A 43,015-nucleotide genomic window follows, 5' to 3' on the forward strand; every position below is an offset into this window, starting at 1 on the left:
TTATTTTTAAAGAGTAAGGGATTTGAAATTGTCACAGCAAGTGTAGATAATGCGACTGTTACAGAAGAAGGAGGTTTCCAGTGTAAACCGCATATTTCCATAGATGGCATAATTGCAAAAGAGTATGAGATTTTAATTGTCCCCGGCGGAGATATCTTTCATCATCTAGAAAATCCTAAGTTATTATCGCTTGCCCGAGAGATAAATGAACAAAATAAATGGTTAGCTGGTATTTGTGCAGGAACCGCTTTATTACAAGCAGCTGATGTGTTGCTAAATAAAAGATTTTCAACTTCTTTAACACCAGAAGTGGAGAGTCTAGCACATTTCCATGAGTGGAAGTATAAACAAAGTATAGATGTAACAGTGGATGGGAAAATCATTACAGCAGTTGGCTCTGCTTATGTCGAGTTTGCAGCTGAAATCATTAAACAACTCAATTTGTTTGATGAGGGAGAAGAGAAAGAAACACTCCTGTATTTTAAAAACATAAAAGAATTAAGTAAAAAGACCTTAGCGTAGCTGAGGTCTTTTTTTATGAAAATATTTCTAATTTTTCATTGACGTTTACATTGTAAGTTGTTAATATACTGAATAATTTTGCAAAATTATAAAATTGATTCGGTAGAAATCGAATCAAAGAGAGGGGAATTTATGTTGCGAGTTACATCATGGTTTGAACGACATGTCAAAGTTGTATATTCACCATTTCGCGAAATGTTATTAAGCTTACATGTTTTATCTAATCCTACTCATCATGTAAAACGATTAGAGTGGGCAGAAAATGTATTAAATCAGATGGATCAGGAGGAAAAAGAAATATTATATGAGATTAATGAGAAAAGCGATGACTGGTTACATTTTATAGATTGGTGCTCTGAGTTTCAGGCTGAAGTCTATGTTGAAGAAGGGATTGAAAAATTACGAGTAACGGATACAAAAGGCTTTCAATCATTTTTTCCTAAGTTAGAGAAAGAAGTAGTTTGTAATTTTTTATATCAATATCATCAGCGCTATTTTGCACGAGAGTTATTTCAAATAGAACCATGGCTAGAACGATCTGTATATGATGTGAAAGAAACAATCAAACAAAACCCGTTGTCCCTTTCTAAAAACTTGCATCCGAGATTTTTAATTGATGAAAAGGAAATAATCTTTTTAAAAGCCCGTACTTGGCAATATCGTTATGAGGATTTATCAGCAATTACATTATATCCATCAACTTTTGTCGCACCTCATTTACTAATAGATAATCTTATTTCTACTCATATAAAAGTCTATTATGAGGTGGAAATCGCATCGTCGTATACAGATGAAGTACCAAAGGATCTTTTGCGAATTCTACAAGCGATATCAGATGAAACGAGATTAAAAATGCTAAGAGATTTATCCTTTCAATCTTTTTGTACACAGCAATTAACAGAGCGGTATAGTCTTACAAAATCAACGGTTTCCAATCATTTAAAAATGTTAGAGTCTACAGGTCTTATACAAAAGGAACGAAAAGGTTATTACGTATTTTATAAAACAAATCGAGAACGATTAGAACAAATTCGTGTTGATTTAGATCAATTTATGGATTTCCCAATTGTTCAAAAATTAGAGGAGGGGAGAACATGTGGCTAACGTTTATGGCTACATTTCGTCGTGATTTCTATACGATGCGTAGAGCGTACCCATGGTCATTTTTTTTAGGGCATATTTTAACTGGTGTATATATCGTATTGTTTGCTTATCTAACATATTATTTTATGTTTCAAGGAAAGTTAGATGCTAATTTTGCAAAGTTAGGGAAGACGGATGATTATCTTTCTTACGTTATATTAGGAGCTGTTTTTTATTCATTTTCTGTTTCTCTATTAATGATTGTGAGCCGGACATTGATAACCGAACTGCGTGAAGGGACGCTTGATGTTTTATTATTAACGCCATCATCTCGGCAAGGTTATTTTCTAGGAGCAGCTGCGCAAGGAATATTGCGTGTGGGACTTGAATTTATCGCGATTTTTATTTTTGGTTTGTTTTTCGGATTACAGTTTCGAGAAATAAATATGATACCAGTGGTACTTTTATTATTTATTTTCTTTTTTGCTATATTCGCTCAAGCACTAGTGTTGGGGGCTTTTATGCTCTATTTTCGTGATACATATTTAACACAAAATACATTGTTTATTTTTATGAGCCTTGTCAGTGGTGTGTTTTTTCCAGTAGGTTATCTTCCTGCATTTTTACAACCTATGAGTGTATTGATGCCGCTCTCACATGGTTTATCAGCATTTCGATTGTGTATGATTGAAGGTGGGAATTTAGCTTCCATACAAATTGAACTTATGTGGTTATTGGGATTAGGAGTTGTGTATTTTATTGCGGGTGTATATGCGATGAAACGAATGGAAAAGTATGTGATTGAAAAACATTTTGCATAGGAGGGCTTATCATGATACAAGCAATACAACTTGTAAAGCGGTATGAGTTAAAAGAGAAAGTAGGTTTTTTTCGTAAAAAAAGAAGAGTAGTTGAAGCGGTAAATGGTTTGGATTTAACAATTCAAAAAGGAGAAATTGTAGGATTGCTAGGTGTCAATGGGGCTGGGAAGACAACAACGATTAAAATGCTAGCTACGCTTCTTGAACCAACTTCAGGTGCCATTACAATTGATGGTATAGATAGTACAAAGCAAGATTTACTTGTAAAGAAAAAGATCAATATGATTGCAGGTGGAGAACGCATGTTATATTGGCGTTTAACAGGTAAAGAAAACTTACAATATTTCGGGAGTTTGTATGGATTAAAAGGAGCCGAACTAGAGGAACGTATTCAGTTTCTCCTTGGTCAAGTAGAGCTCAAAGAAGCTGCTGATACGCCTGTAGAACGATATTCAAAGGGAATGAAGCAACGTTTGCAAATCGCAAGAGGTCTTATTAATGATCCAGATTATTTATTTCTTGATGAACCAACATTAGGACTTGATGCACCTGTAGCGAAAAAGCTGAGAGAAATGGTATATCGATTGGCTCGTTAACAAAATAAGGGTATTTTGTTAACGAGCCATTATCTTGAAGAAGTAGAGGAACTTTGTGATCACCTTTATATTATTGAAAAAGGACGACTTCTTTATGAAGGAACTCCCGATAAAATTATCCAGTCTATTGTCCGTGAATATCGTTTAGAAATTGTGATTCCTGAAATGAAGAATGAAACGATAGAACGATTAGAGTATTCTTTAGGGCTGAAGGAAATTCAATATGAAAAAGAACATACGGGTGAACATATACGATATGAACTAAAGGCATCTTTTGATATGACAACAACGGTTTTATCATTATTAACAAAATATCAAATTCGTATATTACAGTTAGAAACACATAAAGCAAGATTGGAAGATGCAATATTACAAATTGCAAATGAGGTGAGTGCGTGAATATATTTTTTGCAGAATGGAAAAAAAGTCACCGCAATCATTTTCATAGTAAGATGATTTATTTTTCTTTATTCATTTGGCCGGTTTTATTATTTGCAACTGCTTATTTTTCGGTGAAGCCATTTGATACTTCAAATAGTAGTACACTTGCCAAATGGATGGATCCAAAGCAGATTAGTTTTTTTCTCCTTACAGGTTATATTGGATATGTTTTCTTTTGGAGCCTCGTTCAATCGGCATGGCAAATGTCATGGGAACGCCAAAATGGAACACTTGAACTTATATTTTTAACACCAGCATCGCGTGTATGGATGATGTATTGCCGGGCAGGAGCAAATTTAATAGAAGGAGTATGGATGTTTACGATGTTTTCGATTCTCATCGCATTGTTTCTGAATGACACACCGATACCACCAGTTGAAAATATTGTATTTGCTTTTATGATTTTATGTATTTCGGCTGTTGTGTGGGGGGGGTTGCTTAAATACGATTTTTTTATTTTCACGAGATGCTAGTATTCTATTTACAATATTAGAAGAACCGATGCAATTTTTTGCGGGTGTACGCATTCCCATTGTTGTATTACCACTATGGGGCAAAGTACTAGCAGCTTTGTTTCCATTAACGTATGTACTTCAAATTTTCCGTTCATTATTAATGGAAGGAAAAAGTATTATAAATGTATTTCCAGAGTTAGGTTTATTAGCTAGCTTATTAATCATTTTAATTGGAATATCATATGTGCTTGTTCGAAAAGCAGAAAAGCATGCGAAACGAACAGGAAATATGGTTTTATTTTAAGGAATGGGGAGAGAGAAATGGGAATATTTCAAGGTGCAGCGGCATTATGTAAAAATAATGATGGGAAATTGTTAATGGTATTGCAAGGGCGCCCAGATGTAAAAGAAGCAGAACTAAAATGGTCTATTCCATCTGGTGGGAAATTGGAAGAGGAAACATTTGAGGAGTGTTGTATACGAGAAGTGAAAGAGGAAACGGGATATGATGTACGTGTCATTAAAAGTATGTACGAAAAGAAGGGGAATAGTAATGGATATGATGTTCACATTGTGTATTATGAGGTAGAAGTGATTGGAGGAAATAAAGAAATATGCGATCCAGATGGATTAATTTATGAAGTGGCTTGGAAAAGCAGTGAAGAAATAGCAGGTATTACCCTTTCTTTTCTAGAAGATAGAAAGTTATTGCAGGGATTCATAGATTGTACAGCAGGTGATGAAATCTAAGCGCTGATACACATGAAAGGAAAGAAAAAAGATGATATACGAATTGCAGAAAGACCAGTTTATGAATTGCAAACATCTTCTACAAAAGGAAAGGCATATAGAAGTGCAAGCTATCATTGAAGGGAATAATTCGGGCTGTATATTTGTTGACAATGCGAGCGAACCACGGTCTGGTTTAGTTTGGCTTGGAAATTTAGATGGTTTTGTATTTATTGGTGAGGCAAATAACAAAATGTTTAACCTTGAAATAAAAAAGGTTTTAAGGGAACAAATTGCACAAGAAGCAGCCTGTTTGGACTTGAAGTGGTTTGAAGGATTTGGTCATCAAGTAGGGTGGGATCGTACAATTAGAGAAATATTATGTGAACAATCATACGAGGAATCCAATCAAAAAGTATACAAATTATATGAAAGTGCGTACAAAACATATAATGAACCAATCATTGATGAGGTATATACAGTATTAAAAGTAACGAAGGAAAATCTTGTGACATACTCTTTGCTCAAGCAATCATTTTTCGTTTCACAAATTACATCATTTTGGAATTCGGTGGAATCATTTTTTGAAAAAGGAATTGGGTATGTGATTTTGCATGAGGATCAAGTGGTGAGTCTTTGTTTTTCAGGATTTGTAAGTGGGAATATGCATGCGGTAAATATCGAGACAATTTTGGAACATAGAGGGAAGAATCTTGCCAAGAAAGTCGCACATATATTTGTTCAAGAATGTTTCAAACAAGGGTATGTGCCCTATTGGGACTGTATGGAAGTGAATAAACCTTCAATTGCTATAGCAGAGAGCCTAGGGTTTACAAACATTTTTGATTATATTGTATACGAGTATCAATTTTAATTTGACTAAAGAAAATAAGAAATACCTCAAGGGAAAAGAATGTATTTGATCTTTTTCTGCTTGGTATATTTTTTTCAATATATTTGTAATTGCAGTGGGGGTACTTTTAACTTTGAAATATTTGATGTAGAAAAGCGACTTGTAAAAGTCGCTTTTCTTTATAAATGTGTAATGCCAAAATGATGGGAGAAACACTATTAATAAAAAAGCCTTCACATTAATTATTTGAGCAATCATATTGCCCAGTGAGGTACCGATGATATCTAGTTATTAAATCATCTACAAATAGGATCGTGATAGTGTAGTCCACTCTTCTAAAGAAAGTTTTTCTGTAATATGTTTTAGTTCATCTGGAACATTAACAAAACTAATAAACTCAATACTATTATCATCTGGATCTTTAAAATAGACAGAAGCATTGCCTTGGTTAGGGCGAACAAAAGGTCCAATGGTAGTTCGATTACTAAATGGAACGGGCGTAATATTTCGGTCTTTCAGCCACTTAATAGATGTATGAAGAAACTCGAAGTCTACTTGAAACGCAATATGGCGAAGGGAAGGATGATACGGCGTTTTATATTCTTCTCCTTCCCAAAGTCCGAGCCAACTTTGTTCTTCTACAATCCAAAAGAAGGCAGTATCCTCATATCTTTTATATAGTTTTAATCCCAATGATTCATAGAATGGTATGGATCTTTCTAGGCTGCGAACGGGTAGATGTGATTCGTATAATCCTTTGATCATAAATAATCCTCCTCTTTAGATAATATATTGTTCTTATTTGTAATTGTAATCTATGTCCTTCTAGGTTAAATCAATAAAAAGTATACATTAATCTGTTTAATATCTCAAAAATTCATTTAAAGTTACTTTTAAATGAATATATTTTCTATAAAGTTAAAAATATTACGATTTCATTACAAAAAAGTATTGATTATATTTGTATATAATAATACAATTCTCTTTGTGGAAATAAAAACAAAAATTAAACATTATTTAGGGGATATGGAAAATGAAGAAAGTTATTTTGCCGGTTTTAATGTCTGCAATGTTTGTAGTTCCTGCAGTATCACATGCAGAAAAACAAGAGAATGTGAAACAAAATGCTCCAAAAGCAGCACAGAAAATGCAACAAAGTGGTTGGGTAAAAGAGGGAAATACATGGTATTTCTATGATCAAAATGGTATGAAGAAAACTGGTTGGTTACAAGATGGAGGAAAATGGTACTACTTTGATGCAAACGGAAAAATGAAAACGGGTCGTATTGAAGAGCAATATAATGGTTACTTATTAGGAGCAGACGGTGCGCTATATACCAATGAAGGATGGGTTCAGTATGAGGGAGATTGGTATTACGTTCATCAAGGTGGAAAGCTACACTGGGATTTTCTTGAATATAATGGTAAGACATACTTTTTAAATCCAGATAATAATAAAATGCTATTAGGTTGGATAGGTTCACATCCAGGTGGTAATTATTTCCTTTATGATGGATCAATGGCAACAGGTTGGAATTTAATTGACAACCATTGGCATTATTTCAGCGAAAACGGAGCTGCTTATAATGGCTGGCTAAGCTATAAAGAAAGCTGGTATTACTTTGTTGGTGCTAAGATAAAAACAGGTTGGGTACAAGATAATAATACATGGTACTACATGAATGCAGATGGCATGATGAAAACAGGCTGGTTACAAGAGAATGGGAATTGGTATTATTTACAGTCTAACGGTGCAATGGCGATAGGTAAACATTTCATTGATGGAAAATGGTATTCATTCAAAGATAATGGTGTTATGAGTTAAAGAGAACTCTTTAACTATCTTAAAAGATTTTGACAGGAAAAGATGGCAACTGAAATGTTATCCAAGCATAAAAAGTGAAAACATAAAAATTAAAAGGTGACACACATTGTACATCATTAATGTGTGTCACCTTTTGTAATTTAATATTCTATAAAACGGTATATACTTCTTTAATCATCTGCAAAAAAGTATGAAAAACAGTGAGTTGCTACTGTTTGCATGCCTCGACATCAATGCCGGCAGCAATTAATTTTTTTTCGCCTTCTTGTTCAATAATTTTTTGTAATTTTGATAAGAATGAGTCAAAGTCAGTATGTTTGGCAACTTGGAACGTCATTTTATGTTCGATGGGAATCCAAGTATCGATATCGGCTTCGTTATGCTGAATTTTAACTTCTAGTTTATCAAGAGCATTTGCCACTTTCGCTTCGTATGTTTCTTTTGCTTCAAACTCTATCCATAAATTGTACAGTTCGTCCCCAAGAGGACCTTCTAATGTATGTTTAATATTCAAAATGGCTTTTTGTTCATTTTCTTGTTTTTGTAATTGTAATTGTTCGCTGTTCATTGTGTCAAAAGCAGGAATATCCCCGGCTTCTGCTTCCACGAGATCATGGATAATAACCATCTTTAATAGTTTTTCCATGTTTACTTCTTTATCTAAATAAGGCTGAACTAAAACAGCCATAAGGGACATACGCCACGTATGTTCCGCAACACTCTCTTGTCGACCATTAGAAAGCCAGCTATGTCGCATTTCGTATTTAAGTTTTTCTGCTAGTGCAATGACTTTTAAAATGTTATGTTCCATATGGATCCCCCTCATATTGCTATAAACTAATATTAATATAAAAATAGAATGTGTCAATTTTACGTTCGTTTGACTAATAATTCAGAAATATTATAAAATATTTCCATAATATTTTTTTATTTTTACAAAAGACAAAGAAGAAGTTGAAATTGCAAAAATGCTGAGTGGGAGTGAATATAAAATGTACCAACAGACAGCAATTCATGTACTAGATCTTTTGAAAAATATTGTAAATGGAATGAAAAATATTCAGAAAGTGGAAGAGGAATGTAGAAAAATAGAAAGAGAGTTCCATGTGACGTATGCAGAATTAATGAACTTATATAATAAAATGATAGCTTTTCAAAGAGAGATTGAAAAAATGGGTGGTTTATTTGCATACGAACAATCTCAAATGATGTGGTTGAAATCTGAATTAGAACTTTTATATGCTATGTATCAATTTTGTCAGCATTACAATTTAAATATTTCAGATACTTCAAAGGCAATTAGTAAAGAGAAGCTACAATTATTTCCGAAAACAGAAAGTCAACTGCAGAATACGTATTATAAATTAAAAAATCAAGAGCTGCCATTTGAAAATATAAAAAAGGGTAAGCCGGGGCGTAAGAAAAAGCACGAGCCAGAACAGTATGTTTGTGAGAAGGAGAATAGAGTAAAAAGTATAGTGGTCCAAAGTGAAAAGACAGAGAATAATCTGGTTACTATATTATCAGGGATTGTCGATAATTTTGAAACAATTGGTGTAGAGGGCAAGAAACAAGAACTATATCAATTTATGGAAGGGATTTACAAACTTTCGAGTATGGCAGCTGGGCATACAAAAGAAAATAATACACATGAGATACAGAAAGAGCTTCAAAATCTTCGTGCTGAAAATGAGAGATTGAGATATGAAAAAGAAGAGGTTATTTCTAGTATGGACGAAATGACAAATCAAATGAATCGTTTTATTGAGAGCTCTGATATTGATCAAATTCGAACATTACCAGCTTTTGTGAATATGTGTAAACAATATTTGGAGAAAAACAAACTTCATCATGACAAAATGGATACAAAAGAACAAATAATATCTATGAAACAATGAGAGCTACTTTCTATTGTTTTTTATGAAGCTGATAGAAAGTAGCTCTATTATTTTTATGTTAAAATCAAGAAAACTTACAAATTAAGAGGAGAAGTTAATATGAACCAAAAGTTACATCCACGCGTCGGTGTTGGAGCGTTTCTTTTAAACGAGCAAGGCAAGTTATTACTTGTACGGAGAAAGAAGGCACCAGAGCAAGCGCACTGGAGTCTCCCAGGTGGAAAAGTGGAATGGATGGAAACAGCAGAAGATACAGTTGTCAGGGAGATTCAAGAAGAGGTAGGGTTAGAAATTGAACTCACATCGTTATTATGTGTGACGAATCACATTTTACCTGAAGAAGAAGCACATTGGGTATGTCCGACGTATATTGCAAAAGTAACTAATGGGATAGCAGAAAATCTGGAACAACATGCTATTAGTGAAGTGGGGTGGTTTTCATTAGATAGTCTTCCAGAACCATTAACTTTAACTTTACAAAATGCTTTGAAGGAATATGAGAAACTTAAATAAGTATATGGAAATATAATGTATCGGGCTCTGAGTAGAGAGGAAGAAAACCTTCGCTGAGGATTAGCAGCGGGATAAATGTAATCAAGCTATCTTGTTTTAAAGATAGCTTATTTCTTGTTAATTGAATCAAAATTCAGAATTTTATTGACTATACATTTTTTTCTTTTTATATTAGTAGGTATAGTAATAACTACTAAAGGAGTAGGGATATGACAGAGGCATTATTTTTACAGGATACATATAAAAAAACTGTCAAACAGAAGTAACAAGAGTGGATGGAAACCGAGTATTTGTAAAAGAAACGATATTTTATCCAACTGGCGGAGGACAAGAATGCGATACAGGCGTACTTACATAAGGTGAGAATACTTTTGAAGTTGTAAAAGTAAAGAAAGCAAAATCGTCGTTTTGAAGTACGCGCTGTCATGTAAATGCAAATAGAGGTAAATTGAAGTGAGGGATTACAGTGGATGAAGTCATGAAAGAATTGCAAAAGTTAGGGTTTTCACAATATGAATGTAAAGCATACATCGGTTTATTAAAACATTATCCTGCGACAGGATATGAAATTAGTAAACAAACGGGTGTACCGCGTTCCATGATTTATGAGGTACTTGGGAAATTGATGGATAAAGGCGCAGTGCATTTAGTACCATCAGAACCAGTTAAGTACGTTCCAGTATCGGCAAGTGAGTTAATGAATCGAATGCGACAAGATTTTGAAAAGTCATTTGATTTCCTTGATCAGAAGTTAAATTGTTTAGAGCAGGAGCGTCAAGTAGATGTAATCTCTCATATTCGTACGGATGAACGAATTTTAAAGGAAATAAGTAACATTATTGAGCGTGCAGAAGAAGAGTTATGGATTTCTGTATGGGAACAGCAAGTGAGCGAGCTGGAGCCTCTTATTCACAAAAAGGAACAAGAAGGTGTACTTGTTTTTTCGATACTTTTTGGGGCACCTCAAACAAAAATAGGAACAACATTTCATCATAATTATATGACTCCAGATGTTGTGAAAGAGCGGATGGGGGGGCATTTAACAATTGTTGCACGAGATGGAAAAGAGGTGCTTATTGCCAATTTTTCAGAACATAGTACATCATGGGCTGTTACAACATATGATCCAGCATTAGTGCTTGTCGCAACAGAATATATTCGTCATGACATTATGGTTGAAGAAATTACACAGGAATTTGGTCCTGATAAATTAGATGCATTATGGCGTGGTAATGCAGATTTAGTTCACGTTGTAACGGGTAAACGCTTGATGCAAGAAACGAAGGGGGAAGAGTGATGGCAAGGGCTGAAGTACAGATGACAATGCACGGGAATGAAACATTTCAACAAGGAGTGAAAGATTGTTTACCAACTGTACTAGGGTATTTAAGTATTGGTATCGCAGCTGGTGTAATTGAAAAAACAGCAGGGTTTTCGTTAGCAGAAATAGCATTAATGTCTACTTTGATTTATGCTGGTTCCTCACAATTTATACTCGCTGGTATGTTTGCCGCTGGAGCACCTACTTCTGCAATTATTTTCACCGTATTTTTTGTCAATCTACGTCATCTGTTAATGAGTGCTGCGCTTGCCCCGTATTTAATGAAGGTTCCTTTCTTGAAAAATATGATAATTGGCTCGCAAATTACAGATGAAACATTTGGTCTTGCGGTTCAGCAAGCTTCAAAAAAGAAGTATCTAAGCGAGAGATGGATGCTTGGTTTAAATGTGACAGCATATTTAAACTGGATCATTGCGAATGTCATCGGTGGTATTTTTGGTGAGTGGATACCAAACCCTCATACGTATGGTATGGATTATGCTTTACCAGCTATGTTTATTGGATTATTTGTCCTGCAGTTAATGAGTAGTCATCCAAAATTAGTCATTCATCTCAGTGTTGCGATTGTGGCAATTATAATCGCATATAGCATACATTTTTTCGTTCCGGCAAGCGTAGCAGTTATAATTGCAACACTTACGGCAGCGACAATAGGGGTGGTGATTGAAAGATGGAAGTAAGAATCGATGTGTTATTACTCTTAATTGGAGCAGGTCTGGTTACTTTAATTCCGCGCCTATTACCGCTCATTGTATTTAGTAAAATACAAATTCCAGATTGGGGATTAAAATGGTTAAGTTATATACCAATTGCTATATTGGCGGCGCTCCTTGCTGAAGTGCTCTTTATGAATAAAACGATGCAATGGGATTATATAATTGCAGCAATTCCGACATTCTTTGTTGCTGTTTATACACGTAGCCTGTTAGGAACAGTGTTAACTGGGGTGATTGTGATTATTTTGTTACGTTTGTTTATATAACAAGGATTTCTTTCATAGTATATCGAAGAGTGTAATATCATGAATGAAATAGGGGTGGTGTTATGATTCTTTTAACGATAGGTGCTATTTTGTTTATAGTTTTTATCTTCTTCATCATTGGTCTGCTTACTTTTACAATGCTTGTTAATAAAGCAACTCCACAAATTTACTACACACCTTGTGATTCCATGACAATACAATCTCATAAAAAAAATAGAGGGAAGAGAAGTTGATTTTAGGCTTTTCTTCCTCTTTTTATTTATCCCGCGTTAACGGGCAGTAAGACCCCGTCTCAAAATTCAGAAAAAGTAAAGAAGTTAGGTGGGGGATTTTCGGCACCGGGATAGGGTTGTTTTTAGATACTTTCATTCTTTATTCTTCCTCTAGTATTTTTTCGACGCTTTCATCACAACAAGTTCTATCTTTTGCAATTTGGATGGCTATAGCCTATGCACTATATCTATTCATTCCTGTATGGATGGAACGATCGTTTGCGAAATGCTTCCTATTTACGTGTAGAAAAAGGAGCTGATTCTTAAAAATCAGCTCCTATAAAACAAACTTACATTTTAGCAATTCCTTGTAATAGTATGCCGAAGAGTAGACTGATAAAAGAGAAAGCACCGACGGATACAGAAATAATTCGATTATTTTTCCATTCTTTTATGAAAACCATAAATCCTAAAATACAAAGAAAATACCAGATTGGTAGAAAAATAAAATCGCTAATATAATCAGGGAGTAATGTATAAAAACTAGTCAAAACTAAAATCCAATGTCCAAGAAATAAGGTCATAACGATAAAGGAATGTCGATAAGGACGGTTTAAATATTTACGATTTTTAAGAGTTGTAAAAATGAAAGCTAACGTTATGAGAATGATTAGAATAACGAAAGCAAGTAAAAGTAATGTAAATGACATAGCAAAACTCCTTTAATACATTTGTTTCGTTATAGTTTTTAGAAGAAATGAATCAATCATTTCATATGCTTGTTTTGTAGATTGTTCGTTATAGTTTGTAGTATAAGGATCCAGAAATCCATGATTTCCTGGGAACTGTTGTATATGTAGAAATGAGTTGTCTTGTCTTTGCAATGTCGTAATAAGAGAAGAAATGGAACAGTTCAATTCTGTTTCTGGAAAAATTAAAAGAGTAGGACATGTAGGAATAATATAAGAGTAGTCTCGTATGCGAGAGCCATAGCAGCCAATAATAAAATTAACTTTTGGATTGTTACTGCATAGCCAAGAGATGGTTGCGCCAATGCTAAAACCTATGAGTCCAATATATGGGTAATTTTTTGAAAACTGTATAATCATTTCTTCAATTTTTTCTTTTCCATGTTGAAATCCAACGTTTTGCATAAAATGGGAGTAAGCTTTTTGTTCATCATTATAATGAAAAGGAGCATCTAGCTGTAAAAGACTTGGGCAGAAGATATCTATCTGTGGTGAAGAAAACCTGGATATGACATCCTGTATATGCTGATTTATGCCGTATATTTCGTGAACAACAATCAAAGCTACTTTGTTCTTCATTGATTATAAACCTTTCCTCTGAAAATTATATTCTCTTTCTACAACACATATTTTCATATGAAAGCTTTCATACCATTGTTCACGACCTCTTTGTCTTGCTATAGTATGTGCTGCATTTTCTCTCCATTGTTTAATTGCTTCAAGTGACTCCCAATATGAAATTGTAATACCGAGACCAGATGCATCCCGTACGCTGTCAACGTTTATAAAGCCAGGTTGCCCTTTAGCGAGTTTTTCCATTTCTTCAGCGACATCGCCATAATCAGTCGTGTCTTGTGAAAGCTGGGAAGTGAATATAACTGCATAATAAGGTCCGTTACTTTGCTTTGTATCCCTCATCGTATCCCTCCAAATATACTTATGGATTGTATCATATCATAAAGATTGAATAGTATGTCTTTTGAGTATAAAAATGTTTTGAGAAATATCACGGACCGTATTGGGAGAACTGTTGAAAAAATAGAAATTTACGTTATTCGTGCAGTGATGATAAAAATATTTGGAAAGACAAATCATACGGCATACAAGAAAAACCCCACTTCAAATAAAACTGAAGTGGAGTTTCTTATATTTCTTCTAGGCTATTAACTGGAACTGTTAATTCGCGATCTGGATTCGTTGCATCATATATGCGGGCGGTTTCATTGCTTTCATCAACATGTTGAATCATAACGGGCATGCCTTGAAAACTAACATGCGCTTGTTCTGATGACTCGGAAAGCTCTTTTGCACGTTGTACATTCATTCTTACATTCCTCCCATCTTTATTATTTTTGCTGAAAAGGAGGAATAATATACCATTTTGAGGTGGCTTTAAAGTTTTTGTATTATTTGTAATGTTTCTTTAATAAGCGCAGTAAATGTCGAATCAGGAAATTCTTGTATTGCATGAAAGGCTTCGGTTGCTTCTTGAAGCGCTTTTTGTTTATTCTTGAGCTCCATATAACAAAGAGCACGGTAAGCACCTCCGGTTATAACCCATGCTTGATCCAGTGGATGAAGCATGTAATCCGGAATTGTCGCTTGTTTTAATGTTTCTAATGCCTCTTCATATTGTTTAAGGCCGTATAGAGCTTTTCCTTTTTCTACGTAATAAAGTCCGCTTTCTATAAAGGTCGGTTCGTTTTGGAGTTTTTGTCTAAATAGCTTTAGATAGTGTAAGGCTGAAGGATACTCATCCATTATTGTGTTATAGTAATAAGCTTTTAATATATCTATATTTGCAATAGATATGGTATCTTCTGTAAAAATAGCAAATTGCTCTGATTTATTTATATAGTGTAAATATTTATCTTTATCAGCTACTAATACCTTTTGATAAGAAAGAATTCGATATAATTCATCCGTTTTATAATATACTTGATGTTTTTTTGAGAATTCCAATGCTTGTAAACTAACCTTTTCACAGTCTTCATAATTGCCGTATGCGAGTAAAACAATTGCTTCACATAAGAAAAGTTCTATTTGTATAATAAGGTCCATTTCTAATTGTTTTGTTTCATATTCTTTTTGAATAGATGCAAGAAGATCTAGACATTCTTCATATTTTTTTCGTGTAAATAATACATGACAAAGCATTAAATTTGTTTGTGTACTTTCACGATATAAAGCATATTTTTGAAAAATTGCTACGGCTTTTTCGATATAAGAATGTATGTTGTAATCTTTTAAATGGAAAGCAGCGCTTATAAATTGTTTATATAAACGAGCTGTATTTAAAGTGGACGGTAGTTCCTTTTGAACAATAGGTAGCAGTGTATGATATACTTCTTCAAACTTCTTATGTTTTATAGCTTGTTCCATTTTGGGAAGCAGTTTTGCCACTTCTTCATTATCTTCTTCCAGTAAAAAACTCGCCTCACATTCAAGCTTACTAGCAAGATATTGTAATGTCTTCATAGAAGGCGTTGCTTTCCCATTTTCAATTTGACTCAGCATACTTTTCGTTAATTCTGAGCCCGCTAATTCTGTTTGTGTAAGACGCTTTTCTTTTCGTAATGCTTTAATTTTTTCACCAAGAGTAGCCATATTGTTGCTCCTTTATCATAAAAAGTTAAATACGATTAAACTTTTTGTTGTCAAAATCTGAAGAATGATTATATAATAAATTTAACACAATTTAACTTTTAAGGGGAGAGTGACGTAATGGGGGATGTAAGTATAAGTCAAAATGATCCCAGAATCAAAATTGCAACGAGAAATATCATTTTGATGATGATTGGAAAAATGACTTCTTTATTAGGTGCAGGGATTTATACGTTTGCAATGGGGTTATATGTTTTAAAAACAACAGGATCAGGAGTAGGTTTTGCAATTACACTTATTTGTGGCTCAATTCCAAGAATGGTATGTGGACCAATTGCAGGGGCTGTGGCAGACCGAATAAACAGACGGTGGGTTGTTATTGGTGCAGACCTATTAAGTAGTCTTATCATGTTAACAATGTTTTTATTTTCTACTTTATTTGGTATTTCGCTTCTATTCATCTATGTATCTGCAGCACTGTTATCAATATGTGCAGGTTTTTACTCTGTTTCCTTTACAGCTTCTATTCCAACTTTAGTTGACAGTACACGTATTCAACAAGCTAGTTCTTTAAATCAAACAGCGACATCACTTTCGACTATTTTAGCACCGATTATTGGTGGAATGGTGTTTGGTTTGTCTTCAATGAAATTCTTTTTTCTTTTAAATGGTATTACATTTTTTTTAGCGGTAATTGTACAGTTCTTTATTGTATTTGATCTGTATAAAGTACAATCAGAACAGAAGAAAGCTCATTTTTTATCCAGTATTAAAGAAGGGTTTTTATATGTAAAAAGACGAGATGATATGTATACGATGTTAAAAGTTTTTATTTGGATTAACTTCTTTGGTAGTGCACTTTTTGTTGCACTTCCGTATATTATCGTTCAAAACTTACGCTTATCATCTCAACAACTTGGTGTTGTAGAAGGAATGTTGGCCGTAGGAATGTTAGTTGCGTCAATTCTTTTATCTGCTCGTAAGGAAATGAATAATTTGTTTCGCACGGTTCGCATTGGTTTATCTACATTAGCAGGTTTGTACTTGTGTACTGCGTTTCCGTTATTAGTTACAATTCCAGGGGTGATAAGTTTTATTTACTATATAATTTTCATGCTTCTTTTTGGAATAACGAGCATTTCCATTAATGTTCCTCTTCAAGTATATGTTCAAAAAACAACTGATCCACAATATTTAGGACGTGTTTTTGGGTTAATTGAAACAATTTCTACAGCAATTACGCCTCTTGGAATTATTTTGTATGGGTTTTTATTGGATATGATTCCAACTAGTATCGTAATGATTATCTCGGGTGTTGGAGTGTTGTTTGTAGTATTATTAGGGATGAAACAAGTGGATGTGAAAAAAAAAGTGGATGTATCAGCATAGATGTACAATGTTTTTCTAGGAAAACTTCATTTTGAAGGAAATGAAGTTTTTTCTTTTTTGAAAGTGTTTTTTAGTTATGATAAATTAAATTTAGAAATCCATGTTGAATGGCAAGAGAGAGGGAGAAGAACAACATGAAATACAAAATGGTTGTAATGCTTTTTGTACTGTTTATAGTGGCTGGATGTAGCAGTAATTACGATATCCAAGTTGATACAGGTATGCAGGCATTAAAAGATGAGAAATATAGTGACGCAATTATGTGGTTTGAAAAAGCAGAAAAAGAAAAATCTACGAACGAGGTAAAAGCCTATAAAGAAGTTGCTAGCCTGATGGATCATGGTGCAACGGCGTTAAAAGATGGTAAATATTTAGAAGCAAAGGATGACGCGAACCAAGTATTACAAACGAAAAAGGATGCATCCCTTGAGAAATCTGTAAAGTCAAACGCAGAAAATATGCTTCAAAAGGCAAAAGACATTGAAGAAAAAGAAAAGGAAAGAATTGCAAAGCAGAAAAAAGTGGACGAAGAAGGAATTGATAAAGTAATTAAAGCGGTAGATAGTATTGATGAAGTAAAAGAAAAGCAGAAGAAAGCTGGAGAAGTATTGGATAAAGCTGAAAATGCACAAGAAAAAATAGAAGCGAAGAAAAACTAATAGAATAGTATTTGAAAAGGTATGTATGAGGCTGTCATTTTTATGACAGCCTTTCTTTTTGAACATTTTTTAACAAATGAAAGAAATAAAAAAACACAGGAAATATTTGGTATGATAAAGTTATTGGAAAAGTTTTCTACAAATCATAAGGGGGCTATGAAATGAGAAAATTAGATGAAAAAGTTGCTTTTGTTACCGGTGCTGCAATGGGGAATGGTGCTGGAATTGCCCATGTATTTGCTGAATTAGGAGCGAAAGTATTACTTGTTGATATTTCAGAAAAGGTTCATGAAACAGCAAAAGAAATTGTTAGTAAGGGGTTAGAAGCAGCTAGTTACGAAGTAGATGTAACTGACTTTGCAGCTGTAAAAGAAATAGCAAAAGATGTATACGAAAAATATGGGAAGATTGATATATTAGTGAATAACGCAGGAGTTATTCGTCTTGCTAACTTTTTAGAGATGTCAGATGAAATGCGTGATTTTCAATTTCAAGTAAATATTAACGGTGTGTGGAACTTCTCTAAAGCAGTCTTGCCATATATGATTGAGAAAAACTATGGAAAAATCGTGAACATGTCTTCTGTAACAGGAACGCTAGTTGCAGATGAAGGAGAAACAGCTTATGCGACAATCAAGGCCGCTATTTGGGGATTTACAAAAGCGTTAGCACGTGAAGTAGCCAAGCATCATATTACGGTAAATGCGATTTGTCCAGGCTATATTATGACGCCAATGGCAGAGCAAATTGCAAATGAGTCTGATCCAAATGAACCGAATAGTGTTATTGATGGAATCGCTTCAGGTGTTCCGTTAGGACGTTTAGGGAAAATTGAAGAAGTAGGACAATTAGCTGGATTCCTTGCATCTGACGAATCAAGTTACATAACAGGAACACACATTGTAATTGATGGTGGAAGTACATTGCCAGAAACAGTTTCTGTTGGTGTGGAGTAATATTTAAATATAGGAGGAATCTTAATGTTTTTAGGGTTGCTCCTATTAGGGTGTTTTTTTGTATAATTAGAAAAATCAATTTTGTTACAATAACTTGAATTTCCACTATTTCATCAAAAAAAGGAATATAATAAATGTATAACCTATTACAAGGAAGTGTAACTTATGAGTACAGTAGCTATCGTATATGGTATTATTCTTTCTACTATTATTGCTTTATTTGTTTTTGGAGTTTCACGTTATATCCACAAATGGAAAGAAGGGATTGCAAAGTTAAATCATATTGAAGAAGAACTTGGCGATTTAATGTTACATCATGGTAAGTAAAGAGGTTTATTTTTTAGTTAAACAATGTGAAGGATATCACAAAACATGCTAGCATTGTGGAGCATGTTTTTTTGTTATGTAAAAACGATAGTAGATAGGCACATCAGTTTGATTTCTTCCATACGATACAATGTTAAGTATGAAATGTTGGGAATAGAAAAGAGGGATCGAATGGCTAATTCAGGATATGTTCCAGATAATAAAAACTTAAAGAAAAGTTCTGGGACACCAAATCTTTTCTTTGACTCACGGGAAAATATATTTTTTAAACGAGATGATAAAAATATTGCTTATGAAGTGACTTCAACACAATTACCAGCAATGATTGGAGGAGCGTTTGTCGATCTTTTTATGACGAAAGGTCATATGAGGGAACCACATTGGCATCCAAACGCTTGGGAATTAGATGTCATCGTTTCTGGAGAAGCAATTACTTCTATTTTAAATCCAGAAACGAATCAACTGCAAAATTATCGAGCGAAAGCTGGGCAAACGGTATTTATTCCAATGGGTTGGTGGCACTGGATTACGGCTGTATCAGAAGAAGCCCATTTACATCTCTTCTTCAATAATGATCAATTTGAAACAGCTGAGGGTTCAGATGTCCTTAGAATGACCCCACCAGAAGTATTCCAAGTCGCTTACGGTGTTAATGCTGAACATTTAGCTAAGGATCTTGCACCTATTAAAGAATCTGTTGTGATTGGACCACCTAATTTAAAGCGTTTTACGGATGAACAGCGGTCTGATATAGTGGTTGTATTAAACGGAGAGGTGACTTCGTGTGAGATAGAGTAGCCCTTGTTCTTGAGTGAGGGCTATTTCATTTGTGTGTTTCTAGCAAAATACTGGATTTTTTACATAAACCCCCCCTTATATATTTGATATAATGAATATATTGATAAAAGGTATTTTGTTAGGGGGAGCAATATAGTGAAGGTGTTAAAGGTTATAGGATGGAGTATTTTTATTATTATAGCAATCATCATAGCGATTTTAGCGATTATGGAATATTACTATTCAAAAGAAGATCCAAACTATGTGCTAGATTACATAAAAGAGCATAAGAATGAGCAAACATGTTCATTAATGATTAGAAGAAATGGTGAAATTTTAGCTACTGTGAATGAGAATAAAAAACTACCGTTAGCAAGTATGGCAAAAATAGTAGTAGCAGTGGAATTTGCAAAACAAGTTTCAGAAGAAAAGATAAATCCACAGGAGCAAATTCCATTACAAGATTTAGAAAAATACTACGTACCAGACACAGATGCTGGAGCGCATCCGGCATGGTTAGAGGATGCAAAAATAAGAAATGCAATAAAAAATGAAAAGCTTTCTTTAGAAGAAGTAGCCCGAGGTATGATTCACTTTAGTTCTAATGCAAATACAACCTATTTATTAGAAAAATTAGGACTCGAAAGAATAAATAATAGCTTAAAAGAATTAGAGCTAAATAGCCATGATGCATTCTATCCATATACATCCCCCTTATATATGAGAGGGTATGTAGAAAAAGAACTGAATGTACCTAAAGATCAATCATTAGAAGTGTTACGTAAAATGTCTATGGATGAATATAGAAAGCATGCTTTGAAAATACATGAATGGATGAAAGATGAAGCGGAATGGAAAAAACACAATATACCATTAAAAGTTGACATGGAATTTCAACGTATTTGGTCTGATAGGCTAGTAAGGGCAACTGCAAAAGACTACATGAGTCTAATAGGGAAAATCAATAATAGAACTGCTTTTCCAAAGCCAATGCAAGATGAGATTGAGAAGATTTTTAATGGGACTGTTGGAGATAGTATATATGAACATGCTGGTAAAAAAGGAGGTTCAACTCCATTTGTATTGACAAATAGTTTTTATGGTACAGATAAAGAAGGAAACAAGGTTGAAATAGTCTTTATGTCTAATGATTTAGATTCTATGGAATTACAAAAACTTAAGAATAACTTAGATTATTTTATTCGATCTGTAGTAATGAGTGAGGAATTTAGAAAAAAGTTATAACAATATAATTTTATTATGTAAACAAAAGGTGCTTTTTTCATGAAGTGCCTTTTGTTTGTTATACAGCAAAAAATATTGAAAGGAATTGGTCTATATCTAATAGAATCAATGGGATAGAAGAGGAAATAAAAGGAGGATTTTCATGACTCATATATATTTTGTCCGTCACGCCCATTCTATATATACACCGGAAGAAAGAGAACGTCCATTATCCGAAAAAGGACGGAATGATGCGCAAAGTGTGGCAGAGTTATTAAAAGAAGAGAAAATTGATGTTGTAATCTCTAGTCCATACAAAAGAGCGATTCAAACGGTTCAAGGGGTTGCAAACCAATTCCAATTGCCAATACAAATTGAAGAAGAATTGCGTGAGAGACTACTAAGTAAAGAACCGGTAGAAGATTTTGAGGAAGCAATTATGAAGGTGTGGGAGAATCCCATCTTCTCGTTTAAAGGCGGGGAATCAAATAATATTGCACAAAAGCGTGGTGTTACATGTATTCAAAATATATTAAAACAATATAAAGGGAAAAATATTGTAGTTGGTACCCATGGAAATATTATGGTATTAATAATGAATTATTTTGATTCTACATATGATTATCATTTTTGGAAAACACTCGACATGCCAGATGTATATAAATTGACTTTTAATGAAGAGAGTTTACTTTCTACTGCAAGAGTAGAAGAGCGCACTAAAATATAGAAACAAGTCATCATGTGAATAATTTGTAAAATTTTATCGAGAAAGCAGGAAAGAACGGGTTTGTTAGAGAAGTATGCTTTTGTAACATAAAAAAAATGCATGATAAAGGAGGCTGTTTACATGTTTGAGAAAGAGAAGGGGTTAGTAGATCATCCAGAAGGGCTCATTGAAGTTCATAACGTATATGAAATTGTGCCACCTGATGGAACGATCATTGGTATGGCAACACCAGAAGAGATGGAAGTTGCTGCCGAACTCGAATTACAGCACTATGCCTATTCTCGTTTACTAGAAGCAAATATTCAGCTAGACGGTTCCTCCTACAAGGATATACTTCAGGAGTTCCAGGAGTATGAAAGAAAGTCAATAGGGTTTTGGCGGGCATTACATAAACGCTTAGCTGTACCTTGGGCATGGGTACTTCGTGTTGATGTTGCGAATGGACCTATATATGTGAATAATGGAAACTCGTATTATGATGGTGATGAAGACGAGGAAGATTATGAATAGATGAAAAGGCAAGAAAGCAGTGAAGGCTGCTTTCTTTTTTGCATGTTTATTTAATTCTAGAATGCTCATTGTTTTCAGGGGCATGTACGTCACTTACTTCGAAGGAATGGATTGCCTGAATTATGATATCAGGGCGATCACTTTCGATTCCATGACTAGCATTTTGAGCGAGAATATATCGGCTGTTTTGGGAGAGCATACGTTGTTCTTGAATAAGTTCTTGCCATGTTTTTTCAAGCTTTTTAGCTTCTTCATTAGGCATTCCCACTTGAATCATTTGCCCGATAGAATGATTGGGATCTCTTCCAATGACGATTAATGGTGTTTTTAATGTGACTCTAAGTTGTTTTATTCTATGTGCACAAGATTTCCACTCTGAAAGTTCAGAAGTAGTAGCCTTATATAAGAAAGGTGATGTAAGGAATTTCACGTATTGTTTTTGTTTATATGGTGACAAGTGACTGTATTGATTTAATGTAGAGTCTAGTTCTGCACGAAGTGCTTCTGCATTCATATTGGAATAATCCCTATATTTTTGTAGCCATATATCATCCGAATCGGTTTGACCAGAGGTAGGTAAATCCAGTTCATCTAATCGATGTAAGTTTACAGAAGTAGAATCAACAAGAATCAAAGCTTTTAACTGATTGGGGTGTACCATAGCAAAATGTTGCGCACATAACCCTCCATAAGAATGACCAACTAAAATTATGGGTTGTCGAATAGCTAACATATGTAATAGTTCCTGTAATTCTTTTGTTGCTTGTAGTGTTGTACGTGGTTCGTTACCAAGTTCACTTTTCCCATAACCAGGGCGATGAAATAGAACTACGGTATAATTTGAAGAAAGTTTCTCTGCAATTTGGAACCAATCATAAAAGGAACATCCCATCCCTGTTTGAATTACAACGGTCTGAGAGCCATTTCCCATTGTGCAAACTTCTATTTTCTTTCCACGTACTTTTACAAAACGATTCATGGTAATAGCCTCCACTAAGATTGAAATGTTTTTTGAAAAGCAAATACGATACACCAAATGCCTACACCGAATAGTACAGAGGTACTGAGTGAAAAAGAATTTTTTAATCCAATATAAACAAAAAATAATAGAAGTGCTGATGCAGGAAAGCCGTATAATACTCCTAAAGTAAATTGACTTAAATCTTGTTTGCTCCCACCTTCAAATGAAAGCCAAAACAAGCTAAGCAAACTGATAAGTGGAAGGGCAGCGATAAAACCACCAATTGTACTATAATGTTTGGCAAACTCAGTTACACCACCGATGATGAGGGCGGAAACGATTACTTTAACGAGGAAATGCATATTTTGACTCCTTTGCTAGTAATGAAAAAGCCTTTTCGATTAATTGCTGTTCTTCTTTTGAAAATTGAGATTCTAATATTTTTAATTTTTCTTCATCTAATAATGTATGTTTCGTTAACGCTTCCTTACCTTCTGTAGTCAATGTTAGATTAACGACTCGTTCATCTTGTTTATTTCGCTCCTTTATAACGAATCTTTTTTGAATAAGGCGTTTCACATGCTCTGATGCTGTATTATGAGATAAGCCTAATTCAGATGCAACTTTACCAATTGTAGTCTCCGTTTCTCGGGAAATGATTTGAAGAATCCGAATGGCTTGGTGAGAAAGATTATCTTCATATTCATACCGTAAATGATAATAAATGGTTTCCCAATTTTGATTGATGTTCTTCATAATGATAATATTCCTCCGTTTTTTATTTATATCTTACAATACGATATATTCGTTTTACAAGAAGTAAATTCCTTTATTTGCATAAAAATTATTGAAAAAGTTTATTTTTCTTGAAATATACGGTACTCTTAATGTAAAGGCATACAAATAGCAAGAGAGAGGATGATAGAAGTGAATACATTTAAATGGATTAGTCATGAAAAGATGTATTTAGACCAAATACATGTTGAAAAATGTGGTCCTCTTTCAGTTGGTGTATATGGCGGGAATCAAGAGAGTGATGCGTATGAAAGAGGAGATGCAGTACTAGCTTGGTGGGATCCGCAATTAGAATTTGAATTTGTTATGATCTTTGATGCTCATCATAAAACGAAAAATATACATTATATAATAGAAGCAATTTCTGAAAGAAAAGAGAAATTACAAGAATTATTCTCATATCCAGTTCATCTTGCGTTTCATCATACACATATGTATTTATTAGCGTTATTTACAGATGAGTTATTTATTGAGAAATGTGAACAAGAGAATGAAGAACTCGCGTGCTTAATTTGTTTACGAAAAGGTGAATTTTTATATTGGTTATCAGTAGGAGAGTGCTTTGCTTATTTATTTCATTCGGAACAATTACAGAATGGAAAAGGGAGATTAAATAAACGTAAATTTTATGAATATATTGGAAGGAAAAATGTTTTTGCTGCTAATTCGCCCTGCTTCACTTCTGGGGTTCGTGGATTAGAGAAGGGAATGAATCATATTGTTTTGGCGACAGACGGTGTGTTAGAGTGTGATAAGCAAACGTTTGATGATGATCAATCTTTACTTGAAGTACTGCATAAAGGAGATTCTCTTCAGATTGAACCTGCATTAGCGAATGTGCTTGAATGGAAGGGAAGAGATTGTGCGACTATCATTGGGTGGTCAATTGATACAGAAAATAGAGAATATGCGGATTAATATTTTTCATAAAGTGAGCTTAGGATAAATCCATTCTAAGCTCATTTTCTATTTCTTGAATAAACGTAAAATTTAAATAATCAAATGCAAGCAAACCATCAGTATATTTCTAGTGTATCGAAGGTTTATTGTATATGTGGAAACACATTTACTCTGTGAAAATGAAAAAATGATTATAAATATGAGAGAAAAAATTTTCCTGTACGTTATATAAGGTGTAAAAGCTTTTACAAAAAAATAAGGGGAATTGCGAAATGAAATCAAATGAGAAAAATTTTATAAAAAGGCTGCAGCGACAAAAAGAAGATGCGTTAGAGTTTATTGTCGATACTTATTTGTCATTAATAAAAGCAATCGTACATAAGGTTCTTATTCCGCTTAAAAATGATGGACTTATAGACGAATGTATCAATGATATTTTTCTTTCAGTTTGGAATAATGCAAACAAGTTTCATGGAGAGCCGGAAGATTTTAAGAAATGGATTGCAGCGGTTGCTAAGTTTAAAGCAATTGATTACTACAGAAAATCCATTAAGGAAGTTGAGGTTACCTCAGATGATTTTGATGTAAATACAGGAAAATCGATAGAAGATGAACTGATTATAATGGAAGATAGGGATGAACTGATAAAGTTAATTAATCAATTAGAGCCTATAGATCAAAAGATTTTTATCATGAAATTTCTTCTAGGGTTAAAGACGGAGGAAATAGGAGAAAAGCTCGGTTTAACGCGAGCGGCGATAGATAATCGGATTTATCGAGGGAAAAAGAAATTACAAAAAAATGCTACGAATCTTAGTTTAGGAGGTAGTGTAATATGAAAGACATTTACGAGCTGTTAAATGACATTGATATAGATGAAAAAGAATTAGAGGAAATGAAGGCTTATGAATTTGAAAAGGAAAAAGTGAAACGTAACTTAAAACAGGCTATATATATAAAGAAAAAAACGAAGAACTGGAAAAAGGGTGTCGCTGTTGCATCTATTTTAGTAGGGTTGTCAGTTGCAACACTTGGAATTGGATTTCCTACTTATGCAGGAGGGCTTCCGATTGTAGGTAATATTTTTCGATTTTTAGATAATGGTAGAACGGGACTTTATGAAAATTATAAAGAATTTTCTACTGAGTTAAATATGGTGAGGGAAAGTAATGGGATTAAAATAACAATCAATGATGTGATTTCTGATGGACGAACTGTATCAATAACATATTCAATGGAAAGTGAGCAAGATTTAGGAGATGACCCAATTATATTAGGTGGGTTAGATATAATGGGGTCTGATGGAGGAACAGGAAGTTCTCAAATTTCTAAAGTTGCAGATAAAAAGTATGTAGGTATGGCGACAACGACACATCATAGCAGTAATAAAAAAGACAAAATAAACCTTAGATGGAATATAGACAAAATAGAAATACCGGATAAAAAGAAAGAAATAAAAGGGAATTGGAATTTTGCTCTTACTGTAAAGGCAATGGATAGTAAAGAAAAAATAATTAGTGGAAGTTCCGAAAAAGAAGGCGTAAAAGTAAATATGGAAAAGGTGGCAGTGTCACCGATAACGTTTATTCTTTATTACAATCAAGAAGTTTCTAAAAATACAAGGAAGGAATGGGATGCTGTAGATGTTGAGTTGGAAGTTAAAGATGATTTAGGTAATCATTATTCTGGAGAAGGAAATGGTGGATCAGGTAAGGATTTCTATAATATTCATTGGAGTGATACATTTCAAAAGCTACATGAAAATGCAACGAAACTAATTATTACTCCCCGGATTAATTTGCGAGTTCATACTCCTGAAAACCATGGCGGGGTAGAAATGAGTGGTGGAAAAGAGAAGAAGATTGAAGTACCTAAAAAAGAAGCAAAAAGTAAAGATATTGTTTTAGATGATATCGTAATTGATTTAAAGAAATAAAAAAGGAAAGGACTGTATTGATAAATAAGCAGTCCTTTTTCTTTTATTAAGAAGTTGTAACTAATAAAGCGTGAGGGTGCTGTGTTTTATATTCTTCTTTCCAAGGAATGCTTAATTGCTCCCAAGTTTGCCCGCTATCTAAAGATTGAAATACACCATTATTATTTAAAGTATAAAATGTATGAGGTTCGGCAGGATTTGTTGCAAGCATAGAGATGACAGTTCCGATTGCTGACGGTAGCCCGTGCTGCATTTTTTGGAAAGGAGTGTTTTTTGTTTTTCGATAAATATAAGATTCATAAGGTATACGATGGTGAGCTAGGTCAGCACTTGGTGCAGCAGAGACAAGTATCGTATCACAATCACCAGGATCGATAGCCATACTATATAAATAGTGATGTTCTAAACCTTCGCTACAAGAAGTCCAACTGTGCCCGCTATTATAACTTTCAAGATATGCACGGTCAGGTCCGCCTATAAATCCGTCGCCACATGATGCATACAGGCGATTAGGAGCCTGAGGGTGCATAAGTAGTTGGTGAGCATCGATAGGAGCGCCGAATTTTTTATCCTCCCAATTTTGTCCATTATCTTTACTTTGAATAACAGCTCCGGCTTCAATTGATACATGGATCGTATCTTGCTTATTTGGATCAACTGTAATCCAACGAATATGATGTGTAAATGGACGTGGTGGAAATGCCCATGTATATGAAGAAAGTAATAATTTCATACTTTTACACTCTTTCCATGTTTCACCACCGTTTTCGGAATAGAACAAAGCGCTAGGTTCTGTTCCTACATAAACAATCCCATAGCCATTAACTTGTTTTAAGGGATTGATAGCGATAGAAGTAATAGCAGAATGTAAAATGCCATCTTCTTTAGGAAAGTCAAAATAGTAGTAAGAATCTCCAATTGGTCTCCAAGAATCACCTCGATCATCGCTTAACCATAATCCCCGACCAAATGTTCCGCAATATATACGATTTGGTTGAAATGGGTCAACCGCAATACAAGTAGGTTGCATATTTTGTAAGTGATATTGAACTTGAAATTCTTCATTTCTTTCTTCCACGACAAGAAGTTCACGTTCCATACAAAGGAATAATCGCTTCAATTTTATATCCTCCTTTTCATTTCTTAACAGTATTAAACAATATGAGAAAGAAAAAGAAGTAGTCTTATTTTTTGTTGAGAAAAAAGGAAATGGTAGTAGGAATAACGAAAGGGGTATAAGTAAGGGGTGGATCGTGGCTAGGGATATAAGTGAATAGACTTGGATAAATTGGTAAGGTCTGTCACATAATAGAATGCAGGAATTATTTTTTTAGGAAATTCACATGGGACATTCACATCATCATGGTCATTCACAAAATAAAAAAGCATTAATGATTGCTGAAGTCATTGGCGGATTTGTAACGAATAGTTTAGCACTTTTATCAGATGCTGGGCATATGCTAAGTGACACGCGGTATCTCTTGTTTTAAGTTTGTTTGCTTTTAAAATTGGAGAAAAAACATAAAGAACCACTTTGCAAAGTATGAAAGAAAAAAGATGATAAAAAGTGTCATAAACCATCTTAGGAAACATACATATATATAATGTGGCCACAAACAGTTTGTAAGGTGAATATTTCATGATATTACTTTACTTCTAAAATATCATCTTTTATAATCAAAGTGGTAATTGATAGAGATTATCATTTTCAATGATTGTAGAAAGGAGTTTTTAAAAGATGAGTAGTCAACTCCGTTTTGCTGTTGAAAATCGTAAGAGGCAGTTAATTGATCAGTTAATTGGGGCGGGTGTGTTTAAAATTCTCGATCGACAATTATACGAGCTCTCTTTAGAGGAACTAGAAAAAGAGTATAGGGACATTGAGAAATATGCCGAGATTCGCGCATAGTTATATAGAATTGTAAAGGAAGAGCCGTTTGCGTTGAGAGAACACGTAAACGGCTCTTTTCATTATTTCATAGAGATTATTTTTTGGATTTCTTTCATTGGTCGTAACCAGTTTTGAGACATGATTTGTTCTATTTGTGCTGCATCCTGGTTTTTTAATGCCTCAATTATTAAATTGTGCTCTTCAATCGATTTACGTGCAGGAATGAAGTTTTGGAAAAAAAGGTATTCAAGACGTAACACATGAAGTTGTATGTTTGCTAAGAAAGGCTCGATATATGTATTTTTAGCGATTGATACGATTGTATTATGAAATTGTATATCTAAGTTTAATGCTTGTTTTGAATTTTTTTCATCTATAGCATTTTGAAATGCCTCGTTTATTTCAGAAAGTCTTATCAGGTCGGTGTCGTTTATTTGATGAATTGCTTGTTTTCCAATAATGGTATGAAGACCAGCGATCGTTTCATAAATGACAGATACATCTTCTAATTTTATAGGGGCGATTTTTGTTTTTTGTCCTGGAACCATCTCGACCAGTCCTGAAAGTTCTAACACTTGCAGTGCTTCTCTAACCGGTGTTCTGCTCACACCTAAAGCTTCAGCTAGCTCTCCATCATTAATCTTTTCATCAGGTTGTAAAACACCTTCAATAATCCAATCTTGTAGTTGGTTTAAAACGAGGGATTTAGCAGATACTCTTTCTTGCTTTCGATAGTTTTGAGGAATAGGCATGATCGAACAGTTCCTTTCATTTTATGTTTTGTTTTTTCGTAACGGCAAGTCGTAGTTTCGGTTTTCCTTCATCTGGCTTTTGGCTTAGTACAAGTACCATTACAATAATACAAAGAGCGCCTAAAAATTGAAATGATTGAAACGGAACATGCAAAATGAGAATAGAAGAAATGATAGCTGCAAGTGGTTCTGTACAACCAAATAATGTAGTTTCTTTCGGTGTAAGATATCGTATGCTGTCTAAATATAAATAAAATGCGATGAGTGTGCCGAAAATAACAACGAATGTAATGAGAAAAAGATTGTTAGGATGAAAATATTTCATGCCAGATAATAAGATAAACTCGTTCGTGGAGAGAAAATGTAAGACGGTTACACCAACTCCTCCAATAATCATCCCCCATCCAACAATGACAGATGAAGACCATTTCTCTAATAATTCCTTTGAATAAAGGCTATAGAATGCTAGTGATAAACCGGATAAAATGCCCCAAACGATAGCTGGTGTTGAAACAGCTAAATTATCAATGGATCCATTCGTTAGCAAGAAAAAGGTCCCGATTAAAGATAGTACGATAGAAATAAAATCGATTTTAGTAGGACGAATATTCCATTTAAAGATAAGGTAAACAGTTATAAATATTGGTGCTAAATATTGTAACAATGTTGCGACTGCAGCATTTCCTTCCTGAATAGAAGCAAAATAGGTATATTGTACAGCAAGCATACCTAACAATCCAAACAGAATTATTTTGTTTGCCTCGGCTTTTTGCTTCCAAATGCCAAGTACTTCTGATTTTTTACTGCCAAATGAGGAGAATAAGAGCAAAATAATTCCGGATATAAGTAATCGAATTGTAACTAACCATTCTGTAGAAACATTTTCTTGTTGAAACAGTTGTTGTGCAGCGGTCCCGGATAATCCCCATAAACTAGCACCTGTAATGACCATAATAATGCCTTTCAATCTTCCTGAATCCATAGCTGGGTCCTCCTTTCTGAATTTAATTAAAATATTGAATACAATATGTAATATATCACGAGTAATATTAAAAATAAACAGAATTTTTTAATATTAAAGATAGACATGTAATAGTTATAATTATGGTAAAATATTGTAAAGGAGGGATTTGATGATCGGTGGATTTATAATCAGCTTTCTTGTAGGCATGTTAATCATTATTATGGGATACCAAATTCATATAAAAAAGCGATTATTTCTCATTGCAGGATATCAAGAAGAGACTTTCGTGGGGGATAAAGAGAAACTTGCAAAAATATCTGGGATTTTTTCTTACGTAATAGGAATCACTACCGCTCTGTTACCATTTGGACTAAAATCAATTGGTGATGCTGCAGGGATTGGGTATGGGATTTTTGTTGTTATAAGTACAATTGTACTTGTTATATGGGCTAATGTAATAAATAAGCCTAGTAACTCTAAAGAACAAACGAAAACAAGATGGTAACCTTTTAGGGAAACCATCTTGTTTTTCTACTTTGCATTAGGATGCCACGGTAAAAGGAGGGATTGGATCAACAAAATCATCCCAATCCTGTCTCATTTCTTCATCGGTTAATAAGCATGTATCTAAAGAGCGTTCAATATCATATTGATTCATTTCAACTCCAATAAAGACTAGCTCTGTTATGCGATCTCCGTATTGCTCATCCCAATTTTTTAGTATTTCTGGCTCTTCTATAAGTATTTGCTGCTGCTCAGCTTCTGGTAATGCTGCAATCCATTCACCAGCTCCTTGGATGATAATGGAAGAGCCAGCTTGAGATAGAAGCCCCATCATGTGATTACGAGATGCAAGCCAGAAAAAACCTTTCGCTCTTACAACATCCAAAGGCCATTTTTTTAACCAATTCATAAGTCGAACAGGATGAAATGGACGTTTACGGCGATAAACAAAGGAACTAATGCCGTATTCTTCTGTTTCTGGTGTATGGTGTTCGCTATTTAACTCCTGAATCCAGCCAGCTGATTGACTTGCTTCATCATAGTTAAATAAATTTGTATTTAAAATTTCATTTAGTGGTACTGCACTAAATGAAGATTCAATGATTTTTGCACTAGGATTTAATTTTTGTAATAGAAGATGGAGTTCGAGAATATCTTCTTTTTCTAGTAAATCCACTTTGTTCAAAAGAATAACATTTGCAAATTCTATCTGATCAATTAGTAGATCGATAACTTCTCGTGTATCGCTTTCATCAATTGCTTGCTTTCGATCTAATAAGCTTTCACCAGCTGCAAAATCATCCCAAAATCGATTGGCATCGACTACAGTAACCATTGTATCAAGGCGACATTTGTTCGTTAAATCAATTCCTAGTGCCTCATCTATATACGTAAATGTTTGTGCAACAGGGATAGGTTCACTAATGCCGGAAGATTCAATCACAATATAGTCAATATCCCCTGCCTCTACAAGACGGTTTACTTCAATGATTAAATCTTCTCGAAGTGTGCAACAGATACAGCCATTTTGAATTTCTACTAATTTTTCTTCTGTACGAGAAAAGCCTCCTTGTTTCACAAGTGCGGCGTCAATATTTACTTCGCTCATATCATTTACAATGACAGCTACTTTTAAGCCTTCTCTATTTGTCAAAATATGATTCAATAATGTTGTTTTCCAGAACCTAAAAAACCACTTAATACGGTAATGGGTACTTTTTTCATTGTATATTCCTCTCCTTAAATCGTAATCATTACGTTTTATGATAAATGACTTTAAAAAGAAATGCAAGAATAAATCATAATGATTACGATTTGTGAATAGAAATGAAATGTGAAAAATGTTTGGGAATTGTCATAGAAAAAGAGGACAAGCATATGTTTAAATATGAATAAAGTGGAGGCGAGGAATTTGGTTTTTAATAGAATATCAAAGGAGTTAATTGGTACACTTCTCATTGCTATTTTTCTTTTTTTATTATTTTTTGTAGATTTCACAAACTTAGCAAATTTACATAAGAGTATTCCGAAAGAATGGCTGAATGTGAATACAATTTTCTTAAGTATTTTTTTTGAAGCAGTACCGTTTATTTTATTAGGTGTTATCGTCTCATCTATTATTCAAGTGTTTGTTACGGAAGATATGATTCAAAAGGTATTACCTAAATCTCCTATTGTAGCGATGATTCCAGCTGTCTTTGTAGGCATTATATTTCCGATGTGTGAATGTGTCATCATACCTATCGTTAGAAGGCTCATTCAAAAAGGGTTACCTCTTCATATCGGTATTGTCATTTTAGTAAGTGCTCCAATTATGAATCCGATTGTATTTTTATCAACATTTTATGCATTTCAAACAAATACCGCTGTTATATATGCTCGTTTTGGAATAACAGTTCTTGTTGCCCTTCTAATTGGAATTGCTGTGTATTATTGCTATCGTGGGAAAAATGTTTTAAAAGACACCACTATCTCGGCACATGAAAATAACCAAAAGAGCTGGAAAGATGTTGCCAGTCATACAGTTGATGAGTTTTTTGATACGGGAAAATATTTATTGATGGGCGCTTGTTTGGCAAGTATATTTCAAACGTTTTTAGATCGGAATGCGCTTGATGTAATAGCACATAGTGAGATGTTTTCACCATTAGTGATGATGGGATTTGGTTACGTGTTATCTCTTTGCTCTGCTGCAGACGCTTTTATTGCTGCATCTTTTGGACATATATTTTCAATCAAAGCATTGTTAGCATTTCTTGTATTCGGTCCAATGCTTGATTTTAAAAATACGTTTATGTTATTTGCTTATTTCAAAAATAAATTTGTATTCTTTTTGATTGGGAGTGTAATTATGTCTGTGTATGTTGTTGTTCAGTTGGTAATGTGATTAGGGGGGAGAAAAATGAGTAATCAAGAACGAAAAGTATTTCATCGTTATATCCGCGGCATTATTTTAATCGGTTTAGCGATGCTGTTATTTAAACTGCTTGTAACAGGAAATATTGATCACTTTATTGCTCCCAAAATGACGAAGTTTACATATGTGGCTTTTGCTGTATTTCTGCTTCTAGGGTGCTTACAAGTATGGAAAAATGGAGAAGAAAAAGAAAAGGACTGTCATTGTTGTGAGCATCATGTACTACCAAAATCAAGAATGAAGATTGTTCTTCTATATGCACTGTTTGTTATTCCGATTGTAAGTGCGTTTTTATTTTCCAACGTAACAATTAATGGTAGTCTCGCAGCGAACAGGGGAATGAATCAGAGTGCACAGGCAAAAAGTGTAGAGCAGAAAGTACCACAAACGAAACAGATTAGTTCTGATTGGAAAGAATTATTAGTTGATCAAGAAGAAGAGCCAATTCAAAATCTACCTACATCAGAACAGTCACCAGAACAGTTAGAGAAAACGATAATGAACCAGAAGGAAATACAAATAGATGATAAAAACTATATTCAAACAATGAATATAATCGGAAAAGATGTTCTTGGATTTAAAGGGAAACAAATTACAATTACAGGTTTTATTTATAACGATAAAGAAGTAAAAGGAGATAAAACAGTAGTTGCCAGGTATGGTATTACATGTTGTATTGCAGACGCTTCAGTATGGGGAATGATTGTATCTGGTGAGGAAATCAAACAGTTCCCAGAAGAGACATGGGTCAAAATAACGGGATTACTAGATGAAACAACATATAAAGGAACATTGTTTCCGCTTGTGAAAGTAAGTAAAGTTGAAAAAATTGAAAAACCAAAAGACCCGTATGTATATGACGCTTTGCGGCAGTAATGGATTGAGGTAATCATTAGCTCAATGGTATTTGGAAGAGTCATAATTTTAAATGCAGAATAGAAATAGAGTAATTTAGTTAGAAATCCATGTATACAGAAGCGTTATCTGTTATTCCATATTTCATCTTTGGTTATACAAAGTTTCATGAGAAAATTTTGAATCATGATGGTGTGCTTTTAGGAGTAGGCATCTCGTTTGTACACTTTGCACTTTTTCTCGTATTAAGTTTGTATGATTTTAAAAAGAAAGACTTTGTACATTAGTTTATATTACGTCATTCATTATCCAAGTTATTTGGATTTTTATAGCTTTACGACTATCAAGAAATCTTGATAGTCGTAAAAAAACATTCATCCCTAAGTATTAGGGATGAATGTTTTTTGCTTGTCTTATAGAAAATTAGAGATTCTTAAGAAGGGGATCGGTTTATGTATGGGGATCATTTCTTATTAAAAACTCAGATATGAAATGCAACGCTATCCTTCAAATGCTAATTTCATTTCGTAATGATGAGTAATCGAATCATATATTTTGGACACACTTAAAAACGGGAGTTTTTTAAGTGAACATGTTTAGAAATTGTATTAGAAAGAAATGTTTTGGAGGTATTTTTTATGAGAAGAGATTGTGCAGCATTACTCATTATTGATGTACAAACAGGTTCTTTTCAAGAGAAGCAACCTTTATATAAAGGAAAGGAATTGTTAGAAAATATTCAGTTGTTAATTTCAAAAGCTCGATCTGCTCAAGCACCTATTTTTTATATGAAGTATAATGGGAAAGCTGGTTCACCACTTGAACCAAAGACTTTAGGTTGGGGGATTCATAAATCTATAGCTCCATTAGCAGAGGATATTGTTCTTAAGAAAAATCACCCAGATTCATTTCATAGAACGAATCTGCAACAGGAGCTAGACGAAAGAAATATAACACAAATTGTAGTGACAGGAATTCAATCTGAGATTTGTGTGGATGCAACATGTAGACGTGCTTATAGTCTTGGATATGATCTTACTCTTGTAGAAGATGGACATAGTACATACGACTCCACAATCTTATCTGCATCCCAAATTATCGATCATCATAACCAAGTAATTGGACAATGGTTCGCTCATGTTAAACCTGCTGAGCAAATTAGATTTTAGTGGGTATTTTGATTGCGGATGAATTTTTAAGAATGGCAAATAATATAGCGCGGATATTTCTGTTTATTCATATATATTATTTTTCGATGTACATAATTCTAAAATAACAATGTTAGAAAATGGAATAATTGTTGTACATATGATTTCTATTTTAAAATCTATTTTTTAGACTTTCTTTTTAATAAGGCTTTTTGGTAAGTATTGAACTACCCCCACCTTCACTTCGTTTAGAGGAGGGGGTCTTCTCGGTTAAAATGATAAATAAAAATACAATATTTTTTATAATTTTCATTGCGAAATGTCCGCTCTACTTTTACAATAGAAAAGGTGTATATTTATTATACTAAAAAAACAAATCGGAATAATATGAAAATTATAGTTTGTCTTTGTGCATTATATACAAAAGTACATATTAGGCGACATACATCATGTTATCGACTTGTAAAAGGAGAGAAGCAAATGAAAAGTGTAAGATTACCATCAATTCCAGAAATCATTATTCTTTTATTACTATTTCTTGCTGTTGTCTTTTCCTTTCAAACGATCTTTAATTTGCCGATTCAACTAGCGCTATTTATTTCATGGTTTTTAGTAATTGCGCTTGGACTAAGGTTAGGGTTTCGTTATCAAGAATTGCAAGATGCAATTACAAAAGGAATTTCCAACGGATTAGAAGCTGTTCTCATCTTAGTTGCTGTAGGAGCATTAATTGGGACATGGATTGCTGGCGGTGTTGTACCGACATTGATCTACTACGGATTAGAATTTATTCATCCGAGTGTATTTTTATTAGCAACCTTAATTATTTGCTCAATTACTTCCATTGCAACAGGTACATCATGGGGAACAGTTGGTACAGCTGGTATTGCCATGATGGCAATCGGTGAAGGTCTTGGTTTACCGCTTCCACTAGTTGCTGGAGCAGTACTTTCAGGGGCATACTTTGGAGACAAGTTATCTCCGCTTTCTGATAGTACGGTACTTGCTGCTTCAATGGCAAAAGTAGATGTTATTGCACATGTTCGAGCTATGCTTGTATTAGATGTACCAGCATATATTATTACCGGTATTATGTTTACAGTTGCCGGATGGATGTATGGTGGAGATAATGTTGATTTAAACAAAGTGGAATTTTTAAAAGAAGCTTTATTAAAGCAATTTGATATTAAAATATGGATGCTTGTACCAGCAGTTATTGTCATCGCACTATTAGCAATGAAAAAACCATCAATGCCAACAATTGCAATGGGAGCGCTTCTCGGTGCAGTTTGGGCAACTCTGTTCCAAGGTATGCACTTTGGAGAGGCAATTGGAACAGCATATAACGGTTTTTCTATTGAATCAGGTGTGGACTTCATTGATAAGTTGCTAAATCGCGGTGGAATCAATGGTATGCTTGGTTCAGTAGCAGTTATTATTTTTGGATTAGGTTTCGGAGGGTTACTTGAAAAACTCGGTGTTTTAAAAGTAATCGTATCAAAATTTGAGAAGAAACTAAACTCTGCAGGAAATGTAACACTGTCCACATTAATCGTCGCTTTCCTGGCAAACGTATTCGGCTGCGCAATGTACGTATCACTTATTTTAACTCCAAAAATTATGCAAGACAGCTATGATAAATTAAAGCTCGATCGTCGTATATTGGCTCGTAACTCAGAAGTGGGTGGAACGCTAACTTCAGGTATGGTTCCATGGTCTGATAATGGGATTTACATGGCTGGTATATTAGGGGTCGCAACATTATCATACATTCCATTCATGTGGATGAGCTTTGTATCATTAGCATTGGCAGTTATATACGGATATACAGGGAAATTCATTTGGTATGTTGATGATGCTGAAAAAGGGAAGCAAGTGTCATAATATAAAATCATCCCTTCCATTGGTGTATTAGAGATTTTTAATTTCTATAGAAGATGACAATTCTTCATCGTATAGTACGAAGTTAACCCGTAAGTTCGATTAGAACTTACGGGTTGTTCAGTTTCTAATGAGATTAGTATATTTCCCTTATCAAAAAGCAAAATATATAGTATCAAAAACAGGAGGAGAAATATGACTGAATCATTACTGCTGGAGTATGGGGGAGTTATATTAATTCTTATTGCATTAGAAGGAGTTTTATCTGCAGATAATGCTCTTGTACTTGCTATTATGGTTAAACATTTACCTGAAGATGATAGAAAAAAGGCTTTATTTTATGGATTATTCGGAGCATTCATATTTCGATTTGGGTCATTATTTTTAATTTCATTTCTTGTGAATGTATGGCAGATGCAAGCGATTGGTGCAATTTATTTATTGTTTCTCTCTGCTAGAAGTTTGGTTAAAGTATATCGAAAAAAGAAGTGGCAAAGAGAAAAGTACGGAGATCACGAAAAAAAGATTGAAGAAAATACTCCAAAAAAGAAAAGTGGTTTTTGGCTAACAGTTCTGAAAGTAGAGGTTACAGATACTGCATTTGCGATTGATTCGATTTTAGCAGCAGTGGCCCTTACACTGACAATTACACCCTTGAATAAAGGAATGATAGGTGGCCTTGACGCAGGGAGATTTTTCGTTATTTTAACTGGTGGAATGATTGGTTTAATTATTATGCGATTTGCAGCTACTTATTTCGTGAAGATATTGCGTGAAAGACCAGGTCTTGAAACGGCAGCTTTTATGATTGTTGGGTGGGTCGGTGTGAAACTTATTATTTCAACGCTAGCACATCCTATGGTTGGAATAATTAATAAGGATTTTCCCCAATCGGTTACGTGGAAAGCTATTTTTTATATCGTATTAATTGCGATTGGCGTTTCTGGTTGGTTTTTATCTCCCGATTCATCTGAAACATAATTTTTTAAATATAGAATTATGAATAAACGAGAGTGAGAATCCTTATCATTATAAGGGAAGTCTGTTACAATAAAAGCGTAGCTATTATATTTTCAAGGGGATGAAAACATGGAGTACAGAATTGAAAGAGATACATTAGGAGAAATGAAAGTTCCAGCTGATAAATTATGGGCAGCGCAAACACAACGCAGTAAAGAAAACTTTCCGATTGGAACGGAGCATATGCCGATTGAAATTGTACAAGCATTTGCAATTTTAAAGAAAAGTGCTGCGATTAGTAACCAGAAACTAGGGAAGTTATCAGAAGAAAAAGCGCAGGCGATTGTAGAAGCAGCGGATGAAATCCAAGCAGGAAAATGGAATGAACATTTCCCGCTTGTTGTATGGCAAACAGGTAGCGGTACACAATCAAATATGAATGTGAATGAGGTAATCGCAAACCGGGGGAATCAAATTTTAAAGGGAAAAGGGCTTGATGTACATATTCATCCAAATGATGATGTAAACATGTCTCAAAGTTCAAATGATACATTTCCGACAGCACTTCACGTTGCATGTGTGATTGCGGTGGAAAACCAAGTGTTACCGGCAATTACAAAATTAAAAGTAACATTAGAGAAAAAAGTAAATGAGTTTCAAAATATTATTAAAATTGGTCGTACGCATCTGCAAGATGCAACGCCTTTAACGCTAGGACAGGAAATTAGCGGTTGGCATCGTATGCTTGAAAAAACAGAGCGTATGATTGCGGATAGCAATACATATATGAAAGAACTTGCGATTGGTGGTACTGCAGTTGGAACAGGAATTAATGCTCATCCTAAATTTGGTGAGATGGTCGCAGAGGAAATTAGTCAGTTTACAGGAAAACAATTCGTGTCTGCACCGAATAAGTTTCATGCATTAACGAGTCATGATGAAGTTGTGTTTGCACATGGTGCATTAAAAGCATTAGCAGCTGATTTAATGAAGATTGCTAATGATGTACGTTGGCTTGCGAGCGGTCCACGTAGTGGTCTCGGTGAAATTATTATTCCTGCGAATGAGCCAGGAAGCTCTATTATGCCAGGTAAAGTAAATCCAACGCAAAGTGAAGCATTAACAATGGTTGCAGCGCAAGTTATGGGAAATGACGCAACAATTGGATTTGCGGCGAGCCAAGGTAACTTTGAGTTAAACGTATTTAAGCCAGTAATTGCATATAACTTCTTACAATCTGCTCGTTTATTAGCTGATGCAACAGTTTCGTTCAATGATAAATGTGCGGTTGGTATCGAAGCAAATAAAGAAGTGATTAATCAAAATGTAAATCGTTCTTTAATGCTTGTTACAGCATTAAATCCACATATTGGCTATGAAAATGCAGCGAAAATTGCTAAACATGCTCATAAAGAGGGATTAACGTTAAAAGAAGCAGCATTACAATCAGGATTATTAACGGAAGAACAGTTTGATGAAATTGTAGATCCGAAGAAAATGATTGCGCCGAAAGAATAATTTTAATTCATAATGGAGAGAGAGCCAGGTTCTAATTTTAGAATCTTGGCTCTTTTTTCATGGTAAAATATTTGAAATGAAAGGCAGGTGAGGAGAATGAAATACGCCATTTCTACACTAGCGGTGCTGATTACATTTATCGTATTACAATTGTTACCAAGAACTATATTCACATACTTTTACATGCAGGATTCACGGGATTGGACGAGCGTTGCAACAATAACTCCAGTAGTATCTGCTAATCACTTCTTTGATGTTGACTACATACAATTATTCTTCGTTTTTTTATCTTTCATCGTAGGATTTGTTACACTTAAATTTATTGAGAGAAGGAAAAGAGTTTAGATTAAAAGTAAATCCGGTAATTGGAGCTACAAGATAATGCTTATGGGCTATGAAAAAAGATCTATGTTAGTGAAATCATGGATCTTTAATGATTTTCATGAACGAGTAAATTTGAAAATCTTATTAGCAGCCCTAGAATAACCGCCCGCGTTACGAAATGATTGACTAATTTTTTTCGTATTGTTCTTATAAATAGGATTCCTTAACACTTCACTAACAGCTTCTTTGATATCCTCCGCCGATAGTTGTTGAATATTTAACATAGCTCCTGCACCAAGTTCTTTCACTCGTTCAGCAATCGTATGTTGATCATTTATGATAGGAAGCATAACTAAGGGTACTTCAAAATAAAGTGATTCACTGGTGCTATTCATTCCACAATGGCTAATAAAGACATCAGTTTGGCGAAGTACATCTAATTGAGGAACATAGTTACGAACAATAAAATTATCGGGTATATTCTTTAGCTGCTCTGCTTTTAATTGTTTGCCTATACTAAGCACCACTTTAACCTTTAAATCTTTTAAAGCGGTAAAGCACTTTTGATAGAAGTCTGGCTGGTTGTTCATTATCGTTCCCATAGAAATGTAAATCACATGTGTGTCTTTTAATAGATTCATTGGAAAATCGTTTGCAGTTTCATTTTTAGTAATGGAAGGTCCGACAAAAATATAGTTATTCTTAAAAGCGCTGCTATTCCTTTGGAAATAGGAAGAAGTGAAGGCGATATTTAAATCTCCTGAACCAGGACAAAGTAAGAAGTTGTAAGATAATGGAAGTTCGTATTTGTTTTCTAAATATTGTTTGCGTTTGGCGATTTCTTCTAATTGTAAAAATGCTTTTAGCATGGTCAAACGCTCTTGTTTTTGTTCCATATCATCTATTCCTGTCAGGGACATATTTATTTTTGGATCTTGTGAATATGCAAAAGTGGTCCAAGTTGCAATAGATAATAATTTGTTTTGGTGGGCAATCCATTTTCCAGGTAAAGACTGTGCATCGTATATAATATAATCATACGTTTCGTTGGAAATTTCTTCTAGGGTGGAGTCGGTGATCATTTCCATTGCATTTAGAAATTGCAATAAATATTCTTGAGGCTGGGAAGCCATAAGACCCATACTTTCTGCAAGCTTTCTGTGTGCCTTTTGATCAACGGGACGGAACTGGGCACCGGCTTTTTTGATTTTTTCTTCAAAATGATTGGATGAATAATAGGTGATATGTTCTCCTCGTTTTACTAAATCATTTACTAATCCAAGTGTTGGATTTACATGTCCTTCTCCACCAATGTTGATGTAAAGCGCTTTTTTCATCTTTATCCCTCCAGTAAATATAGTTTGATACATACCTTAGCAAAGAGAATACAAGTTTTATCAGTAATGATTCCTATAGCAGTGCGAAGTACAAAATATGATGATTGTCATAATAAAATCTCTATTTTTTGTGGATGTATATTATATTTTCAGATGAATAACGTCAGATTAAAAAGTAAACATATTTATCTTTTGTTCGGATTATAACAAACTATTTTTGAATTTGTCTATAAAAATAAAAAAATATTTTGTGTGGGGGTATAGATTGCACTTATATGGAGCGGATTGAATAGAGAGGAAGCAGCAATGTTATCTTGAGAAACAGATAGATAAGAAATAAGAGGGAGTTTCATTTATCCTGCTATTTGCGGGCAGTAAAACCTTCATCTCAAAATTCGGCGAAAGCAAAGAAGTTAGGCTGGGGATTAACTGTCCGTAAAAGTCGGATTGGTGAGGGATAATACTCAGTGGGAGATGAAGAAAAACTCAACTGCTTTTCACTTTATGGTCAGGAAACTGAACGTATAATAAGTCAAGTGATTCTGATTAACGGGAAAGAAGAAAATTAGCAAGTTTGACAATTCATATGATAGACAAACTTGCTAATATGATTAATTGGTAGGTTTGTCAATTACTTTTAGGTTGGGACATTTGTCTTTTAATAAACTGATAAATTTTTCTTCTTCTTTTGGCACACAAACCGTTAAAGTATCAAATAGTCCATACATAATTTCTAATCGTTGTCTGGTCCATTTTTCCGAATCTAATTGTTTTCCATAATATTTTATGTGACGTATATTTTCAAAGGGAATTTCAGTATTTGTAAAAAAGTACTTAACGACAAGTGAATGATTAGTTATTTCATAAGTAGATCTATAAAGAGAGAAAAAGTTGAAGAGATTCAATAGCATAATACAACTAAAATAGATATGATCATCACTTTGAAGGGAAATTTGTGTACACAAAATAATGGTCACTAATATAAAGATAAATACATGTATAGGATTTTTTTTAACTTTGAATTTCATTTCTATTCACCCCTGAATTCTTACTACGTTAAATAATTTAATCATAATATTATGATTAATAAAATCAGTATGCATAATTGCATATTTTGTTCTAAGTGAATTCATGTAATATTTAAAAATATGAATGATGCTATTTATACTTGAGGTTTGGTAACGAATGAATACTTTGCCTAGTTTTTACGATTAAGGGTGGTTTAGCGTGAGTTGTAAAAAAGGTATTATGATAGGTGTACTGTGTGCATGTCTTTTTACCTTGAATGGTTGTGAATATTCGAATAGATCTCGAGGGGATTGGAACCAACTAACGATTGAACTACCCCCACCTACCTCTACAAGAGCTTGAGGTGGGGGATTCTCCTGTCTCTGTCCTCACAAAAACAGTTCCTCTCGTTCAACAAAGAGGATACAACGATATAGAAGTTCCGTAGTGCCCTTATGTAAGGCGACCTATTCTATCTTCCGTGGAAAACAAAACAGGTACAGCTACTTTTTTCTTTATGCAAACAATTTTGTTAGCTTTTTCTTTTCACTTTCAAATACGTCTAATCGCTCGATCTGTAAGGCCTCTTTCGGCTGATCTACATCGTATAGCTGATAGAAATGATGCGTGCGAATATCCAATCGATTGTTTAATTGATGCCAATGGCTCCA

General features: G+C 34.1%; 47 protein-coding genes and 6 pseudogenes (1 of these 53 running past the window's edge). 37 read left to right on the forward strand and 16 right to left on the reverse strand.

From position 1 onward, the window contains the following. The 7 genes and pseudogenes from JDS96_RS12245 to JDS96_RS12275 form a co-directional block, all read left to right on the forward strand. Nucleotides 1–522 carry the 3' portion of a DJ-1/PfpI family protein gene (locus JDS96_RS12245; protein WP_199666993.1) on the forward strand. 63 nt of this gene lie to the left of the window's left edge, so 522 of the gene's 585 nt are visible here — the last part of the coding sequence; its start codon lies beyond the left edge, outside the window; the stop codon is at nucleotides 520–522. A 132-nt stretch (nucleotides 523–654) separates the two neighbouring features. Continuing rightward, on the forward strand, nucleotides 655–1,626 hold the full coding sequence (locus JDS96_RS12250; protein WP_199666994.1) for an ArsR/SmtB family transcription factor: 972 nt from the start codon (nucleotides 655–657) through the stop codon (nucleotides 1,624–1,626). Beyond that, entirely contained in the window at nucleotides 1,617–2,426 is an 810-nt protein-coding gene (locus JDS96_RS12255; RefSeq protein WP_199666995.1) for an ABC transporter permease, read from the forward strand. The genes JDS96_RS12250 and JDS96_RS12255 overlap by 10 nt, the downstream gene beginning before the upstream one ends. Nucleotides 2,427–2,437: 11 nt before the next feature. Beyond that, a pseudogene (locus JDS96_RS33025) lies at nucleotides 2,438–3,421 on the forward strand (ABC transporter ATP-binding protein). Then, nucleotides 3,418–4,222: pseudogene (locus JDS96_RS33030) on the forward strand (ABC transporter permease). The pseudogenes JDS96_RS33025 and JDS96_RS33030 overlap by 4 nt, the downstream one beginning before the upstream one ends. Nucleotides 4,223–4,239: 17 nt before the next feature. Further along, on the forward strand, nucleotides 4,240–4,668 hold the full coding sequence (locus JDS96_RS12270) for an NUDIX hydrolase (RefSeq protein WP_199666996.1): 429 nt from the start codon (nucleotides 4,240–4,242) through the stop codon (nucleotides 4,666–4,668). 31 nt (nucleotides 4,669–4,699) lie between these two features. After that, nucleotides 4,700–5,521, forward strand: coding sequence for a GNAT family N-acetyltransferase (locus JDS96_RS12275; protein WP_199666997.1), 822 nt, complete (start codon nucleotides 4,700–4,702; stop codon nucleotides 5,519–5,521). 279 nt (nucleotides 5,522–5,800) lie between these two features. On the opposite strand, the gene JDS96_RS12280 is transcribed toward JDS96_RS12275, so the two are convergent. After that, on the reverse strand, nucleotides 5,801–6,265 hold the full coding sequence (locus tag JDS96_RS12280; RefSeq protein ID WP_018782499.1) for a VOC family protein: 465 nt from the start codon (nucleotides 6,263–6,265) through the stop codon (nucleotides 5,801–5,803). Nucleotides 6,266–6,533: 268 nt separating this feature from the next. Here JDS96_RS12280 and JDS96_RS12285 point away from each other — a divergent pair, with 268 nt between their 5' ends. Further along, entirely contained in the window at nucleotides 6,534–7,325 is a 792-nt protein-coding gene (locus JDS96_RS12285; protein WP_199666998.1) for an N-acetylmuramoyl-L-alanine amidase family protein, read from the forward strand. A 208-nt stretch (nucleotides 7,326–7,533) separates the two neighbouring features. On the opposite strand, the gene JDS96_RS12290 is transcribed toward JDS96_RS12285, so the two are convergent. Next, nucleotides 7,534–8,136, reverse strand: a complete 603-nt coding sequence (locus tag JDS96_RS12290; protein ID WP_003206650.1) for an HD domain-containing protein — start codon at nucleotides 8,134–8,136, stop codon at nucleotides 7,534–7,536. Between the two features lie 181 nt (nucleotides 8,137–8,317). On the opposite strand from JDS96_RS12290, the gene JDS96_RS12295 reads away from it, so the two are divergent. The 8 genes and pseudogenes from JDS96_RS12295 to JDS96_RS32060 form a co-directional block, all read left to right on the forward strand. Further along, entirely contained in the window at nucleotides 8,318–9,223 is a 906-nt protein-coding gene (locus tag JDS96_RS12295; protein ID WP_199666999.1) for a DNA-binding domain-containing protein, read from the forward strand. Nucleotides 9,224–9,322: 99 nt separating this feature from the next. Further along, nucleotides 9,323–9,736 carry an NUDIX domain-containing protein gene (locus JDS96_RS12300; protein WP_199667000.1) on the forward strand — a complete coding sequence of 138 codons (414 nt, stop codon included), beginning with the start codon at nucleotides 9,323–9,325 and terminating at the stop codon, nucleotides 9,734–9,736. A gap of 209 nt (nucleotides 9,737–9,945) precedes the next feature. Next, nucleotides 9,946–10,091: pseudogene (locus JDS96_RS32055) on the forward strand (alanyl-tRNA editing protein); the annotation flags it as partial. Between the two features lie 111 nt (nucleotides 10,092–10,202). Continuing rightward, the gene (locus JDS96_RS12305) at nucleotides 10,203–11,033 is read left to right on the forward strand and encodes a TrmB family transcriptional regulator (RefSeq protein WP_199667001.1); all 831 of its coding nucleotides are present in this window, start codon (nucleotides 10,203–10,205) and stop codon (nucleotides 11,031–11,033) included. Further along, nucleotides 11,033–11,758, forward strand: a complete 726-nt coding sequence (locus tag JDS96_RS12310) for an AzlC family ABC transporter permease (RefSeq protein WP_199667002.1) — start codon at nucleotides 11,033–11,035, stop codon at nucleotides 11,756–11,758. The genes JDS96_RS12305 and JDS96_RS12310 overlap by 1 nt, the downstream gene beginning before the upstream one ends. Continuing rightward, nucleotides 11,749–12,060 carry an AzlD domain-containing protein gene (locus JDS96_RS12315; protein ID WP_033796026.1) on the forward strand — a complete coding sequence of 104 codons (312 nt, stop codon included), beginning with the start codon at nucleotides 11,749–11,751 and terminating at the stop codon, nucleotides 12,058–12,060. Before JDS96_RS12310 ends, JDS96_RS12315 begins: the two co-directional genes overlap by 10 nt. Nucleotides 12,061–12,122: 62 nt before the next feature. Next, nucleotides 12,123–12,293, forward strand: coding sequence for a DUF3951 domain-containing protein (locus JDS96_RS12320; protein ID WP_003196553.1), 171 nt, complete (start codon nucleotides 12,123–12,125; stop codon nucleotides 12,291–12,293). Nucleotides 12,294–12,376: 83 nt separating this feature from the next. After that, nucleotides 12,377–12,592 (forward strand): annotated as a pseudogene (locus tag JDS96_RS32060) (hypothetical protein); the annotation flags it as partial. 30 nt (nucleotides 12,593–12,622) lie between these two features. Here the strand turns inward: JDS96_RS32060 and JDS96_RS12325 are convergent. The 5 genes from JDS96_RS12325 to JDS96_RS12345 all read right to left on the reverse strand — a co-directional run bounded on the left by JDS96_RS12325 (nucleotide 12,623) and on the right by JDS96_RS12345 (nucleotide 15,628). Next, on the reverse strand, nucleotides 12,623–12,982 hold the full coding sequence (locus tag JDS96_RS12325; RefSeq protein ID WP_003206656.1) for a hypothetical protein: 360 nt from the start codon (nucleotides 12,980–12,982) through the stop codon (nucleotides 12,623–12,625). Between the two features lie 12 nt (nucleotides 12,983–12,994). Next, nucleotides 12,995–13,600, reverse strand: a complete 606-nt coding sequence (locus JDS96_RS12330) for a dienelactone hydrolase family protein (RefSeq protein WP_199667003.1) — start codon at nucleotides 13,598–13,600, stop codon at nucleotides 12,995–12,997. Between the two features lie 3 nt (nucleotides 13,601–13,603). Next, nucleotides 13,604–13,939 (reverse strand): antibiotic biosynthesis monooxygenase family protein, encoded by a 336-nt coding sequence (locus tag JDS96_RS12335; protein ID WP_018764351.1) that lies wholly within the window; start codon nucleotides 13,937–13,939, stop codon nucleotides 13,604–13,606. Nucleotides 13,940–14,165: 226 nt separating this feature from the next. Next, nucleotides 14,166–14,345 carry an H-type small acid-soluble spore protein gene (locus JDS96_RS12340; RefSeq protein WP_006094378.1) on the reverse strand — a complete coding sequence of 60 codons (180 nt, stop codon included), beginning with the start codon at nucleotides 14,343–14,345 and terminating at the stop codon, nucleotides 14,166–14,168. A 68-nt stretch (nucleotides 14,346–14,413) separates the two neighbouring features. Continuing rightward, on the reverse strand, nucleotides 14,414–15,628 hold the full coding sequence (locus JDS96_RS12345; protein ID WP_199667004.1) for a helix-turn-helix domain-containing protein: 1,215 nt from the start codon (nucleotides 15,626–15,628) through the stop codon (nucleotides 14,414–14,416). Between the two features lie 117 nt (nucleotides 15,629–15,745). On the opposite strand from JDS96_RS12345, the gene JDS96_RS12350 reads away from it, so the two are divergent. From JDS96_RS12350 to JDS96_RS12385, 8 genes are all read left to right on the forward strand, one after another. Then, complete coding sequence (locus JDS96_RS12350) at nucleotides 15,746–17,014, forward strand: MFS transporter (protein WP_199667005.1); 1,269 nt, start codon at nucleotides 15,746–15,748, stop codon at nucleotides 17,012–17,014. A gap of 134 nt (nucleotides 17,015–17,148) precedes the next feature. Beyond that, the gene (locus tag JDS96_RS12355) at nucleotides 17,149–17,673 is read left to right on the forward strand and encodes a hypothetical protein (RefSeq protein WP_199667006.1); all 525 of its coding nucleotides are present in this window, start codon (nucleotides 17,149–17,151) and stop codon (nucleotides 17,671–17,673) included. 161 nt (nucleotides 17,674–17,834) lie between these two features. After that, the gene (ucpA, locus tag JDS96_RS12360) at nucleotides 17,835–18,629 is read left to right on the forward strand and encodes an SDR family oxidoreductase UcpA (RefSeq protein ID WP_199667007.1); all 795 of its coding nucleotides are present in this window, start codon (nucleotides 17,835–17,837) and stop codon (nucleotides 18,627–18,629) included. Nucleotides 18,630–18,794: 165 nt separating this feature from the next. Continuing rightward, on the forward strand, nucleotides 18,795–18,956 hold the full coding sequence (locus JDS96_RS12365; RefSeq protein WP_003196574.1) for a hypothetical protein: 162 nt from the start codon (nucleotides 18,795–18,797) through the stop codon (nucleotides 18,954–18,956). A gap of 171 nt (nucleotides 18,957–19,127) precedes the next feature. Continuing rightward, a complete protein-coding gene (locus JDS96_RS12370; protein WP_003196576.1) occupies nucleotides 19,128–19,754 on the forward strand; it encodes a cupin domain-containing protein in 627 nt (208 codons plus the stop codon). 135 nt (nucleotides 19,755–19,889) lie between these two features. Continuing rightward, nucleotides 19,890–20,978 carry a serine hydrolase gene (locus tag JDS96_RS12375; protein WP_003196578.1) on the forward strand — a complete coding sequence of 363 codons (1,089 nt, stop codon included), beginning with the start codon at nucleotides 19,890–19,892 and terminating at the stop codon, nucleotides 20,976–20,978. A gap of 142 nt (nucleotides 20,979–21,120) precedes the next feature. Beyond that, complete coding sequence (locus tag JDS96_RS12380; protein ID WP_003196580.1) at nucleotides 21,121–21,684, forward strand: histidine phosphatase family protein; 564 nt, start codon at nucleotides 21,121–21,123, stop codon at nucleotides 21,682–21,684. 120 nt (nucleotides 21,685–21,804) lie between these two features. After that, nucleotides 21,805–22,194 carry a hypothetical protein gene (locus JDS96_RS12385; RefSeq protein WP_041488385.1) on the forward strand — a complete coding sequence of 130 codons (390 nt, stop codon included), beginning with the start codon at nucleotides 21,805–21,807 and terminating at the stop codon, nucleotides 22,192–22,194. A gap of 46 nt (nucleotides 22,195–22,240) precedes the next feature. Here JDS96_RS12385 and JDS96_RS12390 read toward each other — a convergent pair whose 3' ends face one another. The 3 genes from JDS96_RS12390 to JDS96_RS12400 are packed head-to-tail and all read right to left on the reverse strand — an operon-like array spanning nucleotide 22,241 to nucleotide 23,911. Beyond that, the gene (locus tag JDS96_RS12390) at nucleotides 22,241–23,173 is read right to left on the reverse strand and encodes an alpha/beta hydrolase (protein ID WP_199667008.1); all 933 of its coding nucleotides are present in this window, start codon (nucleotides 23,171–23,173) and stop codon (nucleotides 22,241–22,243) included. 14 nt (nucleotides 23,174–23,187) lie between these two features. After that, nucleotides 23,188–23,517 carry a DUF3147 family protein gene (locus tag JDS96_RS12395; RefSeq protein WP_199667009.1) on the reverse strand — a complete coding sequence of 110 codons (330 nt, stop codon included), beginning with the start codon at nucleotides 23,515–23,517 and terminating at the stop codon, nucleotides 23,188–23,190. After that, nucleotides 23,501–23,911 (reverse strand): MarR family winged helix-turn-helix transcriptional regulator, encoded by a 411-nt coding sequence (locus JDS96_RS12400; RefSeq protein WP_003196588.1) that lies wholly within the window; start codon nucleotides 23,909–23,911, stop codon nucleotides 23,501–23,503. Before JDS96_RS12400 ends, JDS96_RS12395 begins: the two co-directional genes overlap by 17 nt. A 162-nt stretch (nucleotides 23,912–24,073) precedes the next feature. On the opposite strand from JDS96_RS12400, the gene JDS96_RS12405 reads away from it, so the two are divergent. The 3 genes from JDS96_RS12405 to JDS96_RS12415 all read left to right on the forward strand — a co-directional run bounded on the left by JDS96_RS12405 (nucleotide 24,074) and on the right by JDS96_RS12415 (nucleotide 26,786). Then, nucleotides 24,074–24,868: a PP2C family serine/threonine-protein phosphatase gene (locus tag JDS96_RS12405; protein WP_018764361.1), complete on the forward strand. Its 795-nt coding sequence runs from the start codon at nucleotides 24,074–24,076 to the stop codon at nucleotides 24,866–24,868. 254 nt (nucleotides 24,869–25,122) lie between these two features. Then, entirely contained in the window at nucleotides 25,123–25,689 is a 567-nt protein-coding gene (locus JDS96_RS12410) for a sigma-70 family RNA polymerase sigma factor (RefSeq protein ID WP_003196592.1), read from the forward strand. Continuing rightward, nucleotides 25,686–26,786: a DUF4179 domain-containing protein gene (locus JDS96_RS12415; protein ID WP_199667010.1), complete on the forward strand. Its 1,101-nt coding sequence runs from the start codon at nucleotides 25,686–25,688 to the stop codon at nucleotides 26,784–26,786. Before JDS96_RS12410 ends, JDS96_RS12415 begins: the two co-directional genes overlap by 4 nt. 46 nt (nucleotides 26,787–26,832) lie before the next feature. Here the strand turns inward: JDS96_RS12415 and JDS96_RS12420 are convergent, their stop codons facing one another. After that, nucleotides 26,833–27,906: a WD40/YVTN/BNR-like repeat-containing protein gene (locus JDS96_RS12420; RefSeq protein ID WP_199667011.1), complete on the reverse strand. Its 1,074-nt coding sequence runs from the start codon at nucleotides 27,904–27,906 to the stop codon at nucleotides 26,833–26,835. A gap of 223 nt (nucleotides 27,907–28,129) precedes the next feature. Between JDS96_RS12420 and JDS96_RS12425 the strand changes: the two are divergent. Both JDS96_RS12425 and fbpA read left to right on the forward strand, forming a co-directional pair. Further along, nucleotides 28,130–28,308, forward strand: a pseudogene (locus JDS96_RS12425) (cation efflux transmembrane domain-containing protein); the annotation flags it as partial. A gap of 216 nt (nucleotides 28,309–28,524) precedes the next feature. Next, on the forward strand, nucleotides 28,525–28,695 hold the full coding sequence (fbpA, locus tag JDS96_RS12430) for a Fur-regulated basic protein FbpA (RefSeq protein ID WP_003196601.1): 171 nt from the start codon (nucleotides 28,525–28,527) through the stop codon (nucleotides 28,693–28,695). A gap of 62 nt (nucleotides 28,696–28,757) precedes the next feature. Here the strand turns inward: fbpA and JDS96_RS12435 are convergent, their stop codons facing one another. Together JDS96_RS12435 and JDS96_RS12440 are read right to left on the reverse strand one after the other, a co-directional pair. After that, nucleotides 28,758–29,429 (reverse strand): GntR family transcriptional regulator, encoded by a 672-nt coding sequence (locus JDS96_RS12435; protein WP_016114294.1) that lies wholly within the window; start codon nucleotides 29,427–29,429, stop codon nucleotides 28,758–28,760. A 16-nt stretch (nucleotides 29,430–29,445) separates the two neighbouring features. Then, complete coding sequence (locus JDS96_RS12440) at nucleotides 29,446–30,411, reverse strand: DMT family transporter (protein WP_199667012.1); 966 nt, start codon at nucleotides 30,409–30,411, stop codon at nucleotides 29,446–29,448. A 151-nt stretch (nucleotides 30,412–30,562) separates the two neighbouring features. On the opposite strand from JDS96_RS12440, the gene JDS96_RS12445 reads away from it, so the two are divergent. Beyond that, nucleotides 30,563–30,898 carry a DUF3784 domain-containing protein gene (locus JDS96_RS12445; RefSeq protein WP_199667013.1) on the forward strand — a complete coding sequence of 112 codons (336 nt, stop codon included), beginning with the start codon at nucleotides 30,563–30,565 and terminating at the stop codon, nucleotides 30,896–30,898. Nucleotides 30,899–30,934: 36 nt separating this feature from the next. On the opposite strand, the pseudogene JDS96_RS12450 reads toward JDS96_RS12445, so the two are convergent. Beyond that, nucleotides 30,935–32,121 (reverse strand): annotated as a pseudogene (locus JDS96_RS12450) (GTP-binding protein). Between the two features lie 187 nt (nucleotides 32,122–32,308). Here JDS96_RS12450 and JDS96_RS12455 point away from each other — a divergent pair. From JDS96_RS12455 to JDS96_RS12485, 7 genes are all read left to right on the forward strand, one after another. Further along, complete coding sequence (locus JDS96_RS12455) at nucleotides 32,309–33,283, forward strand: permease (protein ID WP_033796029.1); 975 nt, start codon at nucleotides 32,309–32,311, stop codon at nucleotides 33,281–33,283. A 15-nt stretch (nucleotides 33,284–33,298) separates the two neighbouring features. After that, a complete protein-coding gene (locus JDS96_RS12460; protein ID WP_199667014.1) occupies nucleotides 33,299–34,189 on the forward strand; it encodes a TIGR03943 family putative permease subunit in 891 nt (296 codons plus the stop codon). 617 nt (nucleotides 34,190–34,806) lie between these two features. Next, nucleotides 34,807–35,337 carry a cysteine hydrolase family protein gene (locus JDS96_RS12465; protein WP_199667015.1) on the forward strand — a complete coding sequence of 177 codons (531 nt, stop codon included), beginning with the start codon at nucleotides 34,807–34,809 and terminating at the stop codon, nucleotides 35,335–35,337. Nucleotides 35,338–35,796: 459 nt separating this feature from the next. Beyond that, nucleotides 35,797–37,200 (forward strand): Na+/H+ antiporter NhaC, encoded by a 1,404-nt coding sequence (gene nhaC, locus JDS96_RS12470; protein WP_003196614.1) that lies wholly within the window; start codon nucleotides 35,797–35,799, stop codon nucleotides 37,198–37,200. Nucleotides 37,201–37,392: 192 nt separating this feature from the next. Then, nucleotides 37,393–38,178: a TerC family protein gene (locus JDS96_RS12475; protein WP_199667016.1), complete on the forward strand. Its 786-nt coding sequence runs from the start codon at nucleotides 37,393–37,395 to the stop codon at nucleotides 38,176–38,178. A gap of 108 nt (nucleotides 38,179–38,286) precedes the next feature. Further along, nucleotides 38,287–39,675 carry a class II fumarate hydratase gene (fumC, locus tag JDS96_RS12480; RefSeq protein ID WP_199667017.1) on the forward strand — a complete coding sequence of 463 codons (1,389 nt, stop codon included), beginning with the start codon at nucleotides 38,287–38,289 and terminating at the stop codon, nucleotides 39,673–39,675. Between the two features lie 96 nt (nucleotides 39,676–39,771). Next, nucleotides 39,772–40,020, forward strand: coding sequence for a hypothetical protein (locus tag JDS96_RS12485; RefSeq protein WP_199667018.1), 249 nt, complete (start codon nucleotides 39,772–39,774; stop codon nucleotides 40,018–40,020). 95 nt (nucleotides 40,021–40,115) lie between these two features. Here the strand turns inward: JDS96_RS12485 and JDS96_RS12490 are convergent, their stop codons facing one another. Both JDS96_RS12490 and JDS96_RS12495 read right to left on the reverse strand, forming a co-directional pair. Beyond that, complete coding sequence (locus tag JDS96_RS12490) at nucleotides 40,116–41,336, reverse strand: macrolide family glycosyltransferase (protein ID WP_199667019.1); 1,221 nt, start codon at nucleotides 41,334–41,336, stop codon at nucleotides 40,116–40,118. A gap of 611 nt (nucleotides 41,337–41,947) precedes the next feature. Next, a complete protein-coding gene (locus JDS96_RS12495; protein WP_018764371.1) occupies nucleotides 41,948–42,364 on the reverse strand; it encodes a PH domain-containing protein in 417 nt (138 codons plus the stop codon). Between the last annotated feature and the right edge of the window lie 651 nt (nucleotides 42,365–43,015).

The organism is Bacillus cereus group sp. N21, from assembly GCF_016483395.1.
Taxonomy (GTDB): Bacteria; Bacillota; Bacilli; order Bacillales; family Bacillaceae_G; genus Bacillus_A; species Bacillus_A pseudomycoides.

Bases quoted from the DNA above. Each gene is read 5' to 3' on its own strand.
- JDS96_RS12390 (WP_199667008.1), bottom strand. From the start codon at position 23,173: ATGAATCGTTTTGTAAAAGTACGTGGAAAGAAAATAGAAGTTTGCACA.
- JDS96_RS12350 (WP_199667005.1), top strand. From the start codon at position 15,746: ATGGGGGATGTAAGTATAAGTCAAAATGATCCCAGAATCAAAATTGCA.
- JDS96_RS12385 (WP_041488385.1), top strand. From the start codon at position 21,805: ATGTTTGAGAAAGAGAAGGGGTTAGTAGATCATCCAGAAGGGCTCATT.
- JDS96_RS12325 (WP_003206656.1), bottom strand. From the start codon at position 12,982: ATGTCATTTACATTACTTTTACTTGCTTTCGTTATTCTAATCATTCTC.
- JDS96_RS12365 (WP_003196574.1), top strand. From the start codon at position 18,795: ATGAGTACAGTAGCTATCGTATATGGTATTATTCTTTCTACTATTATT.
- JDS96_RS12435 (WP_016114294.1), bottom strand. From the start codon at position 29,429: ATGCCTATTCCTCAAAACTATCGAAAGCAAGAAAGAGTATCTGCTAAA.
- JDS96_RS12460 (WP_199667014.1), top strand. From the start codon at position 33,299: ATGAGTAATCAAGAACGAAAAGTATTTCATCGTTATATCCGCGGCATT.
- JDS96_RS12280 (WP_018782499.1), bottom strand. From the start codon at position 6,265: ATGATCAAAGGATTATACGAATCACATCTACCCGTTCGCAGCCTAGAA.
- JDS96_RS12485 (WP_199667018.1), top strand. From the start codon at position 39,772: ATGAAATACGCCATTTCTACACTAGCGGTGCTGATTACATTTATCGTA.
- JDS96_RS12400 (WP_003196588.1), bottom strand. From the start codon at position 23,911: ATGAAGAACATCAATCAAAATTGGGAAACCATTTATTATCATTTACGG.
- JDS96_RS12445 (WP_199667013.1), top strand. From the start codon at position 30,563: ATGATCGGTGGATTTATAATCAGCTTTCTTGTAGGCATGTTAATCATT.
- JDS96_RS12340 (WP_006094378.1), bottom strand. From the start codon at position 14,345: ATGAATGTACAACGTGCAAAAGAGCTTTCCGAGTCATCAGAACAAGCG.
- JDS96_RS12270 (WP_199666996.1), top strand. From the start codon at position 4,240: ATGGGAATATTTCAAGGTGCAGCGGCATTATGTAAAAATAATGATGGG.
- JDS96_RS12410 (WP_003196592.1), top strand. From the start codon at position 25,123: ATGAAATCAAATGAGAAAAATTTTATAAAAAGGCTGCAGCGACAAAAA.
- JDS96_RS12405 (WP_018764361.1), top strand. From the start codon at position 24,074: ATGATAGAAGTGAATACATTTAAATGGATTAGTCATGAAAAGATGTAT.
- JDS96_RS12315 (WP_033796026.1), top strand. From the start codon at position 11,749: ATGGAAGTAAGAATCGATGTGTTATTACTCTTAATTGGAGCAGGTCTG.
- JDS96_RS12300 (WP_199667000.1), top strand. From the start codon at position 9,323: ATGAACCAAAAGTTACATCCACGCGTCGGTGTTGGAGCGTTTCTTTTA.
- JDS96_RS12275 (WP_199666997.1), top strand. From the start codon at position 4,700: ATGATATACGAATTGCAGAAAGACCAGTTTATGAATTGCAAACATCTT.
- JDS96_RS12495 (WP_018764371.1), bottom strand. From the start codon at position 42,364: ATGAAATTCAAAGTTAAAAAAAATCCTATACATGTATTTATCTTTATA.
- JDS96_RS12490 (WP_199667019.1), bottom strand. From the start codon at position 41,336: ATGAAAAAAGCGCTTTACATCAACATTGGTGGAGAAGGACATGTAAAT.
- fumC (WP_199667017.1), top strand. From the start codon at position 38,287: ATGGAGTACAGAATTGAAAGAGATACATTAGGAGAAATGAAAGTTCCA.
- JDS96_RS12370 (WP_003196576.1), top strand. From the start codon at position 19,128: ATGGCTAATTCAGGATATGTTCCAGATAATAAAAACTTAAAGAAAAGT.
- JDS96_RS12330 (WP_199667003.1), bottom strand. From the start codon at position 13,600: ATGAAGAACAAAGTAGCTTTGATTGTTGTTCACGAAATATACGGCATA.
- JDS96_RS12295 (WP_199666999.1), top strand. From the start codon at position 8,318: ATGTACCAACAGACAGCAATTCATGTACTAGATCTTTTGAAAAATATT.
- JDS96_RS12335 (WP_018764351.1), bottom strand. From the start codon at position 13,939: ATGAGGGATACAAAGCAAAGTAACGGACCTTATTATGCAGTTATATTC.
- JDS96_RS12250 (WP_199666994.1), top strand. From the start codon at position 655: ATGTTGCGAGTTACATCATGGTTTGAACGACATGTCAAAGTTGTATAT.
- JDS96_RS12465 (WP_199667015.1), top strand. From the start codon at position 34,807: ATGAGAAGAGATTGTGCAGCATTACTCATTATTGATGTACAAACAGGT.
- JDS96_RS12310 (WP_199667002.1), top strand. From the start codon at position 11,033: ATGGCAAGGGCTGAAGTACAGATGACAATGCACGGGAATGAAACATTT.
- JDS96_RS12395 (WP_199667009.1), bottom strand. From the start codon at position 23,517: ATGCATTTCCTCGTTAAAGTAATCGTTTCCGCCCTCATCATCGGTGGT.
- ucpA (WP_199667007.1), top strand. From the start codon at position 17,835: ATGAGAAAATTAGATGAAAAAGTTGCTTTTGTTACCGGTGCTGCAATG.
- JDS96_RS12320 (WP_003196553.1), top strand. From the start codon at position 12,123: ATGATTCTTTTAACGATAGGTGCTATTTTGTTTATAGTTTTTATCTTC.
- JDS96_RS12355 (WP_199667006.1), top strand. From the start codon at position 17,149: ATGAAATACAAAATGGTTGTAATGCTTTTTGTACTGTTTATAGTGGCT.
- JDS96_RS12285 (WP_199666998.1), top strand. From the start codon at position 6,534: ATGAAGAAAGTTATTTTGCCGGTTTTAATGTCTGCAATGTTTGTAGTT.
- JDS96_RS12440 (WP_199667012.1), bottom strand. From the start codon at position 30,411: ATGGATTCAGGAAGATTGAAAGGCATTATTATGGTCATTACAGGTGCT.
- JDS96_RS12415 (WP_199667010.1), top strand. From the start codon at position 25,686: ATGAAAGACATTTACGAGCTGTTAAATGACATTGATATAGATGAAAAA.
- fbpA (WP_003196601.1), top strand. From the start codon at position 28,525: ATGAGTAGTCAACTCCGTTTTGCTGTTGAAAATCGTAAGAGGCAGTTA.
- JDS96_RS12475 (WP_199667016.1), top strand. From the start codon at position 37,393: ATGACTGAATCATTACTGCTGGAGTATGGGGGAGTTATATTAATTCTT.
- nhaC (WP_003196614.1), top strand. From the start codon at position 35,797: ATGAAAAGTGTAAGATTACCATCAATTCCAGAAATCATTATTCTTTTA.
- JDS96_RS12345 (WP_199667004.1), bottom strand. From the start codon at position 15,628: ATGGCTACTCTTGGTGAAAAAATTAAAGCATTACGAAAAGAAAAGCGT.
- JDS96_RS12380 (WP_003196580.1), top strand. From the start codon at position 21,121: ATGACTCATATATATTTTGTCCGTCACGCCCATTCTATATATACACCG.
- JDS96_RS12290 (WP_003206650.1), bottom strand. From the start codon at position 8,136: ATGGAACATAACATTTTAAAAGTCATTGCACTAGCAGAAAAACTTAAA.
- JDS96_RS12255 (WP_199666995.1), top strand. From the start codon at position 1,617: ATGTGGCTAACGTTTATGGCTACATTTCGTCGTGATTTCTATACGATG.